Raw genomic sequence first — 56,717 nt, forward strand, 5'->3', positions numbered from 1 at the left:
CGCGCTGCTGATCCTTGCCGTCGCGCCGTATCCGGCCGAACGCTATTCGATCGAGGGCGTGCTGCCGCTGCTCCCCGTGTTCCTCTGCGTCGCGTGCGGCAACACGTTCTATGGCGTGCTCAAGACCCGCCCGCTCGCGCTGCTCGGCACCGCGAGCTTCAGCATCTATATGCTCCACATGGCGATCGTGTACCTGATCGTCCGCGCGTTCAACACGTTCGTTTTCCCGATCAATTCCGTCGACGATACCGGCATCTGGGCACTCGCGCTGGCGTGCGCGCTGGTCGCCGTCTTCTGTTCGCTGCTGACCTACCGCTACATCGAACATCCGTTCATCGCGAAGCGCAGCGACGCGCCCCCGGCACGGCGGACGGTCGAACGCGTTCGCGAGCGTCACACGGCCGTGCAGTGACGCAGACACGGCCCGGAGCCGGTACGGGATCCCGTTGAAATCCGCGTGCGCGCCGGCGCGAACACGATCGCCGGCGCTACCGATTGGCTCACTGTCGTTTTCACCGGCGCCTTCCGTGACATCACCCCGACGCGCCGACCCGCCGCGAGCAGCACATGTCGCCACGCGCGGCGGGTCCCCCGGCACGACACCTGGCTGTTTGACGGATCGAACGCGGGTGCCCGTTCGTGTCGCCGATACGACGCAGTGCGCGTCCGACGCGACGGGCCGCGCTCCCGCGGCTCGAGCCGATCCCCGATATGTCGGTGTCGTTGCGTGCCGCTCCCGCGAATCTTCGTTGCCATCAGTCGCGGTTGTGACGAGCGGCACGGGGCATTGACGCAAGGCACGTGCCATGCCGCGCAGACCGGCGCGGAACAAGCGTCGCGGCCGAACGCCTGGGGTTACGTGAGACGGAATCGACGCAAATGTTTCAGGAGCGCATCCGTTTTCGGCCGTTCATCGCGGTGCGGGTAGGCGCGGGCGTCACGCGCCAGCATTCAGGCCGACGCTTCGCCGTCCGTGCGCAGCCGGTACTTCAGCACCTTCCCGGCCGCGCTCGTCGGCAGTTGCTCGACGAACGTGAAATGACGCGGCACCTTGTAGTTCGCCATGTTGCCGCGCGCCCAGTCGTTCAGTGCGTCGGCGTCGGTATGTGCGCCGGGACGCAGCACGACGTACGCATGCCCGACCTCGCCGAGCCGCGTATCGGGCACGCCGACCAGCGCGACCTGCGCGATCGCCGGATGCGCGGCCAGCAACCGCTCGATCTCGGCCGGATAGCAGTTGAAGCCGCCGACGATGAACATGTCCTTGATCCGGTCGGTGATCTTCAGGTTGCCGTTCGGGTCGACGCAGCCCAGATCGCCGGTATGCAGCCAGCCGTCCGCGTCGACGGCTTCGCGTGTCGCGTCAGGCTGGTTGAAGTAGCCGCGCATCACGTTGTAGCCGCGCACCCGGATCTCGCCCGTCTCGTCGGGCCCGAGCGCCGCGCCGTCCGGCCCCGCGATGCGCAGCTCGACGTCCGGCATCGGCCGGCCCGACGTATAGGCGACCGTCTCCGCATCGTCGCCCTGGCGGCACAGCGTCGCGAAGCCGCACGATTCCGTCAGCCCATAGCCGGTCAGCACGGTCTCGAAACCAAGCTCCGCGCGCATCCGCTCGATCAGGCTCGGCGCGATCGCGGCCGCGCCCGTCACCGCGATCCGCAGCGACGACAGATCGCGCGTCGCGCGATCGGGCGCGTCGAGCAGCGCGTAGTACAGCGTCGGCGGGCCGGGCAGCACCGACACGCGCTCGTCGGCGACGCGCCGCAGCACGTCGGCCGGCTGGAACACGAGATGCGGCAGCACGGTCGCGCCGCTCGACAGCGCGGCGAGCCAGCCGGCCTTGTAGCCGAACGTATGGAAGAACGGATTGACGATCAGGTAGCGGTCGTCCCGGCACACCCCGGCGATCGCTGCCCACGCTTGCGCGGCGCGCAGGTTCTGCCCGTGCGCGGTCATCACGCCTTTCGGGCGACCGGTCGTGCCGGACGTGAACATCAGGTCCATCACGGTGTCGGGCGTCACCCGGGCCTCCCGGTCGCGCACGGCGGCCAGCGGCACCACCGCGCCGCGCGCGAGAAACGCGTTCCAGGTCTCGTCGCGCGCCCCCGGCGGCGGCTCGCCGTCGAACACGACGACGCGTTCGAGCGTCGCCGGCCGATGCGGCGCGAGCATCGCCGGATAGGATTCGCCGAGGAAGGTGCCGCAGCAGAACAGCAGCCGCGCGCCGCCGTCGTGCAGGATGCCGCCCACCTCCATCCCCTTCATCCGCGTATTGACCGGCACGAGGATCGCGCCGACGGTGTGGATCGCCAGCGCCGCGACGATCCATTGCGGCAGGTTCGGCGCCCATACGGCGATCCGGTCGCCGGCGTCGATGCCGCTCGCGAGCAGCGCGCGCGCCGCGTCGAGACGTGCCGCGTCGAGTTCCGCATAGGTCAGCCGGCCGTGTTCCGACTCGATCGCCGAATGCGCGCCGTGGCGCGCGGCAGCCCGCGCGATCAGCGCGGGCGTGGTGAGGATTTCGTTGTCCATCGTCATAAGGATCGCCACAGGGTTGCCGGGCACGCCGCAGGCGCCGCGGCTCAATCGGGGAACACGACGCGCAGCGCGTCGCTCGCGGGCCGCGCGCAGCAGGCCAGCGTCCAGCCGGCCGCGACTTCTTCGTCGTCGAGCACGTGGTTGCTGTCGAGCGCCACTTCGCCGCGTTCGACGCGGCACATGCATGCGCCGCACTGCCCCATCCGGCACGAGTTCGGCGCCGGCAAGCCGGCGCGCAGCATCGCGTCGAGCAGCGTCTCGCCGGGCGTGCTGTCGAACGCGAACGCCTCGCCGTCGAGCACCGTCTCGATCGTCGCGCCATCGCCGGTCGCGGCGGCCGAGGTCGCCGTCCCGGCCGATGCGGCCGGATCGGCCGGTGCCGGCGCATCGGGCAGCGACGCGAAGCGCTCGACATGCACGCGCGCACGCGGCAGCCCGAGGCCGAGCATCGCGGCCAGCGCGTGCTCCATGAACAGCGCGGGCCCGCAGATGAACGTCTCCTGCTGGCTGAACGACCGCGCGAGTTCCTCGAGATGGCGTTGCTGCGGCACGCCCTGCACGCTGTCGAGCCAATGGATCACGCGCAATCGGCCTGGGTGACGGTGCGCGAGCTGCTGCAGCTCGTCGCGGAAAATCACCGAGCGCTCGTCGCGGTTCGCGTAGATCAGCGTCAGCATCCCGCGGCCGTGCACGAGCGCGGATTTCAGGATCGACAGCACCGGCGTGATGCCGCTGCCGCCCGCGAACAGCAGCAGGTCGCCGTCGAGCGTGCGCGGCGTGAAGACACCGGCCGGCGGCAGCACGTCGAGCGCATCGCCCGCGCGGATGCGGTCGCACAGCCAGTTCGACGCACGGCCGTCGCGCACGCGCTTGACGGTGATCTTCGGCGCCGCGTCGATGCCCGGCGCGCTCGACAGCGAGTAGCAGCGCGCGACGGTCGCGTCCGCGCACGGCACGGTCAGCGTCAGGAACTGGCCGGGCCGATACGTGAACGCATCGCGCAAGGCGGCGGGCACGTCGAACACGAACGAGCAGGCGTCGTCGCTTTCGGCGACGACGTCGGCCACGGTCAGCCGGTGAAAGCGCGAATCGCTCATCGCAGCTTCCTCACGTCACGCGGCCGCGCGGGCCGCGGGCGCGCCGGGCGTCGTGTACGCGCCGTCGAGATAGACGAGCGGATCGACGTCGCCGCTCATCAGCACCTCGCGAATGCGCCCGATGAACACCGTATGCGTGCCGTATTCGAAGCGGCCGTCCTGCTCGCACACGAGGCTCGCCTGCGAATCGTGCAGATACGGGACGCCGAGCGGCGACGTATGCCAGTCGCCGGTCGTGAAACGCGCCTCGCCCTTCAGGCGGCCGCTGCAGTCGATCGCGATGCCTTCATGGCGCGCGGACAGCACGTTCACGCAGAACGGCGCGCCCGCGTCGAGCGGCGGATACAGCGACGCATTGCGATTGATGCAGATCAGCAGCGACGGCGGATCGGTCGACAGCGAATCGACCGCCGTCGCGGACATCGAGTAGCGCCGGCCGTCGTGCGTGCTGCTGATGACCGTGACGGAACGCGCGAGGCGGCGCATCGCGAGCAGCATGTCGGTGCGCAGCGGATAGGTAGTGAGATCGCTCATCATTGGACTCCGTCAAGTTCTGTCGGGAACGGCCGGGCTGACCGGCCGCCGGCGTCGGCCGCTTGTGCGGCCAGGTGGTCGGCGGCGATGAACCCGAAGGTCATCGCCGGACCGAGCGTCGAGCCCGCGCCGGGGTAGCTCGTGCCCATCACCGATGCACTCGTGTTGCCGATCGCGTAGAGGCCGGCGATCGGCGCGCCGTCGGCGCGCAGCACGCGCGCCTGTGCGTCGGTGACGAGTCCGCCTTTCGTGCCGATGTCGCCCGCGTCGATCCGCACCGCATAGAACGGCGCTTCGTCGACCGGCCCGAGACACGGATTCGGCTGGTTTTTCGGATCGCCGTAGTACGTGTCGAACAGGTTGTCGCCCTTGCCGAACGCCTCGTCGATACCGGTTGCCGCGTAACGCGCCATGTCGCGCAGCGTGTCGTGCAGCCCGCCCGCATCGACGCCGATCCGCGCGGCGAGCGCATCGATCGTGCCGGCCTTCACGAGCACGCCGCGAAACGCTTCGGGAATGCGCGCGTCAGGCATCATCGACGCCGGCATGATCGGCCCGCACGGATACTTGCGGCGAAAGCGCGCGTCGAACACCATCCACGCCGGCACGCATGCGCCGGTGCGCGCATGGTCGCGATACATCGCCGGCACGAATTCCGAATACGGCGCGGCTTCGTTGACGAAGCGCTGGCCGAGGCCGTTGACGATCACGCAGCCCGGCAGGTTGCGTTCGACGAACAGCGCGCGCTGCTTCTCCTCGCCCGCGACGCCGACCGTCGGCGCGCCCCACACGTGTTCCATCAGCGCCAGCGCGCCGCCGAGCCGGTGGCCTTCGGCGATCGCATCGCCGGTATTGGCCGGCGGCGTCGCGCTCCATTGCGCTTGCGTCGGCTGCGGCAAATGGCGTTCGCGCATCGGCTGGTTGCGCTCGAAACCGCCCGCGCCGAGGATCACGCCGCGCCGCGCGACGATCGTCACCGGCTGGCCGAAGCGCTCCGCGCGCACGCCCGTCACGCGGCCGTCGACGTCGAGCAGGTCACGCATCGGCGTGTCGAGCCACACGGGCACGTTGCGGTCGAGCAGCGCACGGCGCAGCCCGCCGATCAGCGCGCCGCCGAGCGTCAGCCGCCGGTCGCGCCGCGTGCGGCGGCGCACGCCGAGATCGAGCCAATAACGGCCGAACTGCGCGATCGCGAGCTTCATGAAGCCCGGTCCGCGCGAAAACAGCGTGTGCGCCTCCTTCGACGTCACGGCCACGCGGCCGCCGATCAGCGTGCCGGGCGACGGCGGACGCAGCCGTTCGAGCTCGTCGCCGAGCCGCGCGCCGTCGAACGGCAGCGGATCGAGCGCGCGATAGCCCGGCATCGCGCCCGGCAGTTTCTGGAAGTAGTCGGCATATTTCGGCAGCGCCTGGTAGCGCACCGGCGTGTTCGCCTCGAGGTAACGCAGCATCTCCGGCGCCTGGTCGAGATACGCGTCGAGCCGCTCGCGCGACGACGCGCCGGCCGTGCACGCATCCAGATAGCGGCGCGCGGCCTCGCGCGTGTCGGTCGCGCCGAGCTCGGCGATATGGTGGTTGCACGGCACCCAGATGCCGCCGCCCGACACCGCCGACGTGCCGCCGTACAGCGCCGTCTTCTCGATCACGACGACGGACAGCCCGCGGTCGGCCGCGCGGCACGCGGCGAGCAGCGCGCCCGCGCCGGAGCCGACGACCACGACGTCGAACGCGTATTGCTGCGCTTGCGTGTCGTTCATCGCGGCCTCGTCAGATGAAGTAGTCGGTGTTCTCGCGGCCGAGCATCACGGCGCCGAGGTTCTGGCCGAAGCGGTCCACGTTGTTCGCGTAGTGCGCGCGGGCCGCATGCAGGTCGAGGAAGCGGCGCACCAGCGGATTGCGGTGATAGATGCCGTTGCCGCCCGCATGGCGCAGCAGCGCGTTCGCGGCCTGCGCGCAGCGCTCGGCGACCTGTGCGGACTGGTAGCGAAAATGCACGCGGCGCTCGATCGACACGGCCGGGCCGCCCGTCACCGACGCCATCAGTTCGGCGAAATTGCGCTTGAGCAGCACCTTCATCTCGTCGATCGCGACGGCCGCGTTCGCGCACGCGTTCTGCGCGCCCGGATCGTCGGTCGTCTTCGCGCCGCTGTTGGCCGACACGCGCGTGGCCGCATAGCCGGTGAAATCGTCGAGCGCGCCCTGCAGCGCGCCGATGCACGACGTGCACACCGCGCGCACGAAGATCTGCGCGAACGGCAGCTTGAACAGCGGCGCGTCGTTGACGGCGAGGCCCGGACTCGTGCCCATCATCCCGTCGATCGCCTTGTGCGTGCGGTATGCCGGCACGAACACGTCGTCGACGACGATGTCGTGGCTGCCGGTCGCGCGCAGGCCGAGCACGTCCCAGTCCTGCTGGATCCGGTAGTCGGACTTCGGCAGCAGGAACGTGCGGTATTCCGGCGGCTGGCCGGCAACGGCGGGCGGCACCAGCGCGCCGAGGAACACCCATTCGCACAGCTCGCTGCCGCTCGAGAACTTCCAGTGGCCGGACAGGCGGAAGCCGCCGTCGACCGGCGTCACGCGCCCGACCGGCATGTAGGTCGACGCGATCAGCGTCGCCGGATCCTGGCCCCACACGTCCTGCTGCGCGCGTTCGTCGAACAGCGCGAGCTGCCAGTTGTGCACGCCGACGACGCCATACACCCATGCCGTCGACATGCAGCCGCGCGCGAGCACCATCTGGATGTCGAAGAAGGTCTGCGGATCGAGCTCGTGGCCGCCGTAGCGCTTCGGCTGCAGCACCTTGAAGAAGCCGGCGGCCTGCATGTCGGCGATCGTCTCGGCCGGGATGCGGCCCTGCGCTTCCGCCTGCGCGGCGCGACCGGCCAGCGTCGGCGCGAGCGCCTCGGCGCGGGCGATCAGCGTGGCGGCCAGTGCGTTCGAATCGTTGTCGCGATGCACGAATGTCTCCTGTGAAACGGAGCGCGCGCGGCGGCGCTTGCCCCGGTCTCGCTCCAAGTGGTTCGTCGCGGTGTGCGCCGCGAGCGACGGTTCCTGCTGCCGATGGTCGGTCTCGCGCGGCCGCGCCGCATCGTCCAAAGGGACGACGGGCGCGGCGCGGCGCGCCCCGCGTCATGCGCAGGCGCGCTCCTTCTCCTTGTTGAAGAACGGGATCACGTGCTCGCCGATATTGCGGATGGTTTCCATCTGCGCGTCGTGCGGCACCGTGCCCATCTGGCACAGGAACAGCACTTCGTCGACGCCCGCTTCCTGCAGGCGGCCGACGTAGCCGATGCAGTCGTCGACCGTGCCGTACGCATGGTTCGGGTTCATCATCGCGAGCGCCGGATCGGCGAAGTTCACGACGACCTCCTCCGACGCGAAGCGTGAACGGATCACCATCTCGCCGGTATCGGCCCGCACCAGGTCGTCGCCCCACTTCGCCGGGTCCGGACGCTCGCCGCCCGTGTACCAGTACGCGAGCGATTCCATGAAGTAGCGCTGGCCGCGGATGCCGATCTTGCGGGCCTTCTGGCCGTCGGCCATCACGACCGCCGGGCACAGCGCGGCGAGGTGCCGGGTCGGGCGGAAGCCGACCTGGTCTTCCGGCTTGCGGTTCGCCCACGCTTCGCGATACACCGCGTTCTTCTTCGCGACTTCATCGGGGCCGCCGAAGCCGAGCACCAGCGCGCCCATCCCGCGCTGGCCGGCGCGCAGCAGCGCGTCGGTGTTCGTGCAGGCGAGGTACATCGGCGGATGCGGATCCTGCATCGGCTTCGGGTGGATCGGGCGCTTCGGAATCTTGATGTACGTGCCGTCGTGCTCGATCTCGTCCTGCACGAACATCTTCGGTACGAGATACATCGACTCGTCGATCATCGGCTGCAGTTCGTTGAGGTCATAGCCGAACGCGCCCGCTTCCTGCTGGCTGCCGCCCTTGCCGACGCCGAAATGCACGCGGCCGCCCGACAGGATGTCGAGCAGCGCGACGCGCTCGGCCACCTTGATCGGATGGTTCATCGCCGGCGGCAGGCACACGACGCCGTGACCGAGCCCGATGCGCGTCGTGCGGCCGGCCAGGTACGCAAGGAAGGTTTCCGGCGCGCTCATGTGCGCGTAGTGGGTCAGCGACGTGTGCTCCACGCACCAGATCGTGTCGAAGCCGACCTGCTCGGCCAGCAGCGCCTGTTCGACCGTCTCCTTGAACACCCGGTGGTCGCCCTCGCGCGATGCGTCGGTGGTCTGGGCTTCGTAGATGAGGGAAAACTTCATTGCGTGCGTCTCCATGGTTGTTGGACGAGTCGGGGTCGTGCAGCCGCCCGCACGATACGGACGAATGGCGACGGTCCACGAATGGGAGTGTCGGCGCGCGGGCCCGCCCGGGCATCGTCTGTTTGGAGTAACGGCACGCGGGCGGGGACAGAGGGGTTTCACCGTCATCCGATCGGACTGCGTCGGGGCCGGCACCGCGCGCTAGCATCGGACGACGGTGCCTCGCGCGCCGCGCACCACACGACAAGGGAGAGAGGGAATGAAGGTATCGATGCTGCTGTACCCGGTCGACGACATCGACACGGCGTTGCCGCTGTTCGTCGACGGGCTGGGCCTGACGGTGAAGTTCCGCGACGGCAACCGCTATTGCGCGCTCGACGGCGGCCCGCTGACGATCGCGCTGGTCGCCGGCGACGAGCAGATCGTCGAACGCGCGGCGCTCACGCTGCGGGTCGATGAGGATGACGACCTTTACGCGGCGATGGCGCGGGTCGTGAAAGCCGGCGCGTCGGTGCGCGTGCCGGTGCAGGCCGGACCGCACGAATACCGCGCGGTGCTGGAGGACACGAACGGCGCGCTGCTGGTGATTGCGCAGAAACGCGCGGCATGATCCGGCCAGGTGTGGCGGGTGATGCACGGCTCGGGCCGGCGGGCAAATAGCGGGCAAATGGCGGGAGGCTGGCGGGAGGCGGCGGGCGGGCGGCTGCACGAATCGCCGCTGCCGGCTGGCGACGTGCGCTACACGCGCTGATCGGCCGCGCCGGGGGCGCGCAGGGCGCTGGTTTCCCGCAGCTCGAGCAGCGTGCCGGCCGGCTGGCTGAACCGCTTCGCGGCGAGCGCGATGAATTCGACGTCGGGCAGCGCGGGCAGCCCGTCGCCGTTCACCGGCGGCGCCAGGCCGCGGGCCGACAGGTACTGCGACGTCGCGGTCAGCCCGAGCCCGGTCCGCGCGGCCGCGATGCAGCCCGGCTGGCTGCTGCTCGAACACTCGACTTCCCAGCCGATCCCCTTTTCCGCGAGCGCGTTCGGCACATTCCGATGACAGTCAATGCCTTCAGGCAGCTTCCCGATCACCGGCGGAATCGGTACCATCGAGCGCTTGTAGACCGGCCATGCGCCGGCGCGCGCCGGCCGGGCCGCGTCGCCCGCCCTGTCGTCATGTCGCCGCCGCGCCGGTCGCCGCCCGTTCCATTTCGTCATGTCCCGCGAACCCTCACACTCCGCGCTGCTGTGGATCGTCGCCGCCGCGTTCTTCATGCAGTCGCTCGACACCACGATCGTCAACACCGCGCTGCCGTCGATCGCGCAAAGCCTGCATGCGTCGCCGCTCGCGATGCAGCCGATCGTGGTCGTCTACACGCTGACGATGGCGATGCTCACGCCGGCGTCCGGCTGGCTCGCCGACCGGTTCGGCACGCGCCGCGTGTTTTCCGTCGCCATCCTGGTGTTCTCGCTCGCATCGATCGGTTGTGCCGCGTCGCACACGCTCGGCCAGCTCGTGGCCGCGCGCGCCGTGCAGGGCATCGGCGGGTCGATGCTGCTGCCGATCGGGCGGCTCGCCGTGCTGCGCCGCGTGCCGGGCGAACGGTACGTCGCGGCGATCGCGTTCGTGTCGATCGCCGGGCAGCTCGGCCCGATCGTCGGGCCGACGCTCGGCGGCTGGCTCACGCAGGCGATTTCCTGGCACTGGGTGTTCATCGTGAACGTGCCGGTCGGCGTGGTCGGCTTCGTCGCGGTGCAGCGCTTTCTGCCGCACGACCAGGCGACCCGGCCGGCGCCGTTCGACTTCGTCGGCTGCGCGCTGCTGTCGGTCGCGATGATCGCGCTGTCGCTCGCGATCGATCCGCCGATGCCCGCGCACCGCACCGGCTGGGCGATCGGGCTGGCCGTGCTCGGCGTGGCAAGCGCGCTCGCGTACCTGCCGCATGCCCGGCGCCGCGCACAGCCGCTGTTCCGCCTCGGGCTGTTCCGCGAGCCGAACTTCGGCTCCGGGCTGCTCGGCAACCTGCTGTGCCGGATCGGCACGAGCGCGGTGCCGTTCATGCTGCCGCTGTTGATGCAGGTGCAGCTCGGCTATACGCCGCTGCAATCGGGGATGATGATGCTGCCGGCCGCGATCGCCGGCGTGATCGCGAAGCGCTGGATCGCGCCGCTCGCGAAGCGCTTCGGCTATGCGACGTTCCTGGTCGTGAACACGGGGATCGTCGGCTGCGCGATCGCGGGGTTCGCGCTGGTGTCGGCGCGGCCCGCGCCGGTGCTGGAGATTGCGCTGCTGATCGTGTTCGGCGCGGCGAACTCGATGCAGTTCGCCGCGATGAACGCCGTGACGCTGAAGGGGCTATCGCATGCCGACGCCGGCAGCGGCAACAGCCTGTTCACGATGATGCAGATGCTGGCGATGGGGCTCGGCGTGTCGATCGGCGGCGGACTCGTGAACCTGTTCGCCGCGCGCTGGGGCTCGATGGCCAACGGCTTCATGCTGTCGTTCGCCTGCATGGGCGCGGTCACGCTGCTGTCGTCCGCCGTATTCCGGCGGATCGATACCGCCGCGCCGCCACGCCCGGTCGCGCCGCGGCCGTCCGCTTGAGCGGCGCCGCGGGCCGGCCGCTCGCCGTCAGTTCACCTGGCGGCGCTCGACCACACGCTTGAGCACCCAGCGGATCGACGAACCGTCGGCCGGCGGCTGCGCGACGCGGTATTCGTCGACTTCCAGCACATAGCGATAGCCGGGCTGGTACGCAAAGCCTTCGATGCCCGCGTACCACAGGCGCCACGGCTCGGCCGGGCTGCTGCGCACCTGCAGGCAGTCCATCGGTGCGACGCCCGTGCAGCGCACCGGCTGCGGCGCGACATAAACGGTTTGGGTCACCGGACGGCCGTCGGCCGGGCGAGCCGCGCGCGCATCCGTCGCGGCCGCGTCGGTCTGGCATCCGGCGAGCAGCGTGCTGCCGGCAATCACGGCCGCGCCGAGCAGCATGGGGGTCTTGCGAATCATCTGTGGGTCCTCAGGAAGCGTTGGCGGGCCGATTAGACGAACGGTGCGCCGCGAAAGTTCACAAACGGCTTACAACCCACGTACCGCCCCCCTCATTCGTGGGATGTCGCGTGTGTGCCGGCGCGCGCGAGGCGTCGTATCCGCTCTGGCGGACCGCTAGCGGCACAAACCGATCCGGCCGGCGCGCGCGAAACGCGCGGGCGGCGCGCCGACGGTCGACGGCGGATTCACCGTGCGGTGATCGTGTATTACCATCGGCGCTTCCTCGTACGCTTCGCGCTGCCTGCTCCGTCCCGCCACGGCCGCGCAGCGCCCCTGCTTCGCATGACCTTACCCGTTCTGCGGCCGCTGCCGATCGATGCGCTGACCGTGCCGGCCGCGCTCGACGGACGCGCGGGCACGAACCGCTCGACCGGCGCGCATCCGCAGATCGCCGCGACCAACGATCTCGATGCCGTGCGCGCGTGGCTCGCGCGCTTCGTCGATACGCCCACCACGTTCCAGAACTACCGCAAGGAGGCCGAGCGCCTGCTGCTGTGGGCCGTGATCGCGTGCGGCAAGCCGCTGTCATCGCTCACGCACGAGGATCTCGTCGTCTACCGGCAGTTCCTGCTCGCGCCCGCGCCGGCCGACCTGTGGTGCGCGAACGGCGGCCGCAAGCATCCGCGCGGCGACTCGCGCTGGCGGCCGTTCTACGGGCCGCTGTCGGCGGCCAGCCAGCGGCAGGCGATGGTGATCCTGAACGTGATGTTCTCGTGGCTCGTGCAGGCCGGCTATCTGGCCGGCAATCCGCTCGCGCTGTCGCGGCAGCGGCAACGGCGGCCCGCGCCGCGCGTCACGCGCCATCTCGGGCCGCCGCTGTGGCAGGCGGTCAAGGACGCGATCGCCGCGATGCCGCGCGACGATGCGCGCGCATCCTTCCATGCGGATCGTGCGCGCTGGGTCTTCACGCTGCTGTATCTCGGCGGGCTGCGCATCACCGAGGCCGCCGATACGACGATGGGGCATTTCTTTGCACGACGCGATGCGAACGGACACGACCGCTGGTGGCTCGACGTGACCGGCAAAGGTGGCCGGCAGCGGCTCGTGCCGGCCACCGCCGAGATGATGGCCGAGCTCGCACGTTACCGGCGCGCGCACGGCCTGCCCGCGTTGCCGGCGGACGGCCACACGCGCAAGCCGCTCACCCGTGCGGCGCTGCATCGGATCGTGAAGCAGGTGTTCCGGTTCGCGGCCGACCGGTTGCGTGCGCAAGGAGAATCCGGCGCGGAACAGGCGCGCGTGCTCGAACAGGCCTCCGCGCACTGGCTGCGTCACAGCGCGGGCTCGCACATGGCCGATGGCCGCGTCGACCTGCGGCTCGTGCGCGACAACCTCGGGCACGTGTCGCTGACGACCACCAGCCAGTATCTGCATGCGGACGACGACTGGCGACACAGCGAAACCGACGAGAAGCACCGGATCGGGTGGTAGCCGCTCAGATCAACGCGCAGCGCGGTTCGATACGCGGGCCCGCCGCCGGACGCCTCCGCGGTTGATCGCGCGGCACGCCGCGCGCGCTCAATACACGGCCACCCAATGCCCGGGCACCCACGCCCAGTGGTTGCCGGCCCAGCGGTAATGCCCCTTCGCCCAGCGATAGCCGGGGGCCGGCGGCGGCGGCGCCACCTCGGCGACCGGCGCGGGCTGCGGCGGCCGCGCGGGTTCGACCACGCATGCGGACATCAGCGCCGCACTCGTGATCGTCAGTGCGGCAAGCGATACGGATCGGATCTTCATCGTCGATGCTCCCTGTTGTGTGATCGGTTGGCGGATGCGAACGCGCACATGCGGCACGTCACGCCGTTGGGCGAACGAGGCCCGTCATCGGTCGCGTCACATCGCTTTCCGCGAACAGCGTGGCCGCCGTTCGGCCCGGATCGAGCCGCAGACTTTCGGCGGCCACGCCCGCGATCAGCGCGTCGAGCGACGCGGTCGGCCTCAGGTCGCGCCCTTCGTACAGGTCGCCCGGCCGCAAGCCGGGCCAGTCGGCGATCACGCGACCGCCCGCAACCGCCCCGCCCGCCAGCATCGCAACCGACGCCTGCCCGTGATCGGTGCCGCCCGTGCCGTTCACGGCGGCCGTGCGGCCGAACTCGGTCGCAACCAGCACGGTGGTCTGCTGCCATACCGGCCCGAGGCCATCGCGCAATGCAGCGAGCATCGTGTCGAGCGCCTTCAATTGATTCGCGAGCCGCGCGTTCTGCGCGCCGTGCGTGTCCCAGCCGCCCGTCTCGATCATCGCGATCCGCGGGCCGTCGTCGCGCACGAGAAACGTCGCCGCGAGCTTGCCGACGCCCGCCGGATCCTGACGCGCATGCGCATCGCCGGCGAGGCCGCGCGCGGCCATCGCCGATTGCCAGAGCGGCCCAAGCTGCGCGTCGGCCTCGTAAAGCGCCGACACGCGCGCGAGCAGGTCGTCCGGCGCGGCCGGCAAGCCGGATGCCGCATACGATGCGGCCTGCACGCTGCCGCGCAACGCGAGCGGCACCGTCGGCGCGAATGCGATCGCGCGCTCGCGCGTCGCCGGCAGCATCGCGGCGAGCCGGTTCAGCCAGCCGTCCTTCACCTGGTACGGCGCACGGCCGCCGGTCTCGAGCACGTTCTGGCCGTCGAAATGCGAGCGGTCGCGATACGGCGACGCGATCGCGTGAACGAACAGCGCCTGTTTGTCGCGGTACAACTGCGCGGTCTGCACGAGCGACGGATGGAGCGCGAAGGTGCCGTCGAGTCGCGTCGCGGCCGCCGTATCGATCGCCAGCGGGCCGCGCAGCGTCGCATACGCGGGCTCCGCATACGGAACGACGATGTTCAGCCCGTCGGCCGCGCCGCGCTGGATCACGAACACGAAGCGCCGGTCGGTGTCGACGTTCGCGAACACGATGCGCGGCGCGACGAGGATCGCGCCCGCGCCGGCGGCGGCAACGCTCAGGAACTGTCGGCGTGAGAGTGCCATGTTCATCTCCGTTGGAAATCAGGCGACACGAGCAGCAGCGCGAGCGACGTCGTCGCGCTTTCGGCGCGCGACAGCGCGGTCGACGTCGCCGTGCTCAACGAGCCGGCCAGCAGCGTATTGCCGAGCGTGCGCGGGTCGAGCCGGTCGCCGGTGCGCGCGGCGAGCCTTTGCGCGATCTCGACCCGGCGCACCAGCGCGTCGGGCGCGGCCCAGCTCGCGGCGACATCGTCGTAGCCGGCCGGCGATCCTGGCCGCCACACCGGCTGGCCAAGTTGCGCGAGCAGCGGCGCAGCCTTCAGGTCGGCCGTGTCGCGCCAGCCGAGCCCGCGCAGCGACGACACGGCCCACTCCCATGGCGTCTTGAACTTGCGATTGACCGGCGACCACGCGTCCGGCGCGTCGACGAGCGCGCGATAGACGGTCGGCAAATCGCCGCCGCTCGTCTCGAATGCGCGCGCGAGTCGTTCGGTAAGCGCGGGCGGCGGATCGTCCGCGACGAAATGGCGGGCGAGCTGGAACGCGATATGCCGGCCCGTCGCCGGCGCATGCGCGAGATCGCTCAGGATCGCGCGCCCCTGCGCGTCGCCCGGCTGGTCGTAGGCGCGCCCCATCACCGTGCGCGGGCCCGGTTCGTGCAGCTTCGCGCGGAACACGAACGCACCGGGCGCGGCATCGCCCGGCTGCGGTCCGCGTCCGCCGGCGATGCTCCAGCCGGTCAGCGCACGCGCGAATTCCGTCACGTCGGCTTGCGTATAGCCGGTGCGCACGCCGAGCGTATGCAGCTCCATGATCTCGCGCGCGAGGTTCTCGTTGAGGCCGCGCCGCGCCGCCGGATTGCGCGCGTCGGCGCGCAGCGCGGCCGGACTGTCGGGGCCGACCGAGCGCGCCTGGTCGAGGAACAGCTGCATCGCCGGATGCTGCTCGACGGCGACGAGCATGCCCTCGAAGCGGCCGAGCACGTGCGGGCGGATCGCGTCGCGCTCGAACGCGCCTGCGTACGCGGCGACCTGTCCCTTGTCGACCGACACCGCGAAATGGTTCGCCCAGAAGTGCACGAGCCGCTCGACGAACGGCGCGGGCGTGTTCAGCGCGCTGTTCAATCGCGCGGCGACGGCGCTGCGATAGGCGGCGTAACCGTCGCGACGGATCGACTGCGCGGTCGCGCGCCGGGCCGCCGCGTCGTTGCCCGTCATCGCGTTGCGGGTGTTCGCGAAGCGCGTCGCGAGCGTCACCGCGTCCGGCTCGCCGGCCCATGCGGCCGGCCGTGCTTCGTAGCGGTCGAATTGGGCAAGCAATGCGCGCCTGGGCTCGGCGGGCGGCGCGTCGTCGGCCCGCGCGCCGAGACCGAAGCGGTTCAGCGCGATGGCGGCCGGTGAGATGTCGTTCGGGTGGTCCATGACGGAGGCTCTCGCTCGCGGTGCGTACCCGTGTTTAACGAGGGCCGGCGGGAAATCCGTCGCGGGTTCGGCGAAATATTTGGCGTTGCGCGCGGGAATGTCGACGCGTGCGGCTTGCTCGCCGCGTTCCACGGCGGCGGACGTTCACGAAACCGGTACGAGACGCGCCGCTGCGCCCGGTGCTTCCTTCCGGATTGTCCGACGGCGCGGGGCAATCGGCACGGTAACCGCTAGAATTGCGGTTTTTGCCCGGAAACCGTCCATGTCTTTTGCCTCGCTCGGCCTGATCGATCCGCTGCTGCGTAATGTGCAGGATCTCAATTACCAGACACCCACGCCGGTGCAGGCCAAGGCAATTCCGGCCGTGCTCGGCGGCCAGGACGTCATGGCCGGCGCACAAACCGGCACGGGCAAGACGGCGGGGTTTGCGCTGCCGCTGTTGCAGCGGCTGGTGCAGCACGGCCCGGCGGTGTCCAGCAACCGCGCGCGCGTCCTGGTGCTGGTGCCCACGCGCGAGCTGGCCGAACAGGTGCTGCAGAGCTTCGTCGCGTACGGCAAAGGCCTCGATCTGCGATTCCTGGCCGCATACGGCGGCGTGAGCATCAACCCGCAGATGATGAAGTTGCGCAAGGGCGTGGACGTGCTCGTTGCCACGCCGGGCCGCTTGCTGGATCTCAATCGCCAGAACGCGGTGCAGTTCGATCAGGTCCAGACGCTGGTGCTGGACGAAGCCGACCGCATGCTCGATCTGGGCTTCGCACGCGAACTCAATGCAGTCTTCGCGGCGCTGCCGGCGCGGCGCCAGACGCTGCTGTTCTCCGCGACGTTTACCGATGACATCCGCGCGATGGCGGCGAGCATCCTGCGCAGCCCGGTCCATATCAGCGTCAGCCCGCCCAATGCCACGGCCAGCAAGATCAGGCAGTGGGTGGTGACGGTGGACAAGCGCAACAAGCCGGAGCTCTTCATGCATCTCGTGGCCGAGAACAAATGGGAGCACGCGCTGGTGTTCGTCAAGACCCGCGCCGGCGTGGATTACCTGGCGGCCATGCTCGATGAAGCCGGTCATGCGGTCGACACCATTCACGGCGACAAGCCGCAACCCGCGCGGCTGCGTGCGCTGGAACGCTTCAAGACGGGCGAAGTGCAGATGCTGGTCGCCACCGACGTGGCCGCGCGCGGGCTCGATATCGACGATCTGCCGCTGGTGATCAACGTGGATCTGCCGATCGTCGCGCAAGACTATGTGCACCGGATCGGCCGTACCGGCCGCGCGGGCGCGAGCGGTGTGGCGGTGTCCCTCGTGTGTGCCGATGAAGCACCGCAACTGGCCGCGATCGAAGCGCTGATCCGGCAGACGCTGCGCCGCGAAGAAGAACCGGGCTTCGAAGCCGAACACCGCGTGCCGGAAACGAGTGCGACCGGCCAGATCATCAAGAAGCCCAAAAAGCCGAAGAAACCCAAGGTGCCGCAAGCCGGGGCGACCGCGATGCCCGCGCCCGGCAAAAAGCCGCGCCCGCAGGGTGGCGAACCCAAGCGCAAGGCCGACGGACCGCGCGCCGGGGCCGGGGCTGCCGGTGAAGGGATCGATAGAAGCGTGTTGCGCGGCAGCCCGTTCAGCGTGCAAAAGCCGCGCGGCAAACCCGCCGGCAAGCCGGCCGCGGGGTCGGGCAAGCCGTCCGGCAAGCCCGCTGGCAGCCGCGGCAAACACCGCCCCTGATACCACGCGACGCGGCGCTCACTGACTCCCCGCCGCCGCCGGCTTCTGTAACCGCGCCGGCAGCCGCCAGTTCCCGCTGCGCCGCAACCCGTCGACGAACGTCGCGCGCTCGGCCGGCGTCAATGTCGCCGCGAAATCGACGACGCTGCGCTCGACCTGCCCGCGCAACGCGCTATCCGCCGCGCGCGTGCGGTCGAGCGCCGCATCGATCGCCGCCCGATCGAGTTGCGGCGCGGCCAGCAGGTCCAGCACCGTGATCCGCCCGTCACGCCCTTCCCGCGCGAAATCCCGGCCGTCCTTGCGCGCCGCCTTCAGCGCCGCCGCAAACTCGCGCTGGCGCGCCTCGGGCAACGCATCCGCGGCGAAGCGCAAGGCCGTGTGCTGCGCGGGCATCCCCCCGCCATGCAGGCCGCGATGCGTCGCGAACCATTGATACGCGCCGCCGCCGATCGCGCCGAGCATGAACACGTTCAAGACGACGGACCCGACGAGCATGAATTTCCAGCCGCGTTCGCTCATTCGTCGCCTCCGTCGATGCTCGGGCCGCCGAACGTCGTCGTCAGATAGCCCGGTTCGTGTTGCGCGATCGGTGCGCCGCCGAGCATCAGCATCGAAACGGCCACCGCGCCGGCCAGCGCGCCGGCCAGCCCGACGCCCGCGAACGCCGCGCCCGACCACCACACTTTGCCGCGGCGTCGCGCGCGTTGCGGTGCGGGCGCCGTCGCGACGATGCGTTCGACCAGCGCCGGCTCGGGCGGCGCGACCGCATCCTGCATGAGCCATGCATCGAGCTCGGCGGCCTCGTCGAGCGCGTCCAGCGCGTCGCGCGGATGCGCTTGCGCCCACGCTTCGGCCGCCGCGCGTTCGTCTTGCGGCCAGCGCCGCGCATCCGAGCCGTACGCGGCGACGATGGTACGGAATCGTTCGGGTGTCATCGCTTGTCCTCGCTAGGTGGATCGCCGGCCAGTTGCGCGCGCAAGTTGCGCCGCGCGCGCGCGAGCAGGCTTTCCAGCGCATCGACGGTGATGCCCATCAGGTTGGCCGCCTCAATGTTCGACATGTCCTGATAGTACTGGAGCACGAGCGCTTCACGCTGCCTCGGCGGCAACGCGGCGAGCGCCTCACGGACGCGCGCGTCGCGCGCGCGCAGCTCCGCGTGCGCGGCCGGCCCGGGTTGCGTGTCGGGCACGTCGGGCAGCGTGTCGACCGGCTCCTCGCGCCGCCCGCGCAAGCGGTCGTAGCACAGGTTCAGCACGACGCGATGCAGCCACGTGTCGAAGCGTGCTTCGCCGTCCCGCCAGCGCGGCGCGTGATGCCAGATCCGCAGGAAGGTTTCCTGCGCGACGTCTTCGGCCTCGGTCCGGTCGCCGAGCAGGCGCGTCGCGAGCGCGAGCAAACGCGGCAGCTTGCGTGCGACCAGCACGCGCACGGCCGACGCGTCGCGCGCGCCGACCCGCGCGACGAGTTCCGCGTCCGGATCGGCGTCGCTCAACGCGGACTGCTCCGCAACGTGCCATGCGAACGCCGCAGGCTGCCGGCGGATGGGTCCGCCGCGCGGCTGAAGCTCATCGTCGTGCTCTCCTTGCCTGCTTGGGGCCGGCGCCGGACGGCGCCGTGCCGGTGCTTCGACAACGCGTGGCGCGCCGCGCCCGGGATCGGGGTCGGGGTCGGGGTCGGGGTCGGCCCGGCCGGTTTCATCGACATCCGGTTCGAACGGCATATCGATCCTGTCGATTGCCCGCCGGCCGGCGCGCTCAATATACGACGACCGGCGCCGGCCGGTAATACACCGGACGCGCCGGCACCACGACGCAGCCCGCCAGCACGGCGGCCGCGACGGCCAGGATCACGAGGGTTCGCAAAGGCATGGCGTGACTCGCGAGGTTGCATGGAAGTCCGGCCGAACGGGTGCGGCGTACCGCACGGCACCTGGCGCGTCACGCCCAGTGGCCCGGCACCCAGCGCCAGTTCGGACCGCGCGCGGCCCAGTGGCCGGGCATCCAGCGATAGCCGGCGCGAACGCCTTGCCAGTGCCCGGGGATCCATACGTAGCGGCCCTGCCGCCAGTGCCAGTGGCCCGGGTCCCACACGTAGCCCGCGCGCGGCGCCGGCATCACTTCGACGCGCGGCGGCGGCGGTGCGACGGGTGCGACGATGACGGCCTGCGCGAACGCGGCGGACGTCGCCAGCGCGGCCGCGCAACCTGCGGCAAACCGTAATGAAATGGAAAGTTTCATGCAAGACTCCGAAGCATCGCGTATCGAACGTGCTCGGCCGGAAGTGGCCGTTCATGCGTTAAACGACGCATCCGGCCCAAACCCGTCGCGCCACCGGCAAATAAATTTCCGCCGCGCCGGCCACGCTGCTACGCACCCCGTCGACTCGCGGGCGCCGTGCGTCGATCACCGTCTGTCACAACCCGGCAAAACTGCACTTCGACAATGCCTGTCACCGGAATCCCGCTCGTTTCCGGCCCACGCCCCGGACGTGCTCGCGCACGGCCGGGCGGTTCCGCATTTCGCGTGTCATCCAACGAAACTACGACCATGTCGAACCAGGACAATTTCTCCGCCGAGTCGAACGAGCCGGCCGCTTCCGTATCGCGTCGCGGCTTCCTGAAACTGGCCGGCGTCTCCAGCCTCGCCACCGCCGCGGGCGGGCTCGCGGCCACCCGTGCCGCCGCGTCGAACCCGGACGGCACCCCGGAACAGGTCCACCTGACGTGGGGCAGCGACCCGACGTCCGAAGTCGCGATCTCGTGGGCGTCGCTCGCGCCGGCCGTCAATCCGCGCGCGCGCATCGTCGCCGACGGCGAACCGGCACGCACCGTGCACGGCGTGCAGCGCCTCTATACCGATGGCCTGAACGGCGAGACGGTGTTCACGTACCACGCGCGCGTGCACGGGCTGAAGCCGAACACGCGCTACCGCTACGAACTCACGGCCGACAACGACAGCAATGCCGCACAGCCGTTTGCCGCGACCTTCACGACCGCGCCGCGCGGGCGCGCACCGTTCCGCTTCACGAGCTACGGCGACCTCGCGACGCCGAACGGCGCGTGGGTGCTGTCGTCGCCGCAAAGCCGCTTCGCGGTGCAGGCCGTCGAGCAGTTCCAGCCGCTGTTCCACCTGCTGAACGGCGACCTCTGCTATGCGAACCTGAACCCCGCGCACCAGCCGGAAGTGTGGCGCGACTTCGGCAACAACAACCAGACGTCGGCCGCGAATCGTCCGTGGATGCCCTGCCCCGGCAATCACGAGATCGAATTCAACAACGGGCCGCAGGGGCTCGACTCCTATCTCGCGCGCTATACGCTGCCCGAGAACGGCACGCGCTTCCCGGGCCGCTGGTACAGCTTTCGCGTGAGCTCGGTGCTGTTCGTGTCGCTCGACGCCGACGACGTCGTGTACCAGGATGCGGCCGCGTTCGTCGGCGGCCCTGCTCCGCTGGTGCCGGCCGCGAGCACCGGCCGCGCGCCGATCGAACCGGGCACGTCGTTCTACGTGCGCGGCTACAGCCACGGCGAGCAGACGCGCTGGCTCGAGCACACGCTGCGGCATGCGTCGCACGACGACGACATCGACTGGATCGTCGTGCAGATGCACCAGGACGCGCTGAGTTCGTCGAAGACGGGCAACGGCTCGGACAAGGGCATCCGCGAGGCCTGGCTGCCGCTGTTCGACCGTTACGGCGTCGACCTCGTGCTGTGCGGCCACGATCACGACTACGAGCGCAGCTATCCGGTGCGCGGCTGCAATCACCGCGCGGGCGTCGACGCCTCGACCGGCGAAGTCGTCGAGACGCTGCAGCCGCGTCCGGTCGGCACGGCCGACCCGGACCGCACGACGTTCGACACGAGCCACGGCACGATCCACCTGATCCTCGGCGGCGGCGGCACCAGCGCGCCGCTCGACGTGTACGGCGAGAACCCGGCAACCGGCTATGCGCAGGCCAAGGTCTTCACGAAGCCGAACCGGCCGGTGCCGGGCACGGCGGCGAACACCTTCGTGCGCAAGCCGGCCGACGCGCTGGAGGATGCGATCTGGTCCGCGCGCCGCGACACGGGCACGGGCTACGGGATCGCCGTGTTCGACCACGATCCGGGCCAGCCGGGCGGCCAGACGACGATCACGATGCGCTACTACCATGCGCCGGGCGCGGATCAGCACCCGAGCGCACAGTACGAACTGTTCGAGACGATCGAGCTGAGCAAGAAGCGCGGCGAGCGCTGATGCGACGGCCGCCCGCGGCGCGTGATCGCGCGGCGGGCGGCCGCGGTGGGCGCATGCGGGACGGCGCGCGATCCGCTTGCAGAGACGGCGAAACCGTGAGCTTGCCGGCGACGACAGCCACGCGCCCCTACCCGACCCTACCCGACCCTATCCGGCCCGCAACCGCCGCAAGCCACCGCGCCGCTAGCGGCGCGATTCCAGCGCGATACGCACGGCCAGTCCGGCCAGCACCGTGCCCATCAACCCACGCTGCACCAGCGCCCATACCGGCCGACCGGCAAGCAACCCCGCGATGGCCCCGGCCATGCTCGCGATCAGCGCGTTGACGCAGACGCTGACCGCGATCTGCACGCAGCCCAGCGCCAGCGATTGTGCGAGCACGCTGCCGTGCCCTGGGGAAATGAACTGCGGCAGCAGCGACAGGTACATCACCGCGATCTTCGGATTCGCGAGATTCGTGACGAACCCCATCGTGAAGAGCCGCGCGCCGCTGTCGTGCGGCAATTGCCGGACCTGGAACGCGGAACGACCGCCGGGCTTGAGCGCCTGCCACGCGAGATACAACAGGTACGCCGCGCCGGAAAAGCGCAGCGCGTCATACGCGTACGGCACGGTCAGCACCAGCGCGGTCATGCCGAATGCCGCGCAGAACATGTAGAACACGAACCCGAGCGCGACGCCGCCGAGCGACACCAGCCCCGCGCGGCGCCCCTGGCAGATCGAGCGCGAAATCAGGTAGATCATGTTCGGACCGGGCGTCAGGACCATGCCGAGCGACACGAGTCCGAAAGCGATCAGGGTGGGCAAGGCCGGCATGGTGGTCTCCATCGAGGCGATGAGGGCGGGACGAATGTCGAACAATATATTGCATGCCGACGGCAGCCGGCATGAATAAACTGCAAGTCGTCCATGCATGCCCTTCACCGCGTCATTACGCTGCCGGCGCGTGACTTGCGCTTCTTCGCCCGCGCCTGAAGCGCCTTTCCCGTTTTCATGCGCTGTGCGTCGACCAGCTTCACGAATGCGTCGGCAACCGGGTTGCCGGTCGCGTTCCACGACAGTCGCACCGAACGGTGCAGCCTGGGCGACAGCTCCAGCACCCGGCCGGCGAACGGCGTATAGGTCAGCGTGATGCGCGGGACGATCGACACGCCCATTCCCGCCTCGGCCATCGACAGGATCGTCCGCATCTCGACCACGTTGAATGCGGCGCGAAGCGACGCACCGTTGCGCGCGAAGTAGTCCGCGATGACCGGCCCGCACCCCGCCTTCGAGAAGATGAACGGCATCGTGGCCAACAGCTTCGCCGACACGCGCTTGCGGCCGTCGAACAGGCCGTCCGCCGCGACCGCGACGAAATCCTCGTCGAGCAGCGGCAGATCGTGCGCGAAGGTCTTCGTGCCGGCGACCACGCCGATGTCGGCGGTGCCGTCGTCGAGCCACCCCTCGACTTCCGCGTCCGTCCCTTCGAGCAGCACCGCCGTCACGCCCTCATGCGCGGCCTTCAACGTCTCGAGCGCGGGGACGACGAAGGCGAGCGATACGCTCGGCAACGACGCCACCACCAGCCGCCCTTCGAGCTTGCCGCGCGCGAGGCCGAACTGCTGGCGCAGCGTCTGCGCTTCCCGCACGACGTTCTGCACGTACGGCCACAGCCGTTCGCCCGCGGCGGTCAGGACGACCGGCTGGCGGTCGCGCACCAGCAGCTTGACCTCGGTGAGGTCCTCCAGTTCGGTCAACGCATGGCTGATCGCGGATTGACTGCGGCTGAGCCGGTCGGCCGCGGCCGTCAGCGAGCCGAGTTCGACGACGGCCGCCAGGGCCTGCAACTGCGCAAGCGTCATCTCGCCTCCTTGTTTCGGTTCATGTACTTTTCACATGACAGGGTCGCACATCATGAACGGATTTGAACCGGAGCGGCGATATTCGACGGCATGCGAGGCCAGGATCGGCCAGGCCGGCGTGCGGTCCGATGCGGCCGGGCGACCGCGTCCGACGTTTCGCACCGTGCTCGGGTAAGATGCAGCGTCGAAAGGACGCCCCCTGCCGACGTACCCGCTTATGTCTCGACCTGCTCCCGATGATTCATCTCAACCTGACTGAAGGTGTGTTGGTTTCCAGCCTGCATGGGCTCCCGGTTCTCGACCTGGTCGGCATTGCCGTCGCGCTGCTGCTCGGCGGGATGGTCAAGGGGATCACCGGCATCGGCGTCCCGCTGGTGGCCATGCCGATCCTCAGCCAGTTCCTGCCGATCCGGCATGCGGTGCTGCTGCTGTCGATGCCGATCATTCTCGGCAACATTCCGCAGGCGCTGGAAGGCGGCGAGGTGCTGGCCACCGCGCGCAAGATCGCCGCGCCGATCGCGGGCACCGTGTTCGGCAACGTCGTCGGCGTCGCGATCCTGCTGTCGCTGAACGCCGGCCACGCGCAAGCCGCGTCGGGCGCGCTGCTGATCGTGGCCGCGACGCTGATGCTGAGCGCGCCGAAGCTGAACCTGCCGCCGGCGTGGCAAAAGCCCGTCGGATTCGCGCTCGGGTTCGGCGCGGCGCTGATGGAGAGCATCGCGTCGGTGCCGGGGCCGTTGCTCGCCACCTACCTGATTTCGTCCGGCGCGACCGGCCGGGCCTTCACGAAGCAGATCGCGATCATCCTGGTGGTGTCGATCGTCACGCTGATCACGACGTTCAGCGGCACCGCACACGCGAGCGGCGCCGATCTCGCGATTTCGGCCGCGGCCAGCCTGCCCGCCATCGCCGGCATGTGGCTCGTTCGCCCGCTGCGGGACAAGATGTCGCCGCGGCTCTTCCGGATGGTCGTCCTGCTGTTCGTGCTCGTCGCGGCGTCCCAGATGATCTGGAAATCGGGCGTCTTCCGCCCCACCGCGCCGCCCGGCGCCCATCTCGACAACGCGCACGCCAACACGAAATGACGTCGGCCAGCGCGCCATCGCGCATGCGTTCTGAAAGCTGGGAAGCGTAGTATTCGCGGCCTCGACGGACCGCGCTCGACACCGTGAAAACGGGCAGGCGCGCGATACCGGTATTGCAATTTACCTACCTGCCGGCCGGCCGCGACATCGGCGACGGCGCGTTTTTCAGAGGCGCGAAATGGAAACATACGTGTTGCTGGGCTGCGGATTCGGCCTGGGTTTGCTGATTGCCATCTGGGGGATCTGGTCGCTCCGGTGAGCCGGCCGCACCCGGCATCGTTCCTTTCCGTCCTCACGCACACCCGGCCTCGATCCGCAAGACGCGTTAGACTGTCCCGATGGAACCATGCCGTTATTGCCAGCGAATCCGCGATGAATGGGATTGCCACGGGGACGAATGCCGCCGGGCGATCGCGAAGGCACTGCGCCGTCAGCGCGCGGGCCTGCCGATGGTGCCCGATCGCATCCGCAACGAACTGCCGTCCGGCGCGCCGACCCAGCAAGTGATCGCGGTGCTGTCGCGCCAGCGCCTGCGGGCGCGCCGCGGCAACGAGGAACGCCGCGAGCGCAAGGAAATCGACGACGACAGCGTCTGATCCGGCCTCCCCATCGTCCCGTCCTACCTGCCATACCCCACCGCCGGGCGCCCGCCCATGCACGGCGCCCCTCTCGCCTGCCCGCCCGCCGCTTGCAATTCCCGCAACACCGAATGGGGCCGGATCACATTTATCCTGAAATTATTGCCTGGCTCGCAAGGATCTTTCGCTGGAATCCACGTTTACCCTAGGTCCGTCGAAGCCTACGATGATCTCAATCGCTCACGACATGGTGTCGCCGGCGAAGTCAACAGAACATCGGAGGTCATCATGAAATCGCTCGTTTCCGCAGTCGTTGCCGCTGTCGCCCTGTCCGCCTCGTTCGGCGCATTCGCGCAAAGCACCGTGACCCGCGCACAAGTGCGCAACGAACTCGTCCAGCTCGAAAAGACCGGCTACACCCCGAGCCAGTCGAGCCCGTACTACCCGGCCGACATCCAGGCCGCGCAAGCGCGCGTGCACGGCGCCGACAACAGCGGCTACGGCGCGCAAGCGGCCCCGGTCGTGCAAGGCAGCGCACCGGCAGTCAAGGTGCAGAACGCGCGCGACTCGGTTTACTTCGGCCACTAAGCCTCAGCACCACTCAGCCTGCCGCTGCGCGCGTCGCGCGCAGTTCGCGCAGCGCCAGCGAGCCCGTCGCGCGACGGGCTCGTCGCCTTTCCGGCGTCCGCGTGGCCGGCCCGCCATCAGCGGCTGCCGCCCGCCGCGACGCGACCGGCGCCATCCATGGCAACGCCGCCGCCCAGCAGTTCCTGGTAACGCACGCATGCGCACTGCGCGGCCGCCTTCGCCGCGTACATCGCCGCGTCGGCCTTGACCAGCAACTCCTCGGCCGACGCGCCATCGGCCGGGTATTCGCTGACGCCGATGCTCGCGCCCACGGCCAGGTGCCGGTCGCCGAACTCCAGTTCCTCGGCCATCACGAGCTGGATGCGCGACGCGATGTCGCCGATCACCGCCGGCGCACGCACGTCCGAAATCAGCACGATGAATTCGTCGCCGCCGAGCCGCGCGGCCATGTCGCCGCTGCGCAGGACCTGGCTCAGCCGTTTCGCGACTGCGACGAGCGTGCGATCGCCGGCCGCGTGGCCGTGCTGGTCGTTGATCTGCTTGAAGCGATCGAGATCGACGAACATCACCGCCAGCCCCTCGTGCACCGCGGCCGCATGCCGGATCGCGGCATCCAGATGCTCCATGAACAGCAGGCGGTTCGGCAGCCCGGTCAGCGGGTCGTGACCGGCGAGGTGGGTGAGCTCCAGCTGCTTCGCGCGCAGCATCGCGACCTGCGTGCGGATCTCGACGCGCATGCTGTCGAAACAGCGCGCGAGCACGCCGATCTCGTCGGCCCGCGCGACCGGCAGCCGCTCGGCGGCCGGATCGTCGAACACGTGGGTGGCTGCGCGCGCGAGCATCTGCAGCGGCCGCGTGATCGCGCTCGCGAACAGGATCGCGAGGATCACCGCCATCAGGCTCGAGATCAGCACCATCCGGATGATCCGCCCGCCGAGCACCCCGGCCGGCGTCAGCACATCCATCAGCGGCCGCGCCATGCCGAGCACGATGTAGCGGTTGCCCTCGGTGTGCCCGAACGGCGTGCGCACGAACGCGAACATCTGGCCCGGTGCTTCGTCGGGCTGCGCGAGACCGTCGAGCGTCACGCTGGTGCGCGTCCCGACGAACAGCAGCCGCGTGGCGGGAAACGTGTCCTGCATCAGCACGCGCCGCCCGCGATCGAAGCCGAACGTCTGCGACGGATCGGGATGCACGAGGAAATCGCCCCACTCGTTCGCGAGATACACCGCGTAGTCGTCCGGCAGATCGCGCTCGAGCCGCTCGAACATGCGCGACAGCTCGACGTCGACGATCAGCGCGCCGACGACCTGGCCGGCCGTGTCGACGACCGGCGTGCCCACGCGCACGATCGGCAGCCCCTCGGCCGCATGCGAACCGGTCTCGTGATTGATCGCGATCGGCGACAGGTAGATATGGCCCGGCGCCGTTGCGAGCGTATCGAATACGTAGGAAAACTGTCCTTTTTCCTGGAGCGCACTGTCCGGCAGCACGACGATGCCGCGTGCGTCGCGATCGACGCGAATCCGCTCGAGCCCGAAGCCGTCGCGCGCGATCAGGCGGACCTGCAGGTACTCGGGGTGATTCCTCATGAAGCTGTAGTACACCTGCTCGAGCCGCGTGCGCGGGGAGCGATCGGGGCCGTCGGTGGTCGCGACGAGCGCCGACGACGGCAATTGCGCGAGCACGAGCGTATCGTCGGCAACGTCGGACAACGCGGTCGTGAAGCGCTGCCCGAGCAACTGCGTCGACATCAGCAGGCTGTGCTGCGCTTCCTGCACGAGCATCGTCCGGTTCGCGCGATAGGTGTAGTAGCCGGTCGCGCCGGATGCGATCACGCCGATGCATGCGAACAGCATGGACAGCTTCGAGGTCAGCCCGAGCCGGATCATTTTGCGAACCGCTCCGGGCGGTCGCCCGACACGATGCGGCTCCACAGCGCTTCGCGCCGCGCGATGTTCTCGACCGGCTGGATCCAGACGAGATGCTGGTGGCCGGCCTCGAGACCGGGTGGCGTCTCGAGTGTATTCGCGAGCCCCTGGCGTTCGGTCAGCAGCGTGCCGATCGCCGGTTCGAGCATGTAGTTGATCCACGCGAACGCGAGGTTGCGATGCACCGCGCCGCGCGTGACGCCCCAGCAATCGAGCCACGCGAGCGCACCTTCATCCGGAATCACGTAACCGACGTCCGCACCGGCGCGGCGCAATTGTTCGACCTGCTGCGTGCCGTAGTTGCCGAACATCAGCGCCGCGCGATGCTGGACGAACAGCGCGGTCGCTTCTTCCGGGAGTGTGTAATACGTCAGCAGGTTGCGCCGCAGGTCGATCAGCTTGTGCGCGACCGCGAGCGTTTGCGAGGCCGACAGATGAAACGGATCGCGATAGCCGAGCGCGAGCGCGGTGAACGAAAAATTATGCTGCGCGCTGTTGAAGTCGAGTACCTTGCCGCGATACCGCGGGTTCCAGAGTTCGAGCATCGAGTGCGGCGCGGCCGGCACCTGCTTGCGATCGTAGATCAGGCCCATCGACGAATACGTGAACGGAATCGCGTAGGCACCGCCGCGGTGCACGAGCCCGCCGATCGCCTCGAGTTGCTGGAAATTCGGCAGTTGCCGCCGGCGGTTCGGGATCTGCGACAGGTCGATCGGCGTGAGCAGACCTTCCTGTGTATAGCGCTGGATCTCGGCCGTATTGGCCGCGAGCACGTCGTACGGCGGTGGCGACGCGCTGTGCATGCGCGTCCACAACGCTTCATCGGAATCGACGAACGTCACTTCGACGCGCACATGGAATTGCGTCTCAAATGCATTGACGACATCGTTGTCCGCATAGCCCGGCCACGCGAGCACACGCAGCACGCTGTCGCTGGCGGCCTCGGGAGACGCGGCGCACACGGCCAGGCCCGGCAAGCCCAGCGACACAACGACAAGCAATTGGCACACAGCTCGGCGCACGCGCCGATACGTGCCGATTCCGCTGATGAATCGGTCCTCGCCCGCATTCCCCGTATGCATTCGACTGTCCTTTTTAGCGTCGATGCTTGATTTGCAACGAGACCATAAAAAATAGCGCGGCGCAATCGGAACAAGCCGCACGAACACCGTGTTCGCGCATACGAAACGCGATACGGCGATACGGCGATACGTCTACGCTCATTCGATTGCATGTCGTCGCACGCATCCAGACCCGTCGCACGAATCAAGCAAGAGAAGAAAGATCAGGCGAAAGACGTTACGGAACGATTCCGATTCCGTTCGCGGTTGCGGCGCTGGCCGCACACCGCATGCACCGCGCACGCGTACGATGCGATCGGCGACGATGCGCATCCGCCACGAACGCCCTCAACGGGAAGCCGAACGCGGCGCGACGCGACACAAACCGCCCAAAGCAACCGACGTTCCCGAAAAGGCACGACGCGCCTCGGCCGTCGCACTTTCCTTTTCAGGCCGCTCGTCGGACAATGGCCCGCCCCCGCCGGCGCGGTGCCGCACCGGCCCGCGCGCGGCGGCGACGTGCTCCTTCCGCGCCGATGAAACGCTACGAAACCCTCGCTCATACGATCGCCGACGAAATTCGCCAAGGCAACCTCGCGGTCGGCACGCGCCTGCCGTCGCTGCGGCAGATCATCGCGCAGCATGGCGTGAGCCAGTCGACGGTGTTTCGCGCGTACTACCTGCTCGAGCAGTGGGGGCTGATCCGCGCGCGCGAACGCTCCGGCTATTACGTCGCGCCCGGCGCTGGCCCCGCCGCGAATCCGCCCGAGAAACGCCGCGCGAGCCGCGCCGCCGCCGGCGCCACACGCAAGGTCGACATCAGCGATCTCGTGTTCTCGGTGCTCGACGCCGCGACGCAGCCCGGCATCGTGCCGCTCGGCTCCGCGTTCCCTTCGCCGCAACTGTTTCCGCTGCCGCGTCTCGCGAAGTCGCTGGCGCAGGCGACGCGGCTCGTGAGCCCGTGGAGCACGGTCGTCGATCTGCCGCCCGGCAATGAAGCGCTGCGCCAGCAGATCGCGCGGCGCTATCTCGCGACCGGCGTCGCGCAGCCCGTCGACGAGATCGTCGTCACGAACGGCGCGCTCGAGGCGTTGAACCTGTGCCTGATGGCCGTCACGCGGCCCGGCGACGTCGTCGCGGTCGAATCGCCCGGCTTCTACGCGGCGCTGCAGGCGATCGAGCGACTCGACCTGCGCGCGGTCGAGATTCCCGTCGATCCGCGCACGGGCCTCGATCTCGAAGCGCTCGCCAACGCGCTCGACCGGCACGACATCCGCGCGTGCTGGTTCATGACCAATTTCCAGAATCCGACCGGCGTCACGCTGTCGATCGAGAAGAAGCGCGCGCTCGTCGAGATGCTCGCCGCGCGCGAGGTGCCGCTGATCGAGGACGACGTGTACGGCGAGCTGCATTTCGGCCCCGACTATCCGCTGCCCGCGCGCGCTTTCGACCGGCACGGCCTCGTGATGCATTGCAGTTCGTTCTCGAAGACGCTCGCGCCCGGCTACCGGATCGGTTGGGCCGCCGCCGGACGGTTCGCGGAGAAGGTGCAGCGGCTCAAGCTGATGACCACGCTGTCGGCGAGCATTCCCGCGCAGGCCGGCATCGCGAACTATCTGGAGCACGGCGGCTACGATCGTCACCTGCGCAAGCTGCGCGGCGCGCTGCAAGCGCAGCTCGCGCGCATGGACGACGCGCTGCGGCGCTGGCTGCCCGACGGCGTCGAATGGGTGCGGCCGGACGGCGGGTATTTCCTGTGGCTGTCGTTTCCCGATGCGATCGATGCGATGGAACTGCATCGCCAGGCGATCGCACACGGCATCAGCTTCGCGCCGGGGCCGCTGTTCTCGGCCGCGCATGGCTTCGAGCGCTGCGTGCGCGTGAACTTCGGCCATCCGTGGAACCGCGACATCGAACGCGCGATCCGCGTGCTCGGCGAGCTGGTCGCCGAGCCGGCGGTACGCAAGGCCGGTTGAGCCGCGCGCACGCCGCAGCCGTGCAGCCGACGCGCACACGGGTTACAGTGCAAGCCCCTTCGCTTCTTCGTCCGACTCCCGTCTCATGAGCGCATTGCCCCACCTCGATCACGCCGCGCTGCTGAAGCTCGCCGCCGACGCCGCCGGCATCACGCAGCCGTGCCGCTGCACGAACACCTCGCTGGCAGGCTGGACCAGCCTGCCGCTGTCGCTGCAGGACGCGCAGCTCGTCGAAGTCGCGACGCTCGCGCCGCCCGGCGACCCCGAGCCGACCTACGACGAATACCATCCGGCCGGCACACGCTACTGGTCGGACGACGCGCCGATCGCGCCGCGCCATTTCCCGTACAACCGCTGCAACGTCAGCCGCTGCGTGTCGTGCGACCGACTGTTCCTGCGCTATCAGGAAGGTGGCGGCTACTTCATCGACCAGCGTATCCGCGCGCTCGATCCGGCCTTGATCGCCGACGCACCGGCGTAAGCGACGCTGACGCGCGCATGCGCCGCGCCCGCCCGCCATGCGCCGGCGCGCGATCGATCTGCTGCGCCCTTTTCGCGCCGATCTGCTGCTTGTCCCACCGCCCCGCGTTCCCTACGCTGTCTCCGGTTGCCTGACACCCGTCGCAACGTCCCCTCCCGAGCGACGCGCGCCCCCCGCGCCGTCGCCCCTCTCGCGTATCACGTCATGTATCGATATACCGATTTCGACCGGGCGCTCGTGCACAGCCGCGCCGCCCAGTTCCGCGACCAGCTCGAACGCTGGCAGCACGGCACGCTGAGCGAGGACGCGTTCCGGCCGTTGCGCCTGCAGAACGGCTGGTACGTGCAGCGCCATGCGCCGATGCTGCGCGTCGCCGTGCCGTACGGCGAGCTGTCGAGCGCGCAGCTGCGCGTGCTCGCGCGGATCGCACGCGACTACGACGTGCCCGACGACGCCACCTATCGCGCCGCGTGCGACGCGCAGGCGCTGCTCGGCACGCTGCGCCTGCCGATCCGCAACGCGCACTTCACGACCCGCACCAATGTGCAGTTCAACTGGATTCCGCTCGCGAAGGCGGCCGACGTGATGGACCTGCTCGCGACCGTCGACATGCACGGGATCCAGACGAGCGGCAATTGCATCCGCAACATTTCGTGCGACGAACGCGCGGGCGTCGCGCCGGACGAGATCGCCGATCCGCGGCCGTTCGCCGAAGTGATGCGCCAGTGGACGACGCTGCATCCGGAATTCGCGTTCCTGCCGCGCAAGTTCAAGATCGCGATCACCGGTGCGGCCGAGGACCGTGCGGCGACCGACTGGCACGACGTCGGGCTGAAGCTCGTGCGCAACGATGCGGGCGAACTCGGCTTTCGCGTGAGCGCCGGTGGCGGCATGGGCCGCACGCCGCTGATCGCGACGCTGCTGCGCGCGTTCCTGCCGTGGCAGCACGTGATGAACTACATCGAGGCGATCGTTCGCGTGTATAACCGCTACGGCCGGCGCGACAACAAGTACAAGGCGCGCATCAAGATCCTCGTGAAGAGCGAGGGGCAGCGCTATATCGACGACGTCGAGGAAGAGTTCCGCCAGATCGTCGAACACGACGGCGGCCCGCACACGATCCCGCAGGCCGAGTTCGACCGCATCGCGGCCTCGTTCGTGCCGCCGCGTATCACGCCGCGCATGCTCGACCTGCAGGACGCGAACACACGCATGGCCGGGCTCGCCACGCGCCATCCGGCCTTCGGACGCTGGCTCGCGCGCAACGTCGCGCCCCATCGCGACCCGGCGTTGCGGATCGTCACGCTGTCGTTCAAGCGCCGCCTGCAAGCCCCCGGCGACGCGTCGCCCGGGCAGCTCGACGCGCTCGCCGAGCTCGCCGACCGCTTCTCGGCCGGCGAGGCACGCGTCACGCATGCGCAGAACGTGGTGCTGCCGTGGGTGCATGCCGACGATCTGTTCCTGCTGTGGGAGCACGCTCGCGCGATCGGTCTCGCCAGCGCGAACGTCGGACTCCTGACCGACATGATCGCGTGCCCCGGCGGCGATTTCTGCGCGCTCGCGAACGCACGCTCGATTCCGATCGCCGACGCCATCGCCGAACGCTTCCAGGACCTCGACATGCTGCACGACGTCGGCGACATCGATCTGCACATCAGCGGCTGCATCAACTCGTGCGGCCATCATCACAGCGGGCACATCGGCATCCTCGGCGTCGACAAGGACGGCGCGGAGTGGTACCAGGTGACGCTCGGCGGCTCGGACGGTTCGAGCGCGAGCGGCCCCGCGCGGGCGGGCAAGGTGATCGGCCCGTCGTTCTCGGCGGACGAGATCGTCGACGTCGTGGATGCGCTCGTCAACGCGTATCTCGACGCGCGGCTCGATATCGACGGCCGCAGCGAACGATTCATCGACACGGTGCGCCGCATCGGCGCGGAGCCGTTCAAGGCCGCGGCCAACGACGCACGCCATCACGCGGAGCACGCATGAAACCCACCGACGAACGCGCGCCTGCAAACGCGCGAATCCGGCTCCTGACGCCCGCCGAACACGCCGGCGACGCGAGCGAGTGCGACGCCACGACGCTGACGATCGCCAACGACGACGAACTGCCGCCGCTCGCGCAACAGATCGCGCAGGCCGCGCGCATCGACCTGCACTTCCCGTCCTTCACCGACGGCCGCGCATACAGCCAGGCGTACCTGCTGCGCAAGCGCTTCGGCTTCGCCGGCGACCTGCGCGCGACGGGCGACGTGCTGATCGACCAGTTGCTGCTGATGGAGCGCACCGGTTTCTCGAGCGCGGTGCTGGGCGCCGATGCCGATCTCGCGGCCGCGCGCCGGCAGCTCGACCGGTTTCCGGGCTTCTATCAGCGCGATGCGAGAACGGCAGCAACGCGGCAGGACGCCGCGCCAACGGTGCCGGCGCCGCCCCGGAAATGACGACGGGCGGCCCGCAGGCCGCCCGTCCGATGAACCTCAAGCGCCACGCCCGCCGCGAAGCGGGCGCCGCCGTTCAGCGCGCCGCCACCGGCTTGCCGAACGCGCCGAGAATCTTCTTCTCGAGCGCGATGTAGTCGTGGCCGAAGTGGTGGTCGCCCCCCGTCTTGATCACGTCGACACCGGTATTCACGAGCGCCGGACACATCGTTTCCTTCTCTTCCGCGCCGTAGAAACACTGCACGAGGTGCGGCGGCACCTTCGCCATTTCCGGCGCGACCTTCAGCGCGTTGTCGCTCGCCGGCATCCCGAGCCAGCCCGTCACGCGGATCTGGAAATCCGCCGCCGGCGCGAAGCCGAGCAGCGACATCACCGAGACCTTGTCGCGCAGATCGGCCGGCAGCCGGTTGTACGCAAACGGCATCACGTCCGCGCCGAACGAATAGCCGACCAGCGCCACGCGGTTCGCATGCCAGCGCGCCATGTAGGTGCGCATCACGCGCGCCAGATCGCGGCTCACCTGCGCGGGCGGCTTCTCGCTCCAGAAGTAGCGCAGGCTGTCGATGCCGACCACCGACACGCCGTCGCGCTGCAGCGCCTCGGCGATCGTCTTGTCGAGATCGCGCCAGCCGCCGTCGCCCGAGATCACGATCGCGAGGCGGTCGCTGCCGCCCTTGGCCGGCAGCTCGACGAGCGGCAGGTCGGACACGTCGAGCTCGTCGCTCGCGCTGGTGTCGTGCAGGTGCGACGTGACGAGCGACACGAGCTTCGCGGTGTCGCCAGCCGCAGCCGTTTCGACGAAGCCCGGCATCGCGCGGCGCACGATCGTCGGATCGGGCGGACACGGCTTGAAGCGCGCATCGAGCTTCGCGGCCGGGTCGACCGACACGACGCCGGCGATCGTATTCTCCGGCGCCATCGACAGGATCTGCTTCGCGATCGCGCCGCCCTGGCCCACGCCCGCGACGATCGGCGTGTAATAGCGCGCCGATTGCGCGAGGCGCTCGAGCTGGTGGCTGACCGCCTCGGCGTCGCCGTCGAGGTGGTGGCAGGTCTCCTGCTTCGCGGCAAGGTTCGCCGCGTAGCGCGCCGAATCCACGCCGACCGTCATCGCGCCCGCCTTCGCGAGCGCGTCGGCCGCCTGCTGGTCGGCCGCGCCCCAGCCGCGCTCGCGCGAGAACAGCACGACGAAGCCGCGCAGCGGGCCGCTCGGCTTCGTCACGGTCACGGGGCCGTAGCGGCCGCCCGACACGGTTTCCGGTTTCGCCGCAGCCGGCTGCGCCGCGAACGCGGCGCCGGCCAGCATCATTCCCGCGCAGGCGACAGCCGCCCGCGCGATACCCTTCTTCACCATCATGAACGCCGACCTCCAGCCAGCAGGGACAGGTCCGCGAGCGTGACGAACACGCCGACCGAGCCCGAGGCCGCGAGATAACGCGGCTCCCAGTGCGGTTCGAACTTGCTCTTGAATGCACGCAAGCCGCGGAAGTTGTAGAAGCGGCCGCCGAAGCGCCAGACCATCAGGCCGAGCCGGTGGAACGGCGACGGCATCTTCGCCGCCCCCATCCCCGAGAACGGCGCGATGCCCAGGCTCAGCTTGCGGAACCCCGCTTCCTTCAGATGCAGCGCGAGCTGCGTAAACAGATACTCCATCGCATACGGCGACGCTTCCGGCAGATGGCGCATCACGCCGACGGTCGCCTCGGTGTTGAGGTCGGTCGTCATGAACGTGACGAACGCGATCGGCGTGTCGGCCTGGCGCACCAGCATCACCGACTGCGTCGCGAGATAGCCGTCGTGGAACGCGGCCACCGAGAAGCTCTTTTCGCGCGCGTCGCGGCTGTCGAGCCAGCCGTCGGAGATGTCGCGCAGCGACGGCAGCGCGGCCGGCACGTCGCACGGCGCGATCACCTCGACCGTCAGTGCGTCCTTGTCGCCGCGGCGCAGCGCATAGCGCAGGTGCGAACGGTTCGAACCCTTCAGGTCGAACTGGTCGAGCGCGATGTGCGCTTCCTCGCCCAGCTTCATCAGCGTGAGGCCGGCATCGAGATACAGCGGCAGCGCGTTCGCGCGGACCTGGTAGAACGCCGCGCGACCGCTGTGCGCGTGCGCCAGCGCAATGAACTTGCTGATCAGCGCCGGCCATTCCTCGCGCGGCCCGACCGGGTCGTGCAGCGCGGCCCACGTGCGGCCGTTTTTCGCGTACATCAGGAACGCGCGGCGCGATTCGGAAAACAGGAACGACTTGTCGCCCATCAGCGCGAGGCCCGCATCGCTGCATTCTTGCGCACGGATGATCTGTTCCGCGTCGACCAGGTCCTGCTCGGCCGGCTTCATGAAACGCCCGGGCGCCGGGCGCAGCAGTTGCCACAACGCGAACATCGCGACGAACACGCCGGACGCGAGCGTCGCGCGCAGCGCGCGCGGCGCGCGTGCGTCGAACGAGAAATGCGACCACAGATCGCGCGTGAGCGGGATGTCGCGGAATGCGAAGCACAACACCCACACGGCGAGAATGAGCACCATCGTCACCGACACGAACCAGCTCACGGTGAAGCGCTCGGCGAGCAGCGACGAATGGCGGTTGAAACGGCGGCGGCTGACGAGCAGCAGCACCAGCAGCGTGCCGAGCACGCCGGCCTCGACGAAGGCGAGCCCCTTCGCCAGCGACAGCGCGAGGCTCGCGAGCGTCAGCGCGAAAGTCATCCACCATGCGCCGTCCAGCCGGCGCAGCAGCCCGCGCGCGACGAACAGCAGCGCGACGCCCAGCACGCTGCAGATCACCTGCGAGCCTTCGAGCACCCACAGCGGCACGATGTTGCGCAGAATGGCGATCCGGTGCCAGAACGCCGGCGTCGCGCTCGAGATCACCAGCATCCCGCCGACCGCGAAAGTCACGAGGCTCAGGAACAGCGGCGCCAGTTGCGACACGCGCGCGGCCTGCCGCGTCACGAGCCGGCGGCGCAGCGCGCGGCCCTCGAAGCCGGCCAGCAGGCCGGCCGACAGCACGAGCGGCACGCCGAAGTAGATCGCGCGATACGCAATCAGCGCGGCGACCATCGCATGCGCGGGCACTTCGCGGCCCAGCGTGAAGACCATCGCGGCTTCGAACACGCCGATCCCGCCCGGCGTATGGCCGATCATCCCGAGCAGCAGCGCGGCCGCATACACGGTGATGAAGGTCGGGAAGCCGACCGGCGCCGCCGGCAGCAGCACCCACAGCGTCAGGCCGGCGGCCACGACGTCCAGCACCGCATAGACGACCTGCGCGACGAGGTCGCGCCGCGCCGGCACGTCGAACGCGAGCCATGTGAAGCGCGTGACGACCGGGCGCGCGGTGTTGCCGCACAGCGCCGTCATCACGGCCAGCACGATGAGCAACGCGGCGCCGCTCCAGGTCAGCACGGCGGGCGCGACATGCAGCATCGCGGCGAGCGTCTGCGGCACGCAGACCATGCCGATCGCCGTCATCAGCACCAGCGCAAGCGCGAGCGTGCCGCTGGTGAATACGGTCATCCGGCCGATCTGCGCGGGCGTCACCCCCGACACGCCGTACACGCGCGCGCGCACCGCGCCGCCCGTCAGCGCGCCGAAGCCGGTCGCATTGCCGAGCGCGGAGCCGGCGATCGCGCCGATCCACAGCGCGGCGCGCGGCACTTTCGCGGCGACGTAGCGCAGGCCGACCGCATCGCGAGCGACCAGCGCGAGATAACTGAGGGCCGTCGCGGCCAGCGACGCGCCCCACTCGCCGACGGCCATGTGGCGCAGCTGGCGGATCACCGACCGGTAGTCGACGGATTCGGACAGGTGCTGGAACACCACGATCAGCAGCAGGCCGATGCCGAGCGCGAGCAGCGGCGACAGCACGCGCTCGTTGCGGATCAGCGTCGAGACACGGGCGATCACCGCCGCGGTACGGCCGGGCGGACCAGGGTGGCGGGAAGACATAGATGGTTCAGTGGTGGTGCATAGCATGTCGCGGCGCGACGCGGGACGGCCGGGCGGCGACGAATCGGGTTATTCTGCATGAGCGGCCGGCCTGGGACGGCGGCAGGCGGCGCCTGGGTCAGAGCTTACGAGTATACGGCACTTATATTACAAAATCTTTCGGGCTGCTTTGTGCGGTTTTGTGGTGCTGCACGCATCAATGTCGTATCAAAACCGGCCGCAAATCATGCGCAAGATGCGCATCATACCGGGAACCGGCAGCCATGTTTCATCGGATGAATAACGAATCGCGGATTCGGGAAAAATTCTCCCGGCCGGGCCGCGCCCGTGAGCGCAAAACCACGAGCGGACGCGGGTTTTGGGGAATGGGGACAGATTATCGCGCCCTTCGTCGCGCCCGTGTCGGGCCGTCACTTCGCCCGCTCGCGCAGCACGTCGATGACCGCCCGCAGCTTTGCCGGCCTTCCCGCTCGAACGGCACGATCAGGGGGGAAATGATCGCGAAGATGGTCGACGTGATCGAACGCGACGACGGCGCATTCCGCAACCTGCTGCCGCAGTCGTCGGAAGCGTTCGTGCGCGCCGAGCAGGCGCGCGCGCGGGAGCGGCAGCAATAAGCCGGCAACGCAGCGGCGGGCGGCGCGCCCCGGACGGCGCCCGCCGCGCCCGCGCTCAATACACGTCCCGCATGTAGCGCCGCGCCTTCGCGAGCTTCGCGACGTAGTCGTTCGCCGCTTCGTCCGACATCCCGCCGTGCTCCGCGACGACCGCCTTCAGCGCGGTGTCGACGTCCTTCGCCATCCGCGCCGCGTCGCCGCACACGTAGAAGTGCGCGCCCTCTTCCAGCCACTGGTACAGCTCGGCGCCCTGCTCGCGCATCCGGTCCTGCACGTAGATCTTGTCGGCCTGGTCGCGCGAGAACGCGAGATCGAGCTTCGTCAGGAAGCCGCCGTCGTGCATCGCGCTCAGCTCCTCGCCGTAGTAGAAGTCGGTCTGCGCATGCTGCTCGCCGAAGAACAGCCAGTTGCGCCCGCGCGCGCCGCGCGCCTGCCGCTCGTGCAGGAAGCCGCGAAACGGCGCGACACCGGTTCCGGGTCCGACCATCACGACCGGCACGTCGCCGTTCACCGGCGGCCGGAAATGCGCGGACTTCTGCACGAACACCGGCACGCGGCCGTCGTCCGCACGATCGGCGAGGAACGTCGACGCGACGCCTTTGCGCGCGCGGCGGCCGTTGTGATACCGCACGGCCGACACCGTCAGGTGGATCTCGCCCCGGTGCGCGCTCGGGCTCGACGCGATCGAATACAGGCGCGGCTGCATGCGCTTGAGCATCGCGACCAGCTCGGGGCCCGACAGCTCGACCGGAAACTCGTGCAGCACGTCCGCCAGCTGTTGCCCCCACAACCATTGCTTCAGGTCGGCCTTGCGATCGTCACCGAGCAGCGCCTTCAGCGCGCCATTCGCGCTGCGCGACGCGATGAACGCGAGCGTGTCCGGATGCGGGCGCGTGATGTCGAAGTGGCGCGTGAGTGCATCGCCGAGCCGCACGTCGCCAATGCCCGCGATCGACACCGGCGCGTCGGCCTTCAGCGCGGTAACGGACAGCAACTCGTCGACCAGCTCGGGACAGTTGGTCGGCCACACGCCGAGCGCGTCGCCGGCTTCGTATTCGAGGTTCGCGCCTTCGGTCGACAGCGACACGTAGCGCGTGTCCTTCGCGGCACCCGGCCGGTTCAGCCGCAGGTTCGCGACGAGCTTCGACGGCGCCGGATGCGCCTTCGTCGGCAGCAGCCCCGACGGACTCAACCCGGCGGACGGCACCGCGTGCAGCGCCGCATCGGCTTCCTTGATCCGCGCGACGACGCGTTCGAGCCACTGATCCGCATCGCGCTGGAATTCGACATCGCAGTCGACGCGCGCGCACAGCCGCGCCGCGCCGAGTTCCGCGAGCCGCGCATCGAGCCGGCGGCCGTGCCCGCAGAACTGGTCGTAGTTGCGATCGCCGAACGCGAGCACCGCGAAGTGCACGCCGTCGAGGCGCGCGGCACCGCCGGCCTGCAGCGCATCCCAGAATTCGCTGCCGTTGTCGGGCGCATCGCCGTCGCCGAACGTGCTCGTCATCAGCAGCACGTATTGCGCGCCGGCCAGCGACGCGACCGGATAGTCGGACATGCACGCGGTGCGGATCTCGAATCCCGCGTTCATCAGCTGGGTCGCGTAGTCCTCGGTCAGCGATTCGATGTTGCCGGTCTGCGACGCCCACAGCAGCGTGACCTTCGGCCGCGTGCGCACGATCCGCACGCCGCCGGGCGCGGCGGCTTCGGCGGGCAGCGCGGGCGCCGCGGCATGCGCCGCGTGAGCGGGCAGCGAGCGGCTGAACAGCCCCGCGAGCATCCCGTCGAGCCAGAACCGCACCGGCGGCGCGAGCGGCGCGCCGGCCGGCAGCACCGGCACGCTGCCTTCGCGCCGGCCGGCGCTCGCCTTCAGCCCGCTGACGAGGCCGGCCACGTACAGGCGCTCCGCATCGGAAAGCGGCGGCGGCACGAGATCGGCCACGCCGAGTGCGGCCGCGAAAGTGTCGAGGTCTGCCATGTCGGATTCCTGTGAAGCGAGAGTCGGCACGATCGCCGGCGCGGGACGCGCATCGTCGGCGCTCGCGTCGGGTCGTGCCGCGTCGTCATCGGCGGACGCGAACGCATCGGTTTCGACGCGTGTCAGCGCGACCGCGCAGTATTTCAGTTCGGGTTGCTGCGATTCGGGATCGATCGCGTCGTTGGTCACCGCGTTGATGCACAGGTCGTCGCCGTACACGTCGTTCCAGTGCATCGGCGCGAAACAGTTGCCGCGCTGCACGCGCTCGGTCACGACGGCCGGCAGCACCGCCCGGCCGCGCGCCGAGCGAATCTCGACGCTGTCCTTGGCGGCGATCCCGAGCGCGCACGCGTCGTCCGGATGCAGTTCGACGAACGGGCGCGGATTCAGCTTGTTCAGCATCCCGACCTTGCCCGTCTTCGTCATCGTGTGCCATTGATGCTGCAACCGCCCGGTGTTCAGCACGATCGGGAACGTGGCGTCGGGCAATTCGGCCGGCGCGACGTGCGGCCGCGCGAAGAAGCGCGCCTTGCCCGACGGCGTCGGAAACGCGAGACGCGGCGCAGCGTGCCCGTCGGCCGCCGTGCGCGGCGTCTGGCTCACGCCGTCGTTCAGGTAGCGGATCGGATGCCGCTCGCGCGCGGTGCCCGGTGCGACCGGCCATTGCACCGGGCCGTCGCGCAGCGCCGCGTGGCTCGCGCCGCGCAGGTCGTAGCCGGTCGCCGGATTCGAAAAACGCACGATCTCGTCGAACACGTCGGCCGCCGACGCATAGTCGAACGCCGCGCCGAACCCCATCGCACGCGCGACTTCCGCGACGATGCGCCAGTCCGGCAGCGCGTCGCCGGGCGGCGCGATCGCCGCGCGCATCAGCGTCATGTTGCGCTCGGAGTTGATCATCACGCCGTCGCCCTCGGCCCACAGCGCGCCGGGCAGCAGGATGTCCGCGTAGCGGTTGGTCTCGGTATCGAGGAACGCGTCCTGCGCGATCACGAGCTGCGCGGCCTGCAACCCCGCGATCACGTTCTGGCGGTTCGGCACGGTCGCGACCGGATTCGTGCAGACGATCCAGCACGCCTTGATGGCGCCGGCCGCCATCCGCTCGAACAGGTCGACCGTGCCGTGGCCGGTTTCCTCGCGCAGCGTGCNCGCCACAGGTTCTCGACGAAGCGCCGGTCGTCGTCGGACGCCACCGAGCGCTGGCCCGGCAGGCCGGGCCCCATGTAGCCCATCTCGCGCCCGCCCATCGCGTTCGGCTGGCCGGTCAGCGAGAACGGCCCGCTTCCGGGGCGGCAGATCTTGCCCGTCGCGAGATGCAGGTTGCAGATCGCGTTGGTGTTCCACACGCCGTGCGTGCTCTGGTTGAGCCCCATCGTCCAGCAGCTCATCCATTCCGGTGCCTCGCCGATCCATTGCGCGGCCGTGCGGAGGTCGGCTTCCGCGAGCCCGGTGATCTCGGCGACACGCTCGGGCGTGTAGTCGGCGAGGAACGCGGGCATCGCGTCCCAGCCTTCGGTGTACGCATCGATGAATGCGGCGTCGGTGCGGCCGTTCGCGTGCAGCAGGTGCAGCAACCCGTTGGTCAGCGCGAGATCGGTGCCCGGCCGGATCTGCAGGAACAGGTCGGCCTTGTCCGCGGTGCCGGTGCGGCGCGGATCGACGACGATCAGCTTCGCGCCGGCCTTCACGCGATCCATCATCCGCAGGAACAGGATCGGATGGCAGTCGGCCATGTTCGCGCCGATCACGAAGAACAGGTTCGCGCGGTCGAAATCCTGGTACGACCCGGGCGGGCCGTCGGCGCCGAGCGACTGCTTGTAGCCGGTGCTCGCGCTGGCCATGCACAGCCGCGAGTTCGACTCGATGTTGTTGGTGCCGACGAAGCCCTTCGCCAGCTTGTTCACGAGGTACTGCGCCTCGATCGACATCTGCCCCGAGACGTAGAACGACAGCGCATCGGGGCCATGCGCATCGAGCACCGCGCGCAGCCGCCGCGCGGTCTCGGCGATCGCGTCGCGCGCCGGCAGCGGCACGAGGTCGTCCTGTCGCGCGTGCCGCACGAACGCGCGGTCGAGCCGCCCCGAGCGGCGCAACGCGACGTGCGCGGACGAGCCCTTCGTGCACAGCCGCCCGAAGTTGGTCGGATGGTCTGCGTCGCCCGATACCTTGACGACCTCGTCATCCTCGACGTGCAGCACCATCCCGCAGCCGACGCCGCAGTACGGGCACACGCTCTTGACGGGGGTGGCGGTCATGCGTGCTCCAGGTGGCTCAGGCAGCGATCCACACGAAGCCGTCCTCGACCCGCGACGGATACGCGCTCACCGACTGCTCGGGTGCTTCGAGGCATTCGCCGGTGCGCAGGTCGAAATGCTGCTTGTACAGCGGCGACGCGACGACGACGCGCTCGCCGAGGCTGCCGATCAGCCCGCGCGACATCACGGCCGCGCGCGACACCGGGTCGACGTTGTCGATCGCGAACACGCCGCCGTCGGCATGCTCGACATGAAACACCGCGACCTGCTCGCCGTTGACGAGCGCGCACACGCCGGTGTTCGGCACGATGTCGTCGAGCGGGCACACGCGGGTCCAGGACAGGGGAAGACGGTCGTTCATGATGGGCTCCTTGGAAAAAGACGCTGGTGTCGGTCGGGATCAGACGGTTGCGGCTTCGGTTGCAGATTCGGCGACGACGGGAATCGCCACGGGCTTGCCGCCCACACGCTCGTCGGGCGTCGCGGGACGGATCTGGCCACGCGTCTCGACGAACGCGATGGTCGCGTCGGGCGCGTCGCTGTTCACGAAGTGGCGGAAGCGCTTGCGCGTTTCCGGATCGGTGACGGCCTTCTTCCATTCGCATTCGTAGGTGTCGACCACGTTCTGCATGTCGGCCTCGAGCTCCGCCGCGATCCCGAGCTTGTCGTGCACGACGACGTCGGTCAGGTAGTCGAGCCCGCCTTCGAGGTTGTCGCGCCACACGCTGGTGCGCTGCAGCCGGTCGGCCGTGCGCACGTAGAACATCAGGAAGCGGTCGATGTAGCGGATCAGCGTGGCGCGGTCGAGGTCGGACGCGATCAGTTCCGCGTGGCGCGGCTTCATCCCGCCGTTGCCGCACACGTACAGGTTCCAGCCCTTCTCGGTCGCGATGATCCCGACGTCCTTGCCCTGCGCTTCCGCGCACTCGCGCGTGCAGCCCGACACGCCGAACTTGATCTTGTGCGGCGCGCGCAAGCCCTTGTAGCGGTTCTCGATGTCGATCGCGAGGCCGACCGAATCGTCGACGCCGTAGCGGCACCACGTCGAGCCGACGCACGACTTCACGGTGCGCACGGACTTGCCGTACGCATGCCCCGATTCGAAGCCGGCCGCGATCAGTTCCTCCCAGATCGACGGCAGCTGCTCGACGCGCGCGCCGAACAGGTCGACGCGCTGGCCGCCCGTGATCTTGGTGTAGAGACCGTACTTCTGGGCGACCTGGCCGACCGCGATCAACCCTTCCGGCGTCACCTCGCCGCCCGGCATGCGCGGCACGACCGAATACGTGCCGTCGCGCTGGATGTTCGCGAGGTAGTAGTCGTTCGAGTCCTGCAGCCCCGCGTGCTCCTTCTTCAGCACGAACTCGTTGAAGCACGATGCGAGGATGCCCGCGACGGCCGGCTTGCACACGTCGCAGCCGAGCCCGCGGCCGTGCTTGTGCAACAGTTCGCCGAAGGTCGTGATGCGTTCGACGCGAATCAGGTGGAACAGCTCCTGGCGCGAATGCGGGAAGTGCTCGCACAGATGATTGTTGACCGCGAGGCCCTGCTTCTTCATCTCGGCCTTCATGATCTGCGTGACGAGCGGCACGCAGCCGCCGCACGACGTGCCCGCGCCGGTGCACGACTTCAGTGCGCCGAGGCTCGTCGCGCCGTCGGCCACCGCCGCGCAGATCTGCGACTTCGACACGTTGTTGCACGAGCAGATCTGCGCGCCTTCCGGCAGCGCGTCGACGCCGATCGCGGGCTTGGCCGCGCCGTCCGACGACGGCAGGATCAGGAATTCCGGCGACTCGGGCAGCTCGATGCGGTTCAGCATCATCTGCAGCAGCGTGCCGTATTCGGCCGCGTCGCCGACCATCACCGCGCCATGCAGGAACTTGCCGCAGTCCGACACCACCAGCTTCTTGTAGACCTGGCGGCGCTCGTCCGCATACTGGTAGGTGCGGCTGCCGGCGGTCGCGCCGTGCGCGTCGCCGATGCTCGCGACGTCGACGCCCATCAGCTTCAGCTTGGTGCTCATGTCCGCACCGGCGAATGCGGTCGCATCGTTCGCGTCGCCCGCGGCATTGCCGAGCTGCTTCGCGACGACGCGCGCCATGTCGTAGCCCGGCGCGACGAGGCCGTACACCATCCCGTTCCAGGCCGCGCACTCGCCGATCGCGTAGATGTCGGCGTCGCTCGTGCGGCACGCGTCGTCGATCGCGACGCCGCCGCGCGGGCCGATGTCCAGGCCGCACGCGCGGGCCAGTTCGTCGCGCGCGCGGATGCCGGCCGAGAACACGATCATGTCCGCATCGAGATGCGAGCCGTCGGCGAACGCCATCCGGTGCGTGCCTGCTTCGCCGTCGACGATCTCGAGCGTGTTCTTGCCCGTATGCACGGTGACGCCGAGCGCCTCGATCTTCGCGCGCAGCATCCGGCCGCCGCCGTCGTCGACCTGCACGGCCATCAGCCGCGGCGCGAATTCGACGACGTGCGTGTCGAGCCCCATGTCGCGCAGCGCCTTCGCGCATTCGAGGCCGAGCAGCCCGCCGCCGACCACCACGCCGCGCTTCGCGTGCGTGCCGCATGCCTGCATCGCTTCGAGATCCTCGATCGTCCGGTACACGAAGCAGCCGGCGCGATCGTGGCCCGGCATCGGCGGCACGAACGGACGCGAGCCCGTCGCGAGCACGAGCTTGTCGTAGGCCAGCGTTTCGCCCGACACGAGCGTGACCGTATGCGCGGCACGATCGATCGACGCGACGCACGCGTTCAGGCGCAGGTCGAAGTGAGGATGACGTTCGAAGAAGCCGGGTTCGACGAGCGACAGGTCGTCCGCCGACTTGCCCGCGAAGAATTCCGACAGATGCACGCGGTCGTACGCCGGGCGCGGCTCCTCGCCGAGCACCGTGACCTGCAGCGCGCTTGCCGCACCGCCCTGGGCCGCGACGCATTCGAGGAGCTTGTGGCCGACCATCCCGTGGCCGATGACGATGAGTTTCATGATGAGGTTCCTTCGGTCTGTCAGTTGGCGGCGTTGCCGGCGGCGAGCGCGCGGTCGCGCAGCTCGGCCTCGCGGGCCTTGTGTTCGTCGCTGAAGCGCACGGCCATCGCGCACAGCGCGGTCGCGGTGACGGCCAGGCCGAGCAGGCTCAGCGTGTGCTGCACGTCGCCGATGCCCTTCAGCAGGAAGGCCGCGGCGACCGCGCCGACGTTGCCGCCCGCGCCGATGATCCCCGCGACGCCACCGAGCGCCTTGCGGTCGATGAACGGCACGAGCGCATAGGTCGCGCCGCAGGCCATGTGCGTGAAGAGGCCGAAGGTCAGCATCGCGACGAGGGCGATGCCGATGCCTTGCGCATGCGAGAACCACAGCAGCCCGAGCCCTTCGCCGACGATCAGCGCGCACAGCAGCGTCGCGCGCACGTCGAGGCTGCGGCGCGCGGCGATCTTGTCCGACAGCCAGCCGCCGAGCGCGCGGGCGAACAGCGCGAGCAGCCCGAACAGGCCGACCGCGAAGCCGGCGTCCTTCAGCGACAGCCTGAAGTGATCGACGTAATACAGCGCGGCGACGTTGTGGATGAACACCTCGACGCCGAAGCACGCGCCGTACGTGACGAACAGCATCCACACGCGATAGTTGCCGCACGCGGCGAAGAAGCTCGCCCAGCCGCCCTTCTTGCCGCTGTCGACGGTCACGCCCTGCTTGCGCAGCGCGACGAAATCGCCTTGCGGGCAATCCTGCGTGAAGCGCCAGTACGCCCAGGCCATCGCGAGCATCGCGATGCCCGGCACGATCAGCGCGATGCGCCACGACGCGTCGTCGCCGAAACCGAGCATCAGGCCGGCCGCGACGAGCAGCGGCATCAGCGCCTGCGTCGCGCCCGCGCCCGCGTTGCCCCAGCCGGCCGTCGTCGCGTTCGCGGTGCCGACCACGTTGGGCGCGAACATCACCGACGTGTGGTACTGCGTGATCACGAAGCCCGCGCCGATCGCGCCGATGCCGAGCCGGCAGATCAGGAACGACAGGTAGTCATGCGTGAACGACACCGCGAACACGGGAATCGCGCCGAGCAGCAGCAGGCCCGCATACACGCGGCGCGGGCCGAAGCGGTCGCACATCGGGCCGACCAGCAGCCGCACGGCGATCGTCGCGATCACGGCGGCGATGTTGATGTTCGCGACCTGCGCCGCGGTGAGATGGAATTCGCGCGCGATCAGCGGCATCAGCGGCGCGCATGCGAACCATGCGAAGAAGCACACGAAGAACGCCATCCACGTCAGGTGGAACGCGCGCATCGGCGCGGTGCGGAAGCTGAAGAGATCGATACGGGTGGCTTTGCCGGTCATGTCATCCGCCAAACGAAAAACGGCGTCCCGCGCACCCGGTCTCGTCGAGAGACCCGATGCACAGGACGCCGTTGCCCATGAAGCCCGTTGCCGGGCACGTCAGTAATCGGTGCTGCGAACGAATCGCCGTTGATCCGCCCGAAGGAGCTTACGCAAGCACCGTGCCATGTCGCCCGGAATTGCGTCGTGGGCCCCGCTGCGCAAGGCTCGGCGGCGGCCACACGCCGCGCGCCGGCACGCTGCGCGCGGGGCGACAAGGCACAGACTTGGTGCGATGCAGCACTGTCCGCGTGCGACATCGCGGTGCGCACCGGCAGCGCGCGATGCACACCGATGCGGCATTGCAAGGCACGACGCGCGGCGCTCGCGTGCGGGCGCACCGCCGCCGCGCGGTGCTTGCGGCCGCGCTCGCGCGATCCACCGCCGCGCATCGTGTCGGGTGGCCCGGATATTGCTGATGACCGTGCATCACACCGGCGACGGCGCCGGTGGGCAGTCCCCGTAAAAGCAGGCCCGCCGTCGCAGGCGGGCGCAGCCGATCAGGACAACGACATCCCCGCCGCGCGCGGCACGGCCGATGCCGGGGTCGCTTCGACCGCCCGCCGCCGCCGCGCAACGACACGCAATCGACCGCCGCCCGCACGCGGCACTGGAGCACGACATGACGACAGGCAAAGTCACGCTGCTGGGCGCCGGCCCGGGCGACCCCGATCTCCTCACGCTGAAGGCCGCGAAGGCGCTGGCCGCCGCCGACGTGCTGCTGCTCGACGATCTCGTCGCGCCGGGCATCGTCGAACTCGCGCCGCAGGCGCGCGTGATCCGCGTCGGCAAGCGCGGCGGCTGCCGCTCGACGCCGCAGGCCTTCATCGAGCGGCTGATGTGCCGCTACGCGCTGCGCGGCGCGCACGTCGTGCGCGTCAAGGGCGGCGATGCGCTGCTGTTCGGCCGCGCCGGCGAGGAACTCGCGACGCTGCGCGCCGCCGCGATCCCGGTGGAGATCATCAACGGCATCTCGTCGGGATTCGCGGCCGCCGCGAGTCTCGGCATCTCGCTCACGCATCGCGAGCATTGCCAGGGCGTCACGTTCGTCACCGCACATCGCCAGGATCACGGCGAGCCCGACTGGGCGGCGCTCGCGGCAACCGGCACCACGCTCGCGATCTATATGGGGATGAGCCGCGTCGACAGCCTCGCGGCGGGCCTGCTCGCCGCGCTGCCCGCAGCGACGCCGGCCGCCGCCGTGCAATGGGCCGGCACGCCGCACGAACGCCGCTGGACCGGCACGCTCGGCGGCCTGGCACACGGCGTCGACGCCGCGCGGCTCGGCAGCCCGGCCGTGATCCTGGTCGGCGGGGCGATTGGCGAAGCGTCCGTGCTGGGCGCGGCCCCGGCAACCGACGTCGCATGCGAAGCGTCACTGTCCCGGGCCGCCTGAATGCACGTCATCGCGCGACCCCGTTCGCACGCCCTTCCCGACCACGGCGGCCGCGTTCGCGCGGGCTGCCGGGCGATCGCATCCGGGCTCCGGACGCGCCGCGCTTGCGCCCCGCGCCCAGGTTCATCGCCTTGCATTCCAGCCTGTCCGCCCCCGTTCGCGTCATGAGTTCGCCTGCTCCGCCCGCACGCCTGCGCGTGCTGCTCGTCACCGATACCGACAAGCCGATCGGCGAGCTCGGCGACGCGCTCGCGCGGCTCGGCTACGAGATGCTGAACGACGTCGCGACGCCCGCGCGCCTGCCCGCCGCCGTCGAGGAGCAGCGCCCCGACGTCGTGATCATCGATACCGATTCGCCATCGCGCGACACGCTCGAGCAACTGGCCGTGATGCACGCGACCGCGCCGCGCCCCGTGCTGATGTTCAGTCACGACGCCGACCAGGCGCTGATTCACGCGGCGGTCGGCGCGGGCGTCAGCGCGTATCTCGTCGAAGGGCTGTCGGCCGAGCGTCTCGCGCCGATTCTCGAAGTCGCGCTCGCGCGCTTCTCGCACGACGATGCGCTGCGCCGCCGGCTCGCCGACGTCGAGCGCGAACTCGCCGAACGCAAGCTGATCGATCGCGCGAAGCGCCTGCTGATGGACCAGCGCAAGCTGTCCGAGCACGACGCGTATGCGCAGTTGCGCAAGCGCGCGATGGATCAAGGGCTGCGCATCGTCGACGTCGCGCGGCAACTGCTCGACGCGCCCTCTCCATGACCGCCATGAACACTTCGCCTCCCGCCGCGCCGGAACGCGCGCATCTTCGTGTCGGGTTCGTCGCGCTCAGCGACGCGGCCCCGCTGATCGTCGCGCAGCAATTGAACCTCGGCGCGCGCCACGGCCTGACGCTGGAACTGAGCCGCCAGCCGTCGTGGGCCGCCGTGCGCGACAAGCTGCTGACCGGCGAACTCGACGCCGCGCATGCGCTGTACGGGCTCGTGTGCGGCCTGCAGCTAGGCATCGGCGGCCCTCGGGCCGACATGGCCGCGCTGATGGTGCTGAACCGCAACGGCCAGGCGATCACGTTCGCCCGCGGCCTCGCCGACGCGTACCGCGCAAGCGGCGACGTGCGCGCGGCGCTCGCGACGCTCGGCCGCAAGCCGCTGCTCGCGCAGACCTTCCCGACCGGCACGCACGCGATGTGGCTGAACCACTGGCTCGCATCGCACGGCGTCGATCCGCTGCGCGACGTGCGCAGCGTCGTGATTCCGCCGCCCGAGATGGTCGCGGCGCTCGCGAGCGGCGAACTCGACGGCTTCTGCGCGGGCGAGCCATGGCACGCGGTGGCCGACGCGTGCGGCGCGGGCCGGACCGTCGCCGTCACCAGCGAGATCTGGCCCGATCATCCGGAGAAGGTACTCGCCGCCCGGCGCGATTTCGGCGCGCTGTATCCGGCCACGGCGCGCGCGCTGATCCGCACGCTCGTCGATGCGTGCGCGTGGCTCGACGATGCCGCGCATCGTCGCGACGCGGCCGGCTGGCTCGCGTCGCCCGATGCGCTCGGCGTGCCGGCGCGGCTGATCGCGCCGCGCCTGCTCGGCGACTACGGCGCGGGGCCGTTCGCGCAGCCGCCGCTGCCGATCCGCTTCCACGACGGCGGCGCCGTGAACCGGCCGGATCCGCACGAAGGCCAGTGGTTTCTCGCGCAATACCGGCGCTGGGGCATGCTCGACGGGTCGCACGACGACGCGGGGATCGCCGCGGCGATCGCGCAGACTGCGTTGTATGATGCTGCGATCGCCGAAGGCGGTTCGGCGGGTACGTGAAACTCGACACGGGATGCCGGAGCCGCCGGGCACCGCACCGCGCGCTGCCGCGCGCTGCGGAACGCCTGACGCGATGCGCCGGCCGGACGCCTTCGTACCCGTGCCGCCCTTCCGTCCCCGTTCAGAATCGATGCCGAAACCCACGCGCACGCCGCTCGACGTGCTGCTCACCGAAATCCGCGCGTGCCGCGCGTGCGAAGCCGACCTGCCGCTCGGCCCGCGTCCCGTCGTGCGCGCCCATCGCGACGCACGCATCCTGATCGTCGGGCAGGCGCCCGGCGCCCGCGTCCATGCGAGCGGCATCCCGTGGGACGACGCGAGCGGCAAGCGGCTGCGCGACTGGCTCGGCGTCGACGCCGACACGTTCTACGACGAAACGCGCTTCGCGATCGTGCCGATGGGCTTCTGCTACCCGGGCCGCGGCGCGAGCGGCGACAACCCGCCGCGCCCCGAATGCGCGCGACTGTGGATCGACCGGCTACGCGCCGAATTGCCGTCGATCCGGCTGACGCTGCTGATCGGCCAGTACGCGCAGCGGCATTTTCTGCGCGACACGCGCAAGGCGACGCTGACCGATACCGTTGCGGCCTGGCGCGACTACGGCCCCGGCGTGCTGCCGCTGCCGCATCCGTCACCGCGCAACCAGTCGTGGTTCAAGCACCATCCGTGGTTCGATGCCGAAGTCGTGCCCGAACTGCGCCGGCGCGTCGCGCCGCTGGTGGCCGGCTGACGCGCGTGCCCGGCGGATTCCGGCCGCGCCCGGTTCGCTGTACCATCGCGGCTCCACCGCGTCACCAACAGCAGAATCCTTCATGCCCTCCATCGCCCCGCCGCGCCTGTACGGGATGCCCGAACGCAGCGACCGGCTCGATTTCTACATCCGCGACCAGGCGTCGCGCCAGGCGATCACCGAGCCGCACCGGCACGCCTATTTCCAGATCCAGTTCAACCTCGGCGGCGATACCGAGCAGCGGATCGGCGGCGTCACGCGGCCATTTCCGCGCGGCGCGCTCGCGTTCGTGCTGCCGCACCGCGAGCACCTGATTCCGCATCCGGAAGGCGCGCACTTCATCGTGATCAACTTCAGCCAGGCGTTCCTGCGTGCCGATCTCGACGTCGATCCGCTCGATCTCGAGGACGTGCCCGCGCACCGCTTTCCCGAGCTGACGCCGTTCCGATTCCAGGAACATCTCGACTTCATCCTGACCGGCGATGCGTTCGACGAGGCGCGCCGCCTCGCGCTGTGCATGCTCGACGCCGACCGCGTGCGCACCTTCGGCTCGACCACGCTGCTGCGCGGCTTCCTGCTGCAGCTGATCGGGCTCGTCTGCACGCAGTACGCGGGCGCGCTCGACAAGCTCGCGCAGCGCGGCGCCCAGCGCGCGGGCCGGCGCGACGCACTCGCGCGCGTGCTGCGCCACGTGCGCGCGAACCTGACCCGCGAGGACCTGACGCTCGCGGCCACCGCCGAGGCCGCGTTCCTGTCGCCGAACTACCTCGCGCACCTGGTGCGCAAGGAAACCGGCAGCACCTTCACCGATCTCGTGACCGAGCGCCGGATCGCGCTCGCGCAGTCGCTGCTCGCGCATACGAGCCGGCGCATCGCGGACATCGCGCGCTCGGTCGGCTTCCGCGACGAAGGGTATTTCGCGCGGCGCTTCCGCGCGCGGGTCGGCGTGTCGCCGAAGGCGTACCGCGACGCGAACGCCGCGCTGCCGGACACCGACGACGTGCCCGCGGCCGGCGACGCGTAGTTTTGTCCGCGTAGTTTTGTCCGGTAAAAGCGCAGGTGCGTCGCATTCGGGCACGGATGCGTCGGGTATCGTTCCATCCATGCCGGCCTGCGCCGCGAGCGCGGGCGCCGGCGTCCGTCCTTCCATCGAACGAGGCCTTCCGATGTCCGCATACGTCATTGACGCTTCCGAGCGTCCTTCCGTCGAAGTCGAACAGTCGTCCGCGCGCTTTCCGGTGCGCCGCGTGTTCTGTGTCGGCCGCAACTACGCCGACCACGCGCGCGAAATGGGCGCCGATCCCGACCGCGAACCGCCGTTCTTCTTCACGAAGCCGGCCGACGCGATCGTCCCGGCCGGCGGCACCGTTCCGTATCCGCCGCTGACGCACGACCTTCATCATGAAATCGAGCTGGTCGTCGCGATCGGCAAGGACGGCCGGTCGATCGACCCGGCCGACGCGCTGACGCACGTGTGGGGCTACGGCGTCGGCGTCGACCTCACGCGCCGCGACCTGCAGGCCGAAGCGAAGAAGCTGAGCCGGCCGTGGGACTGGGCGAAGGGTTTCGACGCGTCGGGCCCCGTGACCGCGCTGCGCGCGGCGACCGCCACCGGCCATCCGGCAAGCGGCCGGATCTGGCTCGCGGTCAACGGCGAAACGCGTCAGCAAGGCGATCTCGCCGACATGATCTGGGCCGTGCCGGACGTGATCGCGTATGTGTCGCGCTCGGTCGAGCTGAAGGCCGGCGACCTGATCTTCACCGGCACGCCGGCCGGCGTCGGCGCGCTGCAGCCGGGCGATCGCGTGACGGGCGGCGTCGATGGCGTCGCGACGTTCGAGTTCGTGGTGGGCGCGAAGCCGTAACGGATCGCATGGGCGTGGACGCATGCGTCGCGTCGCCCACGACCGAGCCGGGCGGCAAACCTGTCGTACCGGATCGGGATACCCGTCAACGCCCTACCGCGCCCTACCGCGCCCGCACCGACACGAACTTGCGCGCGTTCTCGCGCTGGATCAGCACGGCGATCACGCCGCCGCGCGCTTCGAGCGCCTGCACGTCGTCCGGCGTTTCGAGCAGCGTGTCGTTGAGTTCGAGCACGACGTCGCCCGGCCGAATGCCCGCGCTCGCGGCCGGCCCGTGCACCGCATCCACCATCATCCCGACCGCGAGCCCCGTCGACCGCCGTTCCGCATCGCTCAGCGCATGCATCGTCAGCCCGAGCCGATCGCCCGTGTCGGCCGGCCGGGCGGCGGCGGCAATCGCCACGCCCGCTGCGCCGGCAGCACCAACCGTGCCTGCGCTGCCGGCCCCGGCCGCGTTGTCGATCGCGTCGCCCGGCCCGGCCCCCGCCCCGGTGACCGTCAGCATCATCGGCGTGCGATTGCGGATCAGTCGCAGCGGCGCCCTCGCGCCGGGCGGCAATGCGGCAGCGAGGTCGTTCAGCTCGGCCGATCGGCCGATCGGCGTACCGCCGAACTGCACGATCACGTCGCCGGGCTTCACGCCGGCCGCGGCAGCCGGCGAGCCGGGATCGACGCCGTTGACGAGCGCGCCGGCCGGACGCGGCAGCCCGAACGCGGCGGCCAGCCCGGCACCGACATCCTGCACGTCGACGCCCAGCGCATCGCCGGACGACGCGCGCTGCGCCTGCGCGTTGGCACGCATCTGCGCCTGCACTTGCGCACGCACCTTCGCCGCAAGCGCGATCGGAATCGCGAACGTCGTGCTCGCGTAGCGGTCGGCGCCGGTATAGACCTGCACCGCGATGCCGATCACGTCACCCGCGCGGTTGAACACAGGGCCGCCCGAATTGTCGGGATTGACCGCGATATCGGTCTGGAAGAATGGAAACGGGCTGCCGTCCGGCAGCGCATGCGACGTCGCGCTGACGATGCCGGCCGTGACCGTGTCGCCCGAGCCGTCCGGCGCGCCGATCGTCATCACCGGTTCGCCCGCGCGGATCCGCGCCGAATCGCCGAGGCGCACGACCGGCAGCTTCGTCGCGTCGACGTGCAGCACGGCGACGTCGCTCTGCGGATCGACGGCCAGCACCGTCGCCTTCAGGTCACGGTGATCGGCCAGCCGCACCGTGACGTCGGTTGCGTCGGCAACCACGTGCGCGGACGTCAGGATCATCCCGTCCGCGCTGACGATGAAGCCTGAGCCGCTGCCCGAGATCGCGCGCGGCGACGTATCGGGCGCCGGCGCCTGCGGGCCCTGGCCGGGCATGGGTGGCGGCGCAGGCGGCGCGCCGCGGCGGAAGAACGCGGCGAGCGGATCGTCGGGATCGAGGATGGCGAACGACGGGCCGCCGGCCTGCTGGTCGGGCGCGGCGGTCATGATGGTCACGACCGCCGGGCCGTAGCGGTCGACGATCGCCGGAAAATCGACCGGCATCGAGTAAGGCCGGGCGACGGGCCTGCTCTTCATGACGGGTGGTGCGGCGGGCGGCGCGACGGTCGCGGCAACGGTGGGCGGCGACGACGGCACAATGCCGGCGAATACGCCCCCGATCAACGCGGTGCGAAGCACGGCGCGAGCAAGCGTGTTGCGAACCAAGGTGCACCTCCCCCGGCAATCGCGGCGACGTCCCGCACGAGACGCGCGGACGCCCGACAAGCACCGGTACACCCATCCATTTATAGTCCACGCTGCGTCGCGCAATATACGATTCGAAACCCGCATGCCGGACGGCCGTATTGCGGCAGAGCCGCGACAGCGTTCATTCCGGGCAAAGTTCGCGGTTCGTCAATCGGAATATTCACCTCGAATTGCATGCGATGCACGTGCCCGAAACGCGTACCGCACCACCGTCGCGCGATCAGGCCAGCGCAAGAAAATTCCGCACCACCGCCGACGGATCATCGCGCCGCGACGCGATCGCCAGCCGCGCGCGCAGCCGGTTATCCGCGACCGGCCGATACACGACACCCGCGACCTGCACCTGCGTGATCGCCTGCGGCACGATCGACACGCCGAGCCCGGCCGCGACGAGCGTCACCGCCGACGTGATTTGCGGCGCGGGCTGCCCCATGCGCGGTTGAAACCCGGCGGCATTGCACGCGGCGACGATGTCGTCGAACAGCGCGCTGCCGGCTTCACGCGGCACCTGCACGAACGCCTCGTCGGCCAGTTCCGCCAGATCGATCCGGCGCCGTTGCGCGAGCCGATGCGCGACCGGCAGCGCGACCGACATCGGTTCCTCGTCCCAGTCCGCTGCCCGCAACGTATCGGCGATACGGCGCTCCGGACGCACGATCGCGACATCGAGCCGCCCGGCCTCCAGCGCCTCGAACAGCACGCCGGAGGTCGCCTCCTGCAACGTCAGCTCCGTGTCCGGAAACGCTTCGCGAAAGCGGCGAAGCAGGTCGGCCACTTTCGCATTGAAGGCCGCCGTCCCCGTGAAACCGACGCGCAGTTGCCCGATTTCCCCGCGGGCGGCCCGCCGTGCCGCCCGCGCCGCGCGCTCCGCGTCGTCGAGCACGCGGCGCGCCTCTTCCGCGAACACCTCGCCGGCCACGGTCAGTTCGGCGCCGCGGGCGGTCCGTTTGAACAGTTCCACGCCGAGTTCGCGCTCGAGCGCCTTGATCTGCTGGCTCAGCGGCGGCTGCCCCATGCCGAGCGTTTCGGCGGCCTTCGTGAAGTTCGACGTGGCGGCCACGGCCAGAAAATAGCGGAGATGCCGAAGTTCCATACGGTAGGTGATCCCAGGGATGGAGGTAAGCGATACGGCGCCTTCACGCAGCCCTTCAGGCCAGTCGCAAAACGTATCGCCACGGTTTCTTTCATATATTGGACATATGCATGAGCGTGCGCAAGAATTCGGGTATCCCCTGACCCATCGGGTGCAAACCATGTCTTCTCCCGCGATTTCGCCTGCCGTGCGTCACGTGCCGAACGCGGCGCCGGATGCGCTGCCCGCCGGCGTGTCGCCGCGCTCGGCGGCCTACAAGCGCATCGCGCTGGCGCTCTTCCTGGCCGGCTTTTCGACCTTCTCGCTGCTGTACTGCGTGCAACCGCTGCTGCCCGCGTTCGCGCGCGAATTCCATATCGGCGCGGCGTCGAGCTCGCTGTCCCTGTCGCTGTCGACCGGGATGCTGGCCGTCTCGATCCTGTGCGCCGGCGCACTGTCCGAACGCGTCGGGCGGCGCGGGCTGATGTTCGCGTCGATGACGCTGGCCGCACTGTTCAACCTGCTGGCGGCCGTTTCGCCGAACTGGAACCTGCTGCTGGTCTGGCGCGCGCTCGAGGGTTTCGCGCTCGGCGGCGTTCCGGCGGTGGCGATGGCCTATCTGGCCGAGGAAATCGCGTCCGACGGGCTGGGCCTGTCGATGGGACTCTATGTCGGCGGCACCGCATTCGGCGGGATGATCGGGCGAATCGGGATGAGCGCGCTCGAAGAGTATTTCTCGTGGCGCACCGCGATGCTGACGATCGGCGTCGTCGACCTCGTCGCGGCGATCGCGTTCGTGATGCTGCTGCCGCGGTCGCGACGCTTCGTGAAGCGAACCGACCTGACGCTGCGTCATCACCTGCGGCTATGGAACGCGCAACTGCATCACGCGCGGCTTCCGTTCGTGTTCGTCATCGGCTTCCTCGTGATGGGCTCGTTCGTGACCGTATACAACTACGCCGGGTTCCGGCTGACGGCCGCGCCGTTCAACCTGAGCGCGAGCGCATGCGGGCTGATCTTCGGCGCCTACCTGTTCGGGATGGTGTCGTCGTCGAGCGCGGGCGCGCTCGCCGATCGTCTCGGGCGGGCGCCCGTCCTCGTCAGCGGCATTGTCGTGTTCGCGGCCGGCCTCGCGCTGACGCTGTCGCATTCGCTCGTCGCGATCATCGTCGGGA

General features: G+C 69.7%; 46 protein-coding genes and 2 pseudogenes (2 of these 48 only partly in view). 21 read left to right on the top strand and 27 right to left on the bottom strand.

The window, feature by feature from the left end:
• Positions 1-412 carry the final stretch of an acyltransferase family protein gene (locus tag ACTJKF_RS06555; RefSeq protein ID WP_440622746.1) on the top strand. 815 nt of this gene lie to the left of the window's left edge, so 412 of the gene's 1,227 nt are visible here — the last part of the coding sequence; the start codon falls outside the window, past its left edge; the stop codon is at positions 410-412.
• A 539-nt stretch (positions 413-951) separates the two neighbouring features.
• Here ACTJKF_RS06555 and ACTJKF_RS06560 read toward each other — a convergent pair.
• The 6 genes from ACTJKF_RS06560 to ACTJKF_RS06585 form a co-directional block, all read right to left on the bottom strand.
• Positions 952-2,538 (bottom strand): FadD3 family acyl-CoA ligase, encoded by a 1,587-nt coding sequence (locus ACTJKF_RS06560; RefSeq protein ID WP_440622747.1) that lies wholly within the window; start codon positions 2,536-2,538, stop codon positions 952-954.
• 44 nt (positions 2,539-2,582) lie between these two features.
• The gene (locus ACTJKF_RS06565; RefSeq protein ID WP_440622748.1) at positions 2,583-3,635 is read right to left on the bottom strand and encodes a 2Fe-2S iron-sulfur cluster-binding protein; all 1,053 of its coding nucleotides are present in this window, start codon (positions 3,633-3,635) and stop codon (positions 2,583-2,585) included.
• A gap of 15 nt (positions 3,636-3,650) precedes the next feature.
• Positions 3,651-4,169, bottom strand: a complete 519-nt coding sequence (locus tag ACTJKF_RS06570) for a flavin reductase family protein (protein WP_440622749.1) — start codon at positions 4,167-4,169, stop codon at positions 3,651-3,653.
• Positions 4,169-5,926 (bottom strand): FAD-dependent oxidoreductase, encoded by a 1,758-nt coding sequence (locus ACTJKF_RS06575; RefSeq protein WP_440622750.1) that lies wholly within the window; start codon positions 5,924-5,926, stop codon positions 4,169-4,171. The genes ACTJKF_RS06570 and ACTJKF_RS06575 overlap by 1 nt, the downstream gene beginning before the upstream one ends.
• A 10-nt stretch (positions 5,927-5,936) precedes the next feature.
• Positions 5,937-7,130: an acyl-CoA dehydrogenase family protein gene (locus ACTJKF_RS06580; RefSeq protein ID WP_440622751.1), complete on the bottom strand. Its 1,194-nt coding sequence runs from the start codon at positions 7,128-7,130 to the stop codon at positions 5,937-5,939.
• A gap of 171 nt (positions 7,131-7,301) precedes the next feature.
• Entirely contained in the window at positions 7,302-8,441 is a 1,140-nt protein-coding gene (locus ACTJKF_RS06585; RefSeq protein WP_440622752.1) for an LLM class flavin-dependent oxidoreductase, read from the bottom strand.
• A 259-nt stretch (positions 8,442-8,700) separates the two neighbouring features.
• Between ACTJKF_RS06585 and ACTJKF_RS06590 the strand changes: the two genes are divergently transcribed.
• A complete protein-coding gene (locus tag ACTJKF_RS06590) occupies positions 8,701-9,051 on the top strand; it encodes a VOC family protein (protein WP_440622753.1) in 351 nt (116 codons plus the stop codon).
• Between the two features lie 128 nt (positions 9,052-9,179).
• On the opposite strand, the pseudogene ACTJKF_RS06595 reads toward ACTJKF_RS06590, so the two are convergent.
• Positions 9,180-9,473: pseudogene (locus ACTJKF_RS06595) on the bottom strand (LysR family transcriptional regulator); the annotation flags it as partial.
• 166 nt (positions 9,474-9,639) lie between these two features.
• Here ACTJKF_RS06595 and ACTJKF_RS06600 point away from each other — a divergent pair.
• Entirely contained in the window at positions 9,640-11,028 is a 1,389-nt protein-coding gene (locus ACTJKF_RS06600) for a DHA2 family efflux MFS transporter permease subunit (protein ID WP_440622754.1), read from the top strand.
• 27 nt (positions 11,029-11,055) lie between these two features.
• On the opposite strand, the gene ACTJKF_RS06605 is transcribed toward ACTJKF_RS06600, so the two are convergent.
• On the bottom strand, positions 11,056-11,436 hold the full coding sequence (locus tag ACTJKF_RS06605; protein WP_440622755.1) for a DUF4377 domain-containing protein: 381 nt from the start codon (positions 11,434-11,436) through the stop codon (positions 11,056-11,058).
• A 324-nt stretch (positions 11,437-11,760) separates the two neighbouring features.
• Between ACTJKF_RS06605 and ACTJKF_RS06610 the strand changes: the two genes are divergently transcribed.
• A complete protein-coding gene (locus tag ACTJKF_RS06610; protein ID WP_440622756.1) occupies positions 11,761-12,909 on the top strand; it encodes a tyrosine-type recombinase/integrase in 1,149 nt (382 codons plus the stop codon).
• 87 nt (positions 12,910-12,996) lie between these two features.
• Here the strand turns inward: ACTJKF_RS06610 and ACTJKF_RS06615 are convergent, their stop codons facing one another.
• From ACTJKF_RS06615 to ACTJKF_RS06625, 3 genes are read right to left on the bottom strand one after another with little or no spacing between them, the layout of a single operon-like run.
• A complete protein-coding gene (locus tag ACTJKF_RS06615) occupies positions 12,997-13,215 on the bottom strand; it encodes a YXWGXW repeat-containing protein (RefSeq protein ID WP_440622757.1) in 219 nt (72 codons plus the stop codon).
• A 58-nt stretch (positions 13,216-13,273) separates the two neighbouring features.
• Positions 13,274-14,431, bottom strand: a complete 1,158-nt coding sequence (locus ACTJKF_RS06620) for a DUF1501 domain-containing protein (protein WP_440622758.1) — start codon at positions 14,429-14,431, stop codon at positions 13,274-13,276.
• A 2-nt stretch (positions 14,432-14,433) separates the two neighbouring features.
• A complete protein-coding gene (locus ACTJKF_RS06625) occupies positions 14,434-15,828 on the bottom strand; it encodes a DUF1800 domain-containing protein (RefSeq protein ID WP_440622759.1) in 1,395 nt (464 codons plus the stop codon).
• 262 nt (positions 15,829-16,090) lie between these two features.
• Between ACTJKF_RS06625 and ACTJKF_RS06630 the strand changes: the two genes are divergently transcribed.
• Positions 16,091-17,548: a DEAD/DEAH box helicase gene (locus ACTJKF_RS06630; RefSeq protein ID WP_440622760.1), complete on the top strand. Its 1,458-nt coding sequence runs from the start codon at positions 16,091-16,093 to the stop codon at positions 17,546-17,548.
• A gap of 18 nt (positions 17,549-17,566) precedes the next feature.
• On the opposite strand, the gene ACTJKF_RS06635 is transcribed toward ACTJKF_RS06630, so the two are convergent.
• The 4 genes from ACTJKF_RS06635 to ACTJKF_RS06650 form a co-directional block, all read right to left on the bottom strand.
• On the bottom strand, positions 17,567-18,067 hold the full coding sequence (locus tag ACTJKF_RS06635) for a periplasmic heavy metal sensor (protein WP_440622761.1): 501 nt from the start codon (positions 18,065-18,067) through the stop codon (positions 17,567-17,569).
• Complete coding sequence (locus ACTJKF_RS06640; RefSeq protein ID WP_440622762.1) at positions 18,064-18,483, bottom strand: hypothetical protein; 420 nt, start codon at positions 18,481-18,483, stop codon at positions 18,064-18,066. The genes ACTJKF_RS06635 and ACTJKF_RS06640 overlap by 4 nt, the downstream gene beginning before the upstream one ends.
• On the bottom strand, positions 18,480-19,268 hold the full coding sequence (locus tag ACTJKF_RS06645; protein ID WP_440622763.1) for an RNA polymerase sigma factor: 789 nt from the start codon (positions 19,266-19,268) through the stop codon (positions 18,480-18,482). The genes ACTJKF_RS06640 and ACTJKF_RS06645 overlap by 4 nt, the downstream gene beginning before the upstream one ends.
• A 217-nt stretch (positions 19,269-19,485) precedes the next feature.
• Entirely contained in the window at positions 19,486-19,785 is a 300-nt protein-coding gene (locus ACTJKF_RS06650; protein ID WP_440622764.1) for a YXWGXW repeat-containing protein, read from the bottom strand.
• Between the two features lie 309 nt (positions 19,786-20,094).
• Between ACTJKF_RS06650 and ACTJKF_RS06655 the strand changes: the two genes are divergently transcribed.
• Positions 20,095-21,780, top strand: a complete 1,686-nt coding sequence (locus ACTJKF_RS06655) for a purple acid phosphatase family protein (RefSeq protein WP_440622765.1) — start codon at positions 20,095-20,097, stop codon at positions 21,778-21,780.
• 183 nt (positions 21,781-21,963) lie between these two features.
• Here the strand turns inward: ACTJKF_RS06655 and ACTJKF_RS06660 are convergent, their stop codons facing one another.
• Positions 21,964-22,596 (bottom strand): LysE family translocator, encoded by a 633-nt coding sequence (locus ACTJKF_RS06660; RefSeq protein WP_440622766.1) that lies wholly within the window; start codon positions 22,594-22,596, stop codon positions 21,964-21,966.
• A gap of 104 nt (positions 22,597-22,700) precedes the next feature.
• Positions 22,701-23,624 carry a LysR family transcriptional regulator gene (locus tag ACTJKF_RS06665; RefSeq protein ID WP_440622767.1) on the bottom strand — a complete coding sequence of 308 codons (924 nt, stop codon included), beginning with the start codon at positions 23,622-23,624 and terminating at the stop codon, positions 22,701-22,703.
• 236 nt (positions 23,625-23,860) lie between these two features.
• Between ACTJKF_RS06665 and ACTJKF_RS06670 the strand changes: the two genes are divergently transcribed.
• From ACTJKF_RS06670 to ACTJKF_RS06680, 3 genes are all read left to right on the top strand, one after another.
• Positions 23,861-24,709, top strand: a complete 849-nt coding sequence (locus ACTJKF_RS06670) for a sulfite exporter TauE/SafE family protein (protein ID WP_440622768.1) — start codon at positions 23,861-23,863, stop codon at positions 24,707-24,709.
• Positions 24,710-25,047: 338 nt separating this feature from the next.
• Positions 25,048-25,305, top strand: coding sequence for a hypothetical protein (locus ACTJKF_RS06675; protein WP_440622769.1), 258 nt, complete (start codon positions 25,048-25,050; stop codon positions 25,303-25,305).
• Between the two features lie 270 nt (positions 25,306-25,575).
• Positions 25,576-25,875, top strand: a complete 300-nt coding sequence (locus tag ACTJKF_RS06680) for a DUF4148 domain-containing protein (RefSeq protein ID WP_440622770.1) — start codon at positions 25,576-25,578, stop codon at positions 25,873-25,875.
• A gap of 116 nt (positions 25,876-25,991) precedes the next feature.
• Here the strand turns inward: ACTJKF_RS06680 and ACTJKF_RS06685 are convergent, their stop codons facing one another.
• Both ACTJKF_RS06685 and ACTJKF_RS06690 read right to left on the bottom strand, forming a co-directional pair.
• A complete protein-coding gene (locus ACTJKF_RS06685) occupies positions 25,992-27,767 on the bottom strand; it encodes a diguanylate cyclase domain-containing protein (protein WP_440622771.1) in 1,776 nt (591 codons plus the stop codon).
• Positions 27,764-28,888: an extracellular solute-binding protein gene (locus ACTJKF_RS06690; RefSeq protein WP_440622772.1), complete on the bottom strand. Its 1,125-nt coding sequence runs from the start codon at positions 28,886-28,888 to the stop codon at positions 27,764-27,766. Before ACTJKF_RS06690 ends, ACTJKF_RS06685 begins: the two co-directional genes overlap by 4 nt.
• 515 nt (positions 28,889-29,403) lie before the next feature.
• On the opposite strand from ACTJKF_RS06690, the gene ACTJKF_RS06695 reads away from it, so the two are divergent.
• The 4 genes from ACTJKF_RS06695 (at position 29,404) to ACTJKF_RS06710 (ending at position 33,765) form a co-directional block, all read left to right on the top strand.
• Positions 29,404-30,843, top strand: coding sequence for a PLP-dependent aminotransferase family protein (locus tag ACTJKF_RS06695; RefSeq protein WP_440622773.1), 1,440 nt, complete (start codon positions 29,404-29,406; stop codon positions 30,841-30,843).
• 85 nt (positions 30,844-30,928) lie between these two features.
• Positions 30,929-31,324: a hypothetical protein gene (locus ACTJKF_RS06700; protein WP_440622774.1), complete on the top strand. Its 396-nt coding sequence runs from the start codon at positions 30,929-30,931 to the stop codon at positions 31,322-31,324.
• 204 nt (positions 31,325-31,528) lie between these two features.
• The gene (locus ACTJKF_RS06705; protein ID WP_440622775.1) at positions 31,529-33,313 is read left to right on the top strand and encodes a nitrite/sulfite reductase; all 1,785 of its coding nucleotides are present in this window, start codon (positions 31,529-31,531) and stop codon (positions 33,311-33,313) included.
• Complete coding sequence (locus tag ACTJKF_RS06710) at positions 33,310-33,765, top strand: DUF934 domain-containing protein (protein ID WP_440622776.1); 456 nt, start codon at positions 33,310-33,312, stop codon at positions 33,763-33,765. Before ACTJKF_RS06705 ends, ACTJKF_RS06710 begins: the two co-directional genes overlap by 4 nt.
• A gap of 73 nt (positions 33,766-33,838) precedes the next feature.
• Here ACTJKF_RS06710 and ACTJKF_RS06715 read toward each other — a convergent pair whose 3' ends face one another.
• The gene (locus tag ACTJKF_RS06715) at positions 33,839-35,119 is read right to left on the bottom strand and encodes a virulence factor family protein (protein ID WP_440622777.1); all 1,281 of its coding nucleotides are present in this window, start codon (positions 35,117-35,119) and stop codon (positions 33,839-33,841) included.
• Positions 35,116-37,710: a bifunctional lysylphosphatidylglycerol flippase/synthetase MprF gene (gene mprF / locus ACTJKF_RS06720; protein ID WP_440622778.1), complete on the bottom strand. Its 2,595-nt coding sequence runs from the start codon at positions 37,708-37,710 to the stop codon at positions 35,116-35,118. Before mprF ends, ACTJKF_RS06715 begins: the two co-directional genes overlap by 4 nt.
• 275 nt (positions 37,711-37,985) lie before the next feature.
• Between mprF and ACTJKF_RS06725 the strand changes: the two genes are divergently transcribed.
• Positions 37,986-38,327, top strand: a complete 342-nt coding sequence (locus tag ACTJKF_RS06725; RefSeq protein WP_440622779.1) for a hypothetical protein — start codon at positions 37,986-37,988, stop codon at positions 38,325-38,327.
• A gap of 55 nt (positions 38,328-38,382) precedes the next feature.
• Here ACTJKF_RS06725 and ACTJKF_RS06730 read toward each other — a convergent pair.
• The 4 genes and pseudogenes from ACTJKF_RS06730 to ACTJKF_RS06745 all read right to left on the bottom strand — a co-directional run bounded on the left by ACTJKF_RS06730 (position 38,383) and on the right by ACTJKF_RS06745 (position 46,895).
• Positions 38,383-42,560: pseudogene (locus tag ACTJKF_RS06730) on the bottom strand (molybdopterin-dependent oxidoreductase).
• A gap of 16 nt (positions 42,561-42,576) precedes the next feature.
• Entirely contained in the window at positions 42,577-42,921 is a 345-nt protein-coding gene (nirD, locus tag ACTJKF_RS06735; RefSeq protein ID WP_440622780.1) for a nitrite reductase small subunit NirD, read from the bottom strand.
• 39 nt (positions 42,922-42,960) lie between these two features.
• On the bottom strand, positions 42,961-45,549 hold the full coding sequence (nirB, locus tag ACTJKF_RS06740; RefSeq protein ID WP_440622781.1) for a nitrite reductase large subunit NirB: 2,589 nt from the start codon (positions 45,547-45,549) through the stop codon (positions 42,961-42,963).
• Positions 45,550-45,569: 20 nt separating this feature from the next.
• Entirely contained in the window at positions 45,570-46,895 is a 1,326-nt protein-coding gene (locus ACTJKF_RS06745; protein ID WP_440622782.1) for an MFS transporter, read from the bottom strand.
• A 661-nt stretch (positions 46,896-47,556) separates the two neighbouring features.
• On the opposite strand from ACTJKF_RS06745, the gene cobA reads away from it, so the two are divergent.
• The 6 genes from cobA to ACTJKF_RS06775 all read left to right on the top strand — a co-directional run bounded on the left by cobA (position 47,557) and on the right by ACTJKF_RS06775 (position 52,732).
• Positions 47,557-48,330 carry a uroporphyrinogen-III C-methyltransferase gene (cobA, locus tag ACTJKF_RS06750; protein WP_440622783.1) on the top strand — a complete coding sequence of 258 codons (774 nt, stop codon included), beginning with the start codon at positions 47,557-47,559 and terminating at the stop codon, positions 48,328-48,330.
• A 164-nt stretch (positions 48,331-48,494) separates the two neighbouring features.
• On the top strand, positions 48,495-49,088 hold the full coding sequence (locus ACTJKF_RS06755) for an ANTAR domain-containing response regulator (protein WP_440622784.1): 594 nt from the start codon (positions 48,495-48,497) through the stop codon (positions 49,086-49,088).
• 5 nt (positions 49,089-49,093) lie between these two features.
• A complete protein-coding gene (locus ACTJKF_RS06760) occupies positions 49,094-50,137 on the top strand; it encodes a CmpA/NrtA family ABC transporter substrate-binding protein (protein WP_440622785.1) in 1,044 nt (347 codons plus the stop codon).
• Between the two features lie 130 nt (positions 50,138-50,267).
• Positions 50,268-50,867 (top strand): uracil-DNA glycosylase family protein, encoded by a 600-nt coding sequence (locus tag ACTJKF_RS06765; RefSeq protein ID WP_440622786.1) that lies wholly within the window; start codon positions 50,268-50,270, stop codon positions 50,865-50,867.
• Between the two features lie 82 nt (positions 50,868-50,949).
• Positions 50,950-51,891 (top strand): helix-turn-helix transcriptional regulator, encoded by a 942-nt coding sequence (locus tag ACTJKF_RS06770; RefSeq protein WP_440622787.1) that lies wholly within the window; start codon positions 50,950-50,952, stop codon positions 51,889-51,891.
• 142 nt (positions 51,892-52,033) lie between these two features.
• Positions 52,034-52,732 carry a fumarylacetoacetate hydrolase family protein gene (locus ACTJKF_RS06775; protein ID WP_440622788.1) on the top strand — a complete coding sequence of 233 codons (699 nt, stop codon included), beginning with the start codon at positions 52,034-52,036 and terminating at the stop codon, positions 52,730-52,732.
• Positions 52,733-52,835: 103 nt separating this feature from the next.
• Here ACTJKF_RS06775 and ACTJKF_RS06780 read toward each other — a convergent pair whose 3' ends face one another.
• On the bottom strand, positions 52,836-54,428 hold the full coding sequence (locus ACTJKF_RS06780) for a trypsin-like peptidase domain-containing protein (protein WP_440622789.1): 1,593 nt from the start codon (positions 54,426-54,428) through the stop codon (positions 52,836-52,838).
• 262 nt (positions 54,429-54,690) lie between these two features.
• Complete coding sequence (locus ACTJKF_RS06785; RefSeq protein WP_440622790.1) at positions 54,691-55,563, bottom strand: LysR family transcriptional regulator; 873 nt, start codon at positions 55,561-55,563, stop codon at positions 54,691-54,693.
• A 160-nt stretch (positions 55,564-55,723) separates the two neighbouring features.
• Here ACTJKF_RS06785 and ACTJKF_RS06790 point away from each other — a divergent pair, with 160 nt between their 5' ends.
• Positions 55,724-56,717: the 5' portion of an MFS transporter gene (locus tag ACTJKF_RS06790; protein WP_440622791.1), read on the top strand. 260 nt of this gene lie beyond the right edge of the window; only the first 994 of its 1,254 coding nucleotides appear in the window; the start codon lies at positions 55,724-55,726; its stop codon lies beyond the right edge, outside the window.

It is taken from the genome of Burkholderia sp. 22313 (assembly GCF_052045245.1).
Classification (GTDB): domain Bacteria; phylum Pseudomonadota; class Gammaproteobacteria; order Burkholderiales; family Burkholderiaceae; genus Burkholderia.

What these genes read in the sequence shown, in the direction of transcription:
- ACTJKF_RS06560 (WP_440622747.1), bottom strand. Translation starts at nt 2,538, where the DNA reads ATGACGATGGACAACGAAATCCTCACCACGCCCGCGCTGATCGCGCGG.
- ACTJKF_RS06565 (WP_440622748.1), bottom strand. Translation starts at nt 3,635, where the DNA reads ATGAGCGATTCGCGCTTTCACCGGCTGACCGTGGCCGACGTCGTCGCC.
- ACTJKF_RS06570 (WP_440622749.1), bottom strand. Translation starts at nt 4,169, where the DNA reads ATGAGCGATCTCACTACCTATCCGCTGCGCACCGACATGCTGCTCGCG.
- ACTJKF_RS06575 (WP_440622750.1), bottom strand. Translation starts at nt 5,926, where the DNA reads ATGAACGACACGCAAGCGCAGCAATACGCGTTCGACGTCGTGGTCGTC.
- ACTJKF_RS06585 (WP_440622752.1), bottom strand. Translation starts at nt 8,441, where the DNA reads ATGAAGTTTTCCCTCATCTACGAAGCCCAGACCACCGACGCATCGCGC.
- ACTJKF_RS06590 (WP_440622753.1), top strand. Translation starts at nt 8,701, where the DNA reads ATGAAGGTATCGATGCTGCTGTACCCGGTCGACGACATCGACACGGCG.
- ACTJKF_RS06600 (WP_440622754.1), top strand. Translation starts at nt 9,640, where the DNA reads ATGTCCCGCGAACCCTCACACTCCGCGCTGCTGTGGATCGTCGCCGCC.
- ACTJKF_RS06605 (WP_440622755.1), bottom strand. Translation starts at nt 11,436, where the DNA reads ATGATTCGCAAGACCCCCATGCTGCTCGGCGCGGCCGTGATTGCCGGC.
- ACTJKF_RS06610 (WP_440622756.1), top strand. Translation starts at nt 11,761, where the DNA reads ATGACCTTACCCGTTCTGCGGCCGCTGCCGATCGATGCGCTGACCGTG.
- ACTJKF_RS06615 (WP_440622757.1), bottom strand. Translation starts at nt 13,215, where the DNA reads ATGAAGATCCGATCCGTATCGCTTGCCGCACTGACGATCACGAGTGCG.
- ACTJKF_RS06620 (WP_440622758.1), bottom strand. Translation starts at nt 14,431, where the DNA reads ATGGCACTCTCACGCCGACAGTTCCTGAGCGTTGCCGCCGCCGGCGCG.
- ACTJKF_RS06625 (WP_440622759.1), bottom strand. Translation starts at nt 15,828, where the DNA reads ATGGACCACCCGAACGACATCTCACCGGCCGCCATCGCGCTGAACCGC.
- ACTJKF_RS06630 (WP_440622760.1), top strand. Translation starts at nt 16,091, where the DNA reads ATGTCTTTTGCCTCGCTCGGCCTGATCGATCCGCTGCTGCGTAATGTG.
- ACTJKF_RS06635 (WP_440622761.1), bottom strand. Translation starts at nt 18,067, where the DNA reads ATGAGCGAACGCGGCTGGAAATTCATGCTCGTCGGGTCCGTCGTCTTG.
- ACTJKF_RS06640 (WP_440622762.1), bottom strand. Translation starts at nt 18,483, where the DNA reads ATGACACCCGAACGATTCCGTACCATCGTCGCCGCGTACGGCTCGGAT.
- ACTJKF_RS06645 (WP_440622763.1), bottom strand. Translation starts at nt 19,268, where the DNA reads ATGCCGTTCGAACCGGATGTCGATGAAACCGGCCGGGCCGACCCCGAC.
- ACTJKF_RS06650 (WP_440622764.1), bottom strand. Translation starts at nt 19,785, where the DNA reads ATGAAACTTTCCATTTCATTACGGTTTGCCGCAGGTTGCGCGGCCGCG.
- ACTJKF_RS06655 (WP_440622765.1), top strand. Translation starts at nt 20,095, where the DNA reads ATGTCGAACCAGGACAATTTCTCCGCCGAGTCGAACGAGCCGGCCGCT.
- ACTJKF_RS06660 (WP_440622766.1), bottom strand. Translation starts at nt 22,596, where the DNA reads ATGCCGGCCTTGCCCACCCTGATCGCTTTCGGACTCGTGTCGCTCGGC.
- ACTJKF_RS06665 (WP_440622767.1), bottom strand. Translation starts at nt 23,624, where the DNA reads ATGACGCTTGCGCAGTTGCAGGCCCTGGCGGCCGTCGTCGAACTCGGC.
- ACTJKF_RS06670 (WP_440622768.1), top strand. Translation starts at nt 23,861, where the DNA reads ATGATTCATCTCAACCTGACTGAAGGTGTGTTGGTTTCCAGCCTGCAT.
- ACTJKF_RS06675 (WP_440622769.1), top strand. Translation starts at nt 25,048, where the DNA reads ATGGAACCATGCCGTTATTGCCAGCGAATCCGCGATGAATGGGATTGC.
- ACTJKF_RS06680 (WP_440622770.1), top strand. Translation starts at nt 25,576, where the DNA reads ATGAAATCGCTCGTTTCCGCAGTCGTTGCCGCTGTCGCCCTGTCCGCC.
- ACTJKF_RS06685 (WP_440622771.1), bottom strand. Translation starts at nt 27,767, where the DNA reads ATGATCCGGCTCGGGCTGACCTCGAAGCTGTCCATGCTGTTCGCATGC.
- ACTJKF_RS06690 (WP_440622772.1), bottom strand. Translation starts at nt 28,888, where the DNA reads ATGCATACGGGGAATGCGGGCGAGGACCGATTCATCAGCGGAATCGGC.
- ACTJKF_RS06695 (WP_440622773.1), top strand. Translation starts at nt 29,404, where the DNA reads ATGAAACGCTACGAAACCCTCGCTCATACGATCGCCGACGAAATTCGC.
- ACTJKF_RS06700 (WP_440622774.1), top strand. Translation starts at nt 30,929, where the DNA reads ATGAGCGCATTGCCCCACCTCGATCACGCCGCGCTGCTGAAGCTCGCC.
- ACTJKF_RS06705 (WP_440622775.1), top strand. Translation starts at nt 31,529, where the DNA reads ATGTATCGATATACCGATTTCGACCGGGCGCTCGTGCACAGCCGCGCC.
- ACTJKF_RS06710 (WP_440622776.1), top strand. Translation starts at nt 33,310, where the DNA reads ATGAAACCCACCGACGAACGCGCGCCTGCAAACGCGCGAATCCGGCTC.
- ACTJKF_RS06715 (WP_440622777.1), bottom strand. Translation starts at nt 35,119, where the DNA reads ATGATGGTGAAGAAGGGTATCGCGCGGGCGGCTGTCGCCTGCGCGGGA.
- mprF (WP_440622778.1), bottom strand. Translation starts at nt 37,710, where the DNA reads ATGTCTTCCCGCCACCCTGGTCCGCCCGGCCGTACCGCGGCGGTGATC.
- ACTJKF_RS06725 (WP_440622779.1), top strand. Translation starts at nt 37,986, where the DNA reads ATGAATAACGAATCGCGGATTCGGGAAAAATTCTCCCGGCCGGGCCGC.
- nirD (WP_440622780.1), bottom strand. Translation starts at nt 42,921, where the DNA reads ATGAACGACCGTCTTCCCCTGTCCTGGACCCGCGTGTGCCCGCTCGAC.
- nirB (WP_440622781.1), bottom strand. Translation starts at nt 45,549, where the DNA reads ATGAAACTCATCGTCATCGGCCACGGGATGGTCGGCCACAAGCTCCTC.
- ACTJKF_RS06745 (WP_440622782.1), bottom strand. Translation starts at nt 46,895, where the DNA reads ATGACCGGCAAAGCCACCCGTATCGATCTCTTCAGCTTCCGCACCGCG.
- cobA (WP_440622783.1), top strand. Translation starts at nt 47,557, where the DNA reads ATGACGACAGGCAAAGTCACGCTGCTGGGCGCCGGCCCGGGCGACCCC.
- ACTJKF_RS06755 (WP_440622784.1), top strand. Translation starts at nt 48,495, where the DNA reads ATGAGTTCGCCTGCTCCGCCCGCACGCCTGCGCGTGCTGCTCGTCACC.
- ACTJKF_RS06760 (WP_440622785.1), top strand. Translation starts at nt 49,094, where the DNA reads ATGAACACTTCGCCTCCCGCCGCGCCGGAACGCGCGCATCTTCGTGTC.
- ACTJKF_RS06765 (WP_440622786.1), top strand. Translation starts at nt 50,268, where the DNA reads ATGCCGAAACCCACGCGCACGCCGCTCGACGTGCTGCTCACCGAAATC.
- ACTJKF_RS06770 (WP_440622787.1), top strand. Translation starts at nt 50,950, where the DNA reads ATGCCCTCCATCGCCCCGCCGCGCCTGTACGGGATGCCCGAACGCAGC.
- ACTJKF_RS06775 (WP_440622788.1), top strand. Translation starts at nt 52,034, where the DNA reads ATGTCCGCATACGTCATTGACGCTTCCGAGCGTCCTTCCGTCGAAGTC.
- ACTJKF_RS06785 (WP_440622790.1), bottom strand. Translation starts at nt 55,563, where the DNA reads ATGGAACTTCGGCATCTCCGCTATTTTCTGGCCGTGGCCGCCACGTCG.